Below are 57526 nucleotides of genomic sequence, written 5' to 3' on the forward strand. Positions count from 1 at the left end.
CAACTGCAGATACGTCTTCTTATTCATGCGCGACACTTTAACAAACGTCAGTGTTGCAGTTCAGATTTGAGGCCGCCGTGCGTTGCCGTTACCTGGGTAGACCAGGATGCAACGACGCGTATGGCGACTGCCACTGGCAGGCTGCCGAATAGACAGATTCAGATCGGAACGCTCGTACCAGCGAGGAGGCAGGCTCCTCGCGATGTCGTGGCCACCCGGCGTCCATCAGCGGAGGCCGGGCGCTTCAGGCAACGTTACAGCGGCTTGATATTAGCCGCTTGCAGACCCTTCGGTCCTTTCTTGATTTCGAAGCTCACCTTCTGGTTTTCAGCCAGCGTCTTGAAGCCGTCGCCCGTGATTTCGGAAAAGTGAGCGAACAGGTCGTCGCCGCCCTTGTCCGGTGTGATGAACCCAAAGCCCTTGCTGTCGTTGAACCACTTAACGATACCGGTTTCCATGAAGAATCCTTGAATTAAAAAAACGGAGGTGTGCTCGACTAATGAGCGAGTGAAGCATCAAGGAGGGAGAGGACAACGAATATCGCTGAGTAGCGAACAATTGATGAACAGCAATCGAATTTCTTGAACTTCAGGCGGTAGACTAACCGCCGCCCCTCGATAGCGTCAATCGTTATCTTGTAACTGTTTCAGCAGGCTCGCCCAGCCGACACATTCCCGAGCGCGAACCCGAACAAGATGAGTGGCACTCGTTATCTCAAGCGTCGATACTGCACCGATGCACAGACAAAGCCGCTCAGCTCACTTCTGCTAACAGCCAGCAAGCGTGTAAAGCCTGTCTGACAGGTCCGCTGCCTGAATTGGACAACTCATGTTTTGTTCATTGACTGGCAGCAACCGCCGTTGCGTGTCGGCAGATATTCCGCCGGCACACGTTGCAATAAAAGATTGGTCTCCGCGAATTCGCGTGTATAGTGGGGCACCCCTTGCCGAGGTCGAGGAACAACGATGCCCGCAAACCTGCTCCTCCTTTACAGGGGTTTTGAGCTACATCCCCTTGTTTTCGCGCGTACGTTCAGTCACTTCGACGGACATTCACGCTATGCGGAAGGTTATGACGTAGCAGTACGCATTTGCAGGCCGGAAACGGCTGGCGTTGCCGGAGCATCGCGTGTTTTCAGGCTGGAAAGGCTGCAAGCGTTTTCGGACTTTGGTACCGCTCGACGCGCTGCATACCGGCAAGGCGAGGACATCGTCGATGGAAAAGTGGCCGGTGCCTCGGTCGCTGACATGTGAACGATTCACTCACCACCCCTATCCGGCAGCTCGCTCATGGGCCCTCCTCTGCTGCCAACGCACATCAAGGAATGATCTGACCACCGTTATCCTCAAACCTGACGAGCCTCTCGACGTTGCGCTGCGGCGCTTCCGCCGTTCGATCCAACACACGGGACTGATCCAGGAGTTACGTGCGCGTACCGCGTATGAGAAGCCCACGACCGAGCGCAAGCGCAAGAAAGCGGCAGCAGTGACACGATTACGCAAGCAGATTCGTCGTTCGCTTCCGCCGAAAAAGCTGTACTGATCCGCGTTCGATCACCTCCAGCGATTGGGAGAACGGTGTACATAGGCGGCCTGCGGGATCGCTACATCGTCTCGTCAAATGCATGAGGCTAATACATACATATGATCCGTCGGCCGTTGGGCGATCGTCTGACCGACCCATTCCATGTCGCTCGTCCAGAAGAAGCGGACAAAGGGCCGAAAATATAGCTATACATCCGCACCGATGCGTGTAGGATGGGTTCAGCACACTCACGATCCTCGGCAGTCTGGCGGTTATCAGGCGATAAAACTACACCCGAACATGGCCGCTCAAGGAGCCTCACCATGTCAGAAGCAACGCCCCAATCCACATTTCGCGGCCTCCCATTGACAGCAGAGCAGGACGCAGAAGTTCGACACTACATAAAGCGTAGAAGACAGCGCGGCGCGCCTTGGAACACGCCCGAGCTTGATGCGATGCTCATCGATATGCTCGCGCCCCCCGACGACGAAGACGACGCATTCAGCGGAGATTTCGATTACAACCATTCTGCTGCGGAACGGGCAACAGCTTCTCTCGATGAGTCGATGGAACCCATCGAGGCAAGCGAAGAACGTCATGCGGCGATAGAGGCCGAAGCAATGAAACGCCCGAGTCGGTAGGCCGATCGTTCCGTCGCATGAAAATCATTCAAACTTTTTGGGTTCTGACATGCAAACGAAAACCAAGGTTTATCAAGTCGCGCCTGCAAAGCAAAGCGACTACGCTGCGCAGCAGAGAGTACGCGTCGCTGCTCAACAGAAGGCCGAAATCGACCGGGAAGAAAAGCGTCGTGAGATGGACGCTCGCCTTGACGTAAATGCTGGCAAATGGCGGTATTCTTGTGGCGGTAAATAAATGGCAAAAGCGAAGGTGCTGATCAACTTTCCAAATCCGACCCGGGTCCACGACGAATCCAGGCATTGCGTCTATTTCTGGGGTTACGACAATGCCCGCGAGATTGTCTTCCAGATCGACGATGTGGTACTCGCCAAACTGAATCCCAGCAAGGATGGCGACGAGTCCTCGTTGCTCGCCGCATTCGACCGCAACCGCGATAAAATTCTGGCGTTTGCGAGGACGGTGTATAAAGGCGGCCCACAGAACAGGTACATCCTCTGTCCTGATCAACTGCATTAGGCGAATGTTTTTCTCACGTCATACAAATCTTCGCCTTCAAAGGATGGGGTCAGCATGAGGCTAATTTCGAACCCTCTGTAGGTGATCGTCCGATCCATTTTTGACGGGTGAGCGGAAAGGCTACGGCGTGTCTAGCGCGCGCACAGGATCTTTTGCTTAGTCTGCATGCTGCGACTCGTGGAGAGAGTCGTTGAAAACGTGAGCATTCTCAAACTACAACTGCAATCGAAGTGGTGCGACTGTCCCCAACCCGACGACAAAATATTTAGTTCTCTCCTTGCACGGCAACGTAGCCCGTGCGGCAACGGCCGACGACGTCTCGGCAACGAGCGAAAAGCACATCCTCCCCGCCCTACGCCTCTCGCTTGCTCCGCCCATACAGCAGCAGCATCGCCGCGATCACCACGCCGTAAATGATCTGACGCCCCGCCTCCGGCATCTGCGCGACCGATAGGATCGATTGCAGCAGTGTGATGAGGATCGCGCCCGCCACCGTGCCAAGGTATGAACCCCGTCCACCCAGAATCGACGTGCCGCCGAGCACGACCGCCGCGATCGCCGGCAACAGGTAAGCATCGCCCATCGACTGCGCGGCCTTCGACGCATAGCCCGCGAGCAGCACGCCGCCGAACGCGGCGAACGCGCTGCACACGGCGAAGGCGGTCACCGTGACGAGTCGCGTATCGATGCCAGAAAGATATGCCGCGCGCTCGGTGTTGCCGATCGCGTACAGCGTGCGGCCGAAGGTCGTGCGCGACAGCAGGAACATCGTGGCGCCGCCGATCACCACCCACAGCGCGACGGCATTCGGCACGCCCGGTACGAGCCAGCCCGCCGCGAGCCAGCGCATCACCTCGGGCGCGGAATCCTGCGGCGATGATCCGCCCGTATAGACAATCATGATGCCCTGCGCGACGGCATTGGTCGCCAGCGTCGCGATCATCGACGGGATGCGCAGCAGTGCGACGAGGAAGCCGTTGACGATGCCGATCAGCACGCCGCAACCGATCCCGACAGGAATCGCGAGGATGCGCCCAAAATCGCCGTGGCCCGCGGCCGCGCACGCCATCATCGCGCCGACGGTGATCGTCCACGGCAGCGACAGGTCGATGTGGCCGAGCAGGATCACCATCATCAGGCCGGTCGCAATGATGCCGAGGAATGCGCCAACCTTCAGTTGCAGCAGGATGTATTCCGGCGACGTGAAGTTGCGCGAAAACATCCCGCCGACGAGCAGCAGCGCGACGATGCACGCGAATGCGATCACGATCGGTTTGTCGATTCTTCGGGTGAGCCTCGACACGAATGTGGTGCGGCCGCTCGCGGAAGCCTGGCTCATTGAAACCACTCCAGACGGTTGCGTACCCTGAACAATCCGCACGCGCCGATCGCGACAGCAAGCAGAAGAATCACGCCCTGAAATAGCGGCTGCCACAGCGCATCGACATTGAACACGAACAGCAGATCGCCGATGGAACGGAACGCGAATGCACCGAAGATCGCGCCGATCGCACTGCCCTTGCCGCCGAGCAGCGACACGCCGCCGATCACCACTGCGGCGATCGAAAACAGCGTGTACGAGTTCGCGCTGCCGAGGTTCGCTTCGCCGGTGTCCGTGAAGAACGTCAGAAACAGGCCGCCGACTGCCGCGAGCAGGCCAGCCAGCGTATAGCTCGCGAACTTCGCGCGGCGGATCGGCATGCCGGACAGGAAAGCCGCGGGTTCCGACGAACCGGTCGCGTATGCCGCTCGCCCGATCGCCGAGCGTTTGAAAGGAATCCAGACGATCGCGACCGCGGCGAACAGAATCAGCAAGCTCGCCGGCAGAACGCCGGCGACCTTGCCCGTCAGCGCGTCGGCGAGATTCTCGTTGATCGATCCGCCGGGCACAGGGCGCAGCAGCAGCGCCAATCCATAGTAGACGGCGCCCGTCGCAATCGTCGTCACGATCGGCTGCAGCCGGCCGAAAATGATGATCACGCCGTTCAGCGCGCCGCACAGCGCACCCGCCCCGAGCACGCCGGCGATGCCGAGCGCGCTGTGCAGGGAGTCGCCCGTGACGATCCACGACCCGATGCAATTCGTCAGCACCAGCATCATGCCGATCGACAGGTCGATGCCGGCCGTCAGCACGACGAGCGCCTGCCCCATCGAGACGAGCGCGAGCAGTACCGCTTTGTTCGCGGCCGTCTGAAATACGTTGGCCGACAACGCCGACGGATAGTTGACGAGATAGATCGCGAACATCAGCACGAACAGGCCGAACGCGAACACCGCTCCGCGATTCTCCGCGTACCAGTACCGCAGCCCGCTCATCGCGCCACTCCCGTGGAAGGCAAAACCTGTCCGACGGGCAGGTCGAGAGCATTGGCAATCAGGTTCTGCTCGGTGATCGCCGGGCCGACGAGTTCCTTCTTGATCCTGCCTTCGTACAGTACGAGCACGCGGTCGCAGCAGCCGATCAGCTCGTCATAGTCGGTCGAATAGAACACGATCGCGGCACCTTCGTCGGCGAGGCGCCTGAGCAGCTGGTAGAGCTCCTGCTTGGTGCCGACGTCGATACCGCGCGTCGGGTCGCTGAGCAGCAGTATCCTCGGCTGCCGCATCAGCCACTTCGCGATGACCACCTTCTGCTGGTTGCCGCCCGACAGCGAGCCCACGGGCGCGTCGATGCTGAACGACTTGATCGCAAGCAGATCCATCATCCGCTCGACGAGCGACTGCTGGCGGTGGCGGTCGATTATGCCGGCAGTGGACATGCGATCGAGTGCGGCAAACGACAGGTTCTCGCGTACCGACATCGGCAGCATCAAGCCTTCGGTCTTGCGGTCCTCGGGTATGAGCGCCATACCGATTTCTTTGGCGCGCGCGGCTGTCGGACTGCCGATCGACACGGCTTTGCCGTTGATCTCGATCTTGCCCGCGCAGCCGCGCAACACGCCGAACAGCGCGAGCAGCAGTTCGCGCTGGCCTTGTCCGTCGAGGCCGCCCAGTCCGAGGATTTCGCCGGGCTGCAACGAAAAGCTGATGCCCCGCAGCGTGTCGCTCCATGCGAGATCACGACAGGCGAGAGCCGGCCCGATGCCGGGGGCTTCCGCACGCTGGTCCTCCGCTTTGGCCGCGGGCGTGGCAGCCGGTTTGGCAGGAAATGCATGCTGGTACTTCCGGCCGATCATCATTTCGACGACCTCATTGTCGGAGCGCGTGCCAGCTTCGAAGCTCATCACATGGCGACCGTTCCGGTAGACCGTGCATTCGTCGGCGAGCGCCTTCACCTCGTGCATGCGGTGCGAGATGAACAGCAGCGCGAGCCCCTCTTCGCGCAGGCGCTTGAGGACGTCGATCACGCGCGCGACGTCGGCCGCGGTCAGCGCCGAGGTGGCTTCGTCGAGGATCAGAATGCGCGGCGCGTGTGCCAGCCCCTTCGCGAGCTCGACCATCTGCTGGCGCGACAGCGGCAGATCCCGGACTTTCGCAAGCGGATTGATGTCGGCGGCGCCCGCTCGCGCGAGCGCCTCCTCGGCCTGGCGGCGTTGGGCCCGCCGGTCGATCATCCCGAAACGTCGCGGCGGGTTCGCAGCGTAAATGTTGTCCGCCACGCTCAAGTCGGGGATCAGCGACAGTTCCTGATATACACAGACGATACCGGCCGCGTTCGCCTCGGCAGGCGACGCGAACGAGACCTCCCGGCCATCGAAATGCATGATGCCTTCATCCGGCTGCACGACACCGGACATCACCTTCAGCAACGTGGACTTGCCCGCGCCGTTCTCGCCGAGGATCGCGTGGATGCGACCTCTGCGCACCGTGAGCTCGGCGTGATCCAGCGCGACGGCGCCGCCGTAGCTTTTCGACACGCCAGACATCTGAAAGAACGGCTGCTCTGCATCCTGCAGCATGCTTCGTCTCCCGTCACGGCGCGGGCCATCATCCCGTCACTGGTTGCCCTGGTTCTGCTTCATGATTTCCTGCGCAGAGAAATTGATGCCGCATGTCGGAAACGAGTTGCCGACGAAAAAGTTGTCGGAGTCGTTCGGAAAATAGTTGACGCCCGACTTCAGCATCGAATCGTCGGTGACGTCGAGCGGCAGCTTGATCGCGACGGGAATCGTCTGGCCATCCAGCGCGGCGAGTGCCGTCTTGATCGCCACGGCCACCTGCGCGGGCCCGGTGCCCGCCGACGTGCACTTCAGGCCCTGGCTCCCATACTGCGCGCAGAACTTGCGAAAACCGTTCTCCGTCTCGCCACCGAAAGGCACAAACGGGTGTTTTGCATCGATCATCGCGCGCACGACGCCCGTGTCGCCCCCTTGCGCCGATATGCCATCGAAATGACCCTGCACGGCAATCGCGTCGGCGGCGGCCTTTTGCGCGACCCCGTCGTCCCACTTGCCGTAGACCTGGACGACGTTCCACTTCTTGCCGGTGCCGTCCAGCGTTTTCGTGAAACCATTGTGCCGGTCCGTATCGACCGACGTGCCCGCCACCCCGCGAACTTCGAGAACCTTGCCTCCGTTCGGCAGGTGGTCCGCGAGCCATTTGGCCCACAGCGCGCCGAGCCCATACTGGTCGACGTTGACGTTGATCGCGTCTTCGCTGTCGAGCGTGTTGTCGAAAGCGACCAGCACCACACCGGCGTTCTTCGCGCGGCGAATCGCGGGGCCGAATGAGGAGGGGTTCTGCGCATTCACGATGACGGCGTCATAGCCGGCATCGATGAAGTTGTTGACGGCCGAGATCTGCGCCGGAACGTCCTCACCGGTCGAGACGACCTTGAATTCCTTGAGCTTGGCGGCAACGGCCGGTTGCGCGGTGTAGGCCTTGGCCGTCCTGATCATCTGGATACGCCACGTATTCGCGATATAGCCGTTCACGAGTGCGATCCGGTAAGGCGCGTTCTTCTTCGGATATTTGATGAACTTCGTGTCGCTCTTCCAGGGGACCATGCAGGTGGGATCGCTAGACGGCCCTGAAACGATCGAAGCCTGCGCGAAAGCCCCGCTTGCGCAGAGCGCCAATGCGGCGCTCGCCGCCGCTCGAAGCACGTGGATTCCTGAAAGCATATTGCCTCCTTTTTGTTCGATTGGACGTACCGATTGCCTGCGCACATGGCGGGTCGTGGACTGCCTGCACGGTGTGCGTGAAGCACGGAACCTTGCGGAGTTGCTATAGCGGGACTGGATCGGACTTGCAGAAGGAGCTTTTCAACGGCGCCTCCTCGAAGCAAAAAGAAGGGCATGCGGATACGCGTTCCCGTCTGACAGTAATGGCATACCAACCCACACGCGATAGTGGTTTACCAGAGAGTCCAGCGCGCCGGTGACCGGGGTGAAACCTGTGGTGGACAAGGACTGGGCTGCCGCAAACGGAGGCGGCGTAGCACGGCGATGGGGGTGCCATTTCGACGAAGTTCAGCGGTCGCCCGGTGGCTTCGGCCATTTTGAGCGCCTCGTATCGGCGACCTTTCGCACGCGTCAATCGACCCAGCCGCCGACGCTTTTGCGGACGACCGTTCGCATGTCGGGCTGGCGATCGCGACGGCCGCGAATCTGAAATCGGCGATCTGCCTTCCCGCCCGAGAAACGCATGATGCGGCATTCTTCGAAGCCGATCCGCCCCTTCTTAACCAACGGATGCGACCGCTCTGATCTTCGCTCCCGAGAAGCCGCACGCGACCCGTTACGCGGTCTCGCGTAACGGATAGCCACCTTCAACGCGTTCTTCCGCGGCCGCCACAGCGATCTCAGCCAATCGCGGTACGATATTTTTGATCGGCGTGCCAGCCGGAAAGCAGGCCGCCACACCCGAGCGTTGAATGACCAGTTGACTCGCTTGATCGATGATCCCGCCTACCACGATGGGTATCCGCAGACCGCGTTCAGTTAGTTGCTCATGCAATTCGGCGACCAGGTCGTTTTGTGCCGCCGCGAGAGACGACACGCCGATAACGTCAACCCGCTCTCCTTCAGCCAGTCGGGCAGTGTCAGAAGGCGATGCAAACATCGACCCCGTGGAAACCGCGAAGCCCGCATCGCTTAAGGCCGCTGCGACGATACGCGCCCCCCGGTCATGTCCGTCTTGTCCCAGCTTTGCAATCAACACCCGTGGCGCACGACGCAAGCGTTTCGCCGCGTCGGCCACGGCACGGCATGCGTCCTGCCAATCGTTGTCGCTTCCGAGGTTTGCGCCGTAGTGGTCGCGCAATAGCGGCAAGCCGATTTGATATCTTGGCCATACGGCTTCCAGTGCCTGAGTGCACTCGCCGACGGTTGCACGCGCTCGCATGCATGCCACCGTTAGTTCAAGAAGATTTCCGTCTCGGTTCCGGGCGGCCCGCGTCAGCGCATCCAGCGTCTCACGTAATCTCGCTGGATCACGCCTGGCTTTGATGTGAGCAAGCCTTTGCGTTTGCAGCGCGCGCACCCGCCGGCCGTCGACAGTCTGTGGCTCTCCAAGGTCTTCATCGCATCCCGCCACGAAATTGTTGACGCCCACAATCGTGCGCTTTCCCGACTCCATTTCCGCTTGTGTATTCAAAGCCGACCTGTGAATCTGTTCTTGAATCCATCCTGATTCGACGACATCAACCACGCCACCACGTCGTTCGATTTCCGCCATTAGCGTTAGCGCCTGGTGACAGATATCCGCCGTAAGGTTCTCCATCATGTACGAACCAGCCCACGGATCGACGACATCACATACACCGGTTTCGTGCTGCAGCACCAGTTGTGTGTCGCGAGCGAGCCTTGACGCCTCTGCACAAGGAAGCGAAAGCGCTTCGTCGTATCCGTTAGTGTGCAGCGATTGCGTTCCGCCGAACACGGCAGCCAACGCCTCGACTGTCGTACGCACGACGTTGTTCATCGGTTTCTGCGCCGTTAGCGACCACCCGGATGTCTGACAGTGCATTCGCAGTGCACGCGCCCGATCCGACGTTGCGCCACTTGCCGAGGCAATATCGGACCACAGAATTCGTGCTGCTCGCAGCTTCCCGATTTCGACGTAGAAGTCCATACCGACGCCGAAGAAGAAGCTCATCCGTTGACACACGTCATCGGCCTGCATTCCCCGTCCGACAAGGGTCGTTAAGTACTTGCGCGCATTCGCCATTGTCAGCGCAAGTTCAAGTACAGCGTCCGCACCCGCTTCCTGGAAGTGATATCCCGACACCGAGAGTGCATTGAACCGCGGCACATTTTCGCTGAGATACTCAACGACGTCGGCGGCGATGCGCAATGACGGCTCAGGTGCGAAGATGCTCGTGTTGCGCACCATAAACTCTTTCAGGATGTCGTTCTGAATCGTTCCTCTCAGTTGTGAAGCGCTAACACCGCTTTCCTCCGCCGCGACGATGAAAGCAGCCAGCACAGGAAGGACCGCCCCGTTCATGGTCATCGATACAGACACGCGGTCGAGTGCAATGCCTTCGAAAAGGCGCGTCATGTCCTCGACCGTATCGATTGCGACACCCGTCATGCCGACGTCCGCGCTCACAGCCAGATCGTCTGAGTCGTAGCCGCGCTGGGTCGGCAGATCAAAGGCGACGGACAGACCCTGTGCGCCTTCCGCCAGCGCGGTGCGAAACGCGAGGTTCGTATCGGAAGCCTGCGCGTACCCCGCGTATTGGCGTATCGTCCACGGCTTTTCCGTGTACATCGACGCGAACGGTCCGCGCACGAACGGTGCCTCGCCCGGCATGCTGTCAATATGCGCGATGCCGTCGATATCCGCGCGCGTGTAGACGCGCTTCAGCCTCACGCGATGTGACCGGCGTCGCCGCTGCTTGTTCATCGATGCCTCCAGCGTTTTGCCGTCGTTACGTCAGCGATCTTCATGCCGTCGCTGTTGCGCCGCACCTCGGTCCAGTGCCGGATGCCCTGTCCGTCTTCCGTCTGACCGACCATATGCACGGTCAACGTGTCGCCCACGTCGACGTTGCCGTAATAGAACAGCGAACGGCTCGAGACGACAGGCGGTTCGCCAAAGCGCCGCCATTGCCACTCGGCGCGATCGACAAAGGCTTGAAAGCTCGCGAAGTACAGGAAGTCAGCGCCATTGAAATCGCTATTGGGGCACGGGAAGAACTCGATCGGCTCAAGCGTGGCAGGCCCGAGGCCGGAAACTGCGTTTCGGTCGTGTGCTCGAAGGCGCTTGCCAATCTGCATCATGTCCATTGCCTCTTCGGGCATCGGTTCGATTTCACCAGCCAGGGAAGCAAGCGCCGCCCGCGCGGCGGAACGATTGCTGCGCGCCTCGCCGCGCGTAACGAACGCAGAGGACATTCCGATCTCCGCGACTTTCAAGTCATCGCGAACGACATGGTGCGTGCTGAAGTGGCGCGCAGGTCCCGTTCTGCAAAGCGTGCTGCGTATCTCGAACGCGTCGTTTTCGGCGATCGAATCGAGACCGCAGGTCTGCAAGCGGATTGCCGTAAAGGCTGCATAAGAGCGGCCGCCGTTGTCGTCGCGGAATTCGGGCTGCGCACGGCCCGCGTGAGCGGCGAGCGCTTCCCAATGTCGATGGCCACACTCCTTGAGCAACCAGTTCTCCGACAGGCCCGTGTAGCTCAGTTGCGGCATGCCCGCCCGATAGCGTTGGATCATGCTCACGCCGCGAGGCTCGTCGATGTCTGGTCGAGCGCCATGCGGATCGCGCCGACGACATGCTCGGCATCGCGCGCGATACCGGAGAAACGCCCCGATCCCCATGTATGCAGCCACGGCAGGCCGATGAAATACAAGCCCGCTTGCGGCGTGATGCCGCGATTGTGTGCAGGATAGCCACGTCCGTTGAACACGGGCGCGTCGATCCAGCTGAAATCGGGCGTAAAGCCAATACACCAGATGATCGACGTAATGCCGCTCTGCGCGAGATCCAGCGACGTGCGCTCGCCATCCGGACGCCACACCGGCTCATAGCGAACGCCTTGCGGAGCGTCGATACCCTGCTTGTCGATGAATGCGTCGATGCTCGCGTTGATGCGGTTGTACGTGTCGTCGGCGCTATCAAGATTGCCCGTCAGGTTCGGCGCGAAATGCAGGCAGCCGTCGCGGAGATCGTCGAGCCTGCCGTACAGTTCCATGCCCTCGAGCGCGAAGCGTCGCAGATCGATATCGCGGCCGCCATCGCGCCCCGTCACATAATGGTTGGTGTTGTCACGCACGCCTTCGCGCAGCGGATGCTGATCGACGGGCATGTCGTAGTAGCGCATGTCCGCGAGCCAGTCCACCACGTCGCGGCCGCGATGGAAGCGCGCGCAACGCGGCGCTTCCCCCACCGCGAGAAACACCTTGCGGCCCGCCAGGTGCAGGTCTTCGGCGATCTGTGCGCCCGATTGCCCCGAACCCACCACGAGCACCGCGCCTTCCGGCAACGCCTGCGGATTGCGGTAGTGCGACGACTGCAGCTGCCGGATGCCGGCAGGCAGACGCTCCGCCATGCGCGGGACGATGGGCGTGTGATAGCCACCCGACGCGACGACGACCTGATCGGCCGTGAAGTCGCCGTTCGACGTCGACACGAAGTAGCCGCCCGACGGCAGGCGCCTGACCTTGCGGACTTCCGTGTGTTCGAGCACGGGCGCATCGACCATCGCAATGAAACCGTCCAGGTAAGCGATGATCTCGTCCTTCTTCATGAAGCCGTGCGGATCGTCGCCGCGATACGGATGACCCGGCAGCGCGCATTGCCAGTTCGGCGTGACGAGGCAGAACGCATCCCAGCGCTGCGAGCGCCACGTATGCGTGACCGTATGCTTTTCGATGACCAGATGATCGATGCCTGCCTCTTTGAGGTAGTAGCTGATCGACAAGCCAGCCTGCCCGCCACCCACCACGATCACCGTGTGGTGCGGGACATCGTTCAGCGCATCGGATGCGACAGTGTTTTCGTTCGACATGATTCGTTCCTGCTTTCGGGGTTCAAATGAGTTCGACGACCTTGACTTCCGCGTGCGGGTCGGCGGCAAAACGCTGCGCAAGTTCTTCGATTTGCGCGAGCTGATCCATCGCCGCCGAACACGCAAAGCCGTATTTCTCGCGTACCCGATCGGAACCAATATGCAGCGCTTCGCGCGCCCTGCCGACGAAATCGCCGAGCGCGTAGCGTTGCCCGGCAACGAAGAACTCGCCAACCACCGTCGAAGGGGAATAGCAGTTGGCCTCGGTGCCGTCCGGCCACTGGACCTTGAAGTGCATGACTGGCATCACGTTTCCTTTCAATGAGAAGTTCAGGCGCTTGGCGCTTGTGTCACACGCTGCAGGTGGCGTGCGTACAGCGCGATATGGCGGCGTGCACTATCGCGCCACCTATAGCGCTTCAGCAGATCGGGCACCGCGTGTTCGAAGTCGATGCCGCCATCACCGTGCAGTGCGCGATCCGCATTTGAACCGTCGTCGCCGTGTCGTTTCGATGTGCGGCGACAGGCGCGAGCACGACACGGCAACGCGACGCGCGGAACATCGGTGCAGCGAAGATCGTGACATCGTGCCCGGCCTCATGCAGAGCGCGCCCGAGTTCAAGCGTATGCACCACACCACCCCGGGGATTCACAGAATGCGTGAACAGCGCGATGCGCATTGCCGAGCGGTTCATCCCGGTTCTCCCACGGTTGCGCGGATGAATGCACTGTCCTTGAAGCTCCACAGCAACGCTGAATCTCCTTGCTGTGTGAGCATCACTTCGCGCGATCCATCCACGCTGCCGATCGTCGCGCAGCCGAGACCGCGTTGCGCGAAGCGCGTGTGTACCTCATCCACATGTTCGTCGCGCACCGAGAACAGAAAGCCATAGCTTGGAAACGCGCTCAGCCAGCGCTCGAAGTCCACGCCTTCAGGACGCGGAATCGCATCGAGATCGATGCGCGCGCCAACGCCCGAGCATTCCAGCAGCATCAGCGACGTGCCGAGCACGCCCGCCATGCTGATGTCTTTCGCTGCATCACACAGACCGCTTTCCGCGAGCTGCGGCAACAATTCAAGATCGCCACGAAGACGGTTTGCCGGCGTGCCCACGGAAGCATTCCAGAACGGATACGGATCTTCGAAATGGCCACGCAGATCGACGGCCATTACGAGGCTGTCGCCCGGTCGTGCATTGAAGCTCGACAGCAACGCGCGTGCACGGCCGAGTATCGACACTGCAAGCTGTGGCTCTGCACTACGCGTGTTGCTATGCCCGCCAACGACAGGCACACCATATGCACTCGATGCCGCCGCCATGCCCGCCAGAATCTCGCTAGCCGATTCGAGACCATCACTCCACAGCGCATCCACTACCGCCAGCGGCCGTCCGCCCATCGCGTATACGTCGCTGACGTTGACCATCACGCTGCTATAGCCCGCGAACCAGGGCATGGTTTCGACGAAGTCGCTGACCAGCCCTTCGATGGCGAAGAGCAGATAGCCGTCGCCGTCGGCAAGCGCGGCGCAGTCGTCGCCCACCGCGACCGCTTGCGCCAGGTCGCGTGTGCCATTGGGCAAGCGCGACGCAAGCGATGCAACCACGCCCGCAATATCCATCTTGTGGCGAAAGCCCCTGCTTTCGCGAAGCCGTTCGACCAGCGCGCGCAGACTCATGAGCGGCCTCGCGACGAAGTGACGAATCCGCTTTCCGGCGTGAAGCACGGCGGGTAATGCGCGAGGTCTGCTTCCATCAAATGATGTGGCCGCCCGAACAGCGTCTCCTCCGCGACCGTCTGCCAGTGCAGCCGCCGGAACAGCGGCGCATTCTGGCTTTGCACGTGCGCGAGAAACGTATCGCAACCCAGTGCGTGGGCGCTACTCACCGCAAGTCGGATCAGCGTCGATCCGAGCTTGCCATGCGAGCGGAACGCCGCATGCACGGCCAGCCGCGAGCCGAGCCAGGTGCGCGGCTGCGCCTCGTGTATGCGCACCGTGCCGACCACCTGCTCGGGCATGCCCGCAATGCAGCTGAGTGCCACCAGCAGCTTCGCATCACGGTCTATCTCGTCGCGGTCGTCTCCCACGAAGATGCCTTGCTCGACGCAGAACACAGCGCGCCGCAGTGCATACGCCTCGTTGCTTTCCCATGGCAGCGTTGCCCATTTCACGCGGTACTCTGCGGGCGTGAACGTGAGCGGCAAGGCATCCCGTTCGTCGATGGTTTCGCAGAACATGATCACGCCTCGTACGATGCCAGCGACGAACACGCACCGCATTTGCCGCAACCGGCCTTGATGTCGGCCGAGCGCATCTGCGCGTCGCGCAGCATGGCGCCGAGCGGCTCCAGGATCGACTTCATGAACGCGTGCGAAGGCGCAGGATGATCTTCGAGCGGCGTGCCGCTGATCGGCACGAACGGCACGACGAATGGATACACGCCGATGCCGATCAGTTCGCGCGACATCGACAGGATCGCCTCCGCTGTGTCGCCGAGACCCGCGAGTATGTAGGTGCTGACCTGCCCGTTGCCGAACACGGCGACAGCGGCGCGGAACGCCTCCATATAGCGTGAGATGGGCACGCTGGCCTTGCCCGGCATCACGCGCGCACGCACCTCGGGCGTCACCACTTCGAGATGCATGCCGAGCGTGTCGATGCCGCTCGCCTTCATGCGCTCGAACCATGCATCGTCGTCGGGCGGCTCGCATTGCGCCTGAATCGGCAGATCGACGGCGGCCTTGATCGCAAACGCGCTTTCGCAAAGGATCTGCGCACCGCGATCCGGCGTCGGCGGCGTGCCGGTGGTCAGCACCATGTGCTTCACGCCGTCGAGCAACACAGCAGCGCGGGCCACCTCCGCGAGTTGCTCCGGTGTCTTGCGCGCAATCGTGCGGCCCGCCGCGAGCGACTGACCGATCGCACAAAACTTGCACGTCTTCTTGCGGCTCTCGTAGCGGATGCACGTTTGCAGCACCGTGGTCGCCAGCACGTCGGTGCTGTGCAGTGTCGCGATATGTGAATACGGCACGCCATCGAGCGTCTGCAGATGCGTGAAACGCGGCGCCTTCGGAAAACTGATGCTTGCAATCGGAATGGTGCCGCGCATCAACGCGCTTGCGCCCGATTCATCCGGCACGCCCGCGACGAATGGAGAGTTCCACGCCGAACTCGTGTGCACGGGCACCATGATCGTCACGCCGTCGACGGTGACGGCCTTGTGGTCCGACGGGCCCGCGCCGCCGCGCCGGCTCGCCGCGCCTGCGTTTGGATCGACGAGGCGCAGCCCCGCCGACTGCAACTCGGTGCGCAGTTCCATCATCTGGCGCTGCGTGCGCGGCTCAGCCGGCGACAGGTTCGTGCTGGCATTCATCCTGACCTCCACTCGTGATTTCAAACGCTACGTCTGCGCCGGCGCGTTCGAATGACGCCGCCATCGGCGCAACAGGCGTCGCGGGGCGCTCATTGATGGCAAGACTCAGCAGTTCGGGGCGCGCGTAGTGGCCAACGGAGTCCATCATGCGTTTGCGCTTCGTGATTAGCGACATGTCGAGATCGGCGACAACCATCCCTTCCCCCTCCCGCAACGGCTCGGCAAGATGCTGCCCCTCAGGCGACACGATGGCCGTCATGCAGCCACCGCGCAGCGCCTTTTGCAGTTTGGGATCGGTTGTTACCGATTCGATCTGCGCTTCGCTGAGCCAGCCCGTCGAGTTGACGACGAAGCAGCCCGACTCGAGCGCGTGATGGCGGATCGTGACTTCGATCTGCTCGGCGAAGATGGGGCCGACCAGCGAACCCGGGAACTGGCTGCAATGGATCTCTTCGTGCTGCGTCATCAGCGCGTAGCGCGCGAGCGGGTTGTAGTGCTCCCAGCACGCGAGCGCGCCGACCCGGGCGATGCCCGTATGCGCGACCTTGAGACCCGCCGCGTCGCCTTGGCCCCAGATCATCCGTTCATGAAAGGTCGGCGTGATCTTGCGGCGCTTGAGCACGAGACGCCCATCGACATCGAACACGAGCTGCGTGTTGTACAGGCTGCCGTGATCGCGCTCGTTCACGCCGAGCACGACGACCATCGCATGACGCCGCGCGCGCTCCGCTACGGCCTGCGTGACAGGCCCCGGCACGACCACGGCCTGCTCATAAAGCCGCATGTGATCGGCGCCCGACGCCACCGGCGGACGCACGAAGGAAAAGTACGGGTAATACGGCACGAACGTCTCGGGAAAGACGATCAGCTGCACGCCTTTCGACGCGGCTTCGTCGATGGCGGCACATACCCTGTCGAGCGTGCCACCGGGACGCTCGAACTCGGGCGCAATCTGCACCGCCGCTGCACGGATGATTCGCTGCTCGGACATGATCGGCACCCGGCTCGCTCAGACGGTCCATGTATGAATGATCAACGCGTTCTCCTTGCGATGGAGAAGCTGAAGGTCCAGCACGTCGAGCGGGTTGATCGGGCGGATGCCTTCGATCAGCGACGCCTCGCCATGACCATACAGCGCCTGCAATGCAAAGCGGCATGCGTAGACCTTACCGCCCTCTCCCATGAACTTGACCAGTTGATTGTTGAAGTTCAGGTGGCCGGGGAAGGCTTCGTCGCCAAGTGTCGGAAAGCCACGCTGCAAACCGAGCGTGACGCCAGGGCCATAGAGCAGCACTGATGTATCGAAGCCCTTGCGTTGCAGGCGCGTCGCCTGCAGCAAATTCACGAAGCCGATCGAGCCTTCGAATGCGACCGTATGAAACGTCACCAGCGCTTTTTCGCCCGGCTCGGCCTTGACGTCGGGAAAGACCTTCTCTTCGTAGTCGACCAGGTAATCGCCTTTCTTATGTAGCGGTTGATTGACGGCAGGCATATCGCTCTCTCCAATAAGTCGCGTAATTGATCGGATTGCTCAACGGGAAATCACCCGATTGGCGAACCACTTAACGCAACGCGTATGCCAATTTCCGGCCCGGTTCATGCAATCAACTTCCAATCAATCAACGCGAGTTTGTTCGAGCGGCCCGAAAATTTCTTTGCAAGCCCTTGCTTGCGGGGCTTTTCGGGTAGCTTTGACCGATGGGCGCGCACCGGCTTCGCACAATCACACAGCGTCTTTTGCGTGCATGTGGTGCGCAATACCCCGCGAGCGTGCATTCATCCAATCAATGCGATCAAGTTTTTAACTGAATGGAATTTGATTCTTTCTTGAGAAATTCGCGTGTTACCTTTGAATCACGCATTCAAGCGTTTGCATCGGGAATCCCAGCATGGACAGCCTCACGCATCACTGGCTCAAGCGACTGACTGAAAGCCGCAAACCGGCGTATCTTGTGATACCGGATCTCATTGAAGAAGATCTCGCAAGCGGACGTCTGCGTCCGCGCGACCGGCTGCCCGGCTTGCGCGACCTTGCGGGCGCACTGCAGCTGAATTACACGACGGTCGCGCGGGCCTATGCGGAGGCGCGCAAGCGCGGCTTGCTCGACGCACGTGCGGGCAGCGGCACCTTCGTGCGTGGGAGGACGCAGACGTTGCCGCTTGCGGGCGGCAGCAGTGTCGAGATGTCGATGAACATGCCGCCCGAGCCGCCCGAGCTTGCGGCGCGCTTGAGGGAGTCATCGGCGAGCCTGTTCGCGCAAACTGATCCTTATCGGCTGCTGCGGTATCAGGACTTCGGCGGCATGCCCGACGATCGCGCCGCCGCACGCGTATGGCTGAAAGACCGCTTGCCGGACTGCGAAGAAGACACGGTGCTGGTGTGTCCTGGCATTCATAGTGCCCTGGTCGCGCTCGTGTCGCAGCTTGCCAGGCCGGGTGAAACGGTTTGCCTCGATACGCTCGCGTATCCCGGCATCAAGGCGATCGCGTCGCAACTCGGGGTACGCCTGCAGCCGCTGCCGCGCGACGAAGAAGGCCCTTTGCCGCATGCGTTCGAAGCACTCTGCAAGACCGAAAAGCCCGGCGCGTTCTACTGCAACCCGACCTTGCAGAATCCGAGCACGCTCACGCTATCGATTCAGCGGCGTGAAGCGCTTGCCGATGTCGCATTGCGCTACAGCGTTCCCATCATCGAAGACGATGCGTATGGCGGGCTCTCCGCTAGCAAACCCGTTGCGCTCGCCACGCTCGCGCCCGAACTGACCTGGTACGTGACCGGCTTCTCGAAGACGCTCGGTGCAGGCTTGCGGGTCGCTTACTTGCGCGCGCCGAGCGCAAGACAGACACAACGTGTCGCAGGTGCGTTGCGCGCGACAACCGTGATGCCGAGTCCGTTCACGATGATGCTGGCGACACAATGGGTCAACGACGGCACCGCGCATGAAATGCTCGACGCGATCCGCAAGGAAGCGAACGTGCGCCAGGCGATTGCGTCACAGGAACTCGCGGGCTGGCATTACGATGCGCATCACGACGGCTTTCATCTGTGGCTGCCGATTCCTGCGCAGTGCGACTGGAGCGCGCCCGAGCTTGCGCTGCAATTGCGCAATCAGGGCGTGGGAGCGGTGGCGGGGGCCGCGTTCTCGATGGACGGTAACCCGCCCAACGCGATTCGGATCTGTCTGGGCGGCCCGCAGGACAGGGACGACTGTCGCGACGCCATGCAACGTGTCTTGGAAACGCTGAATGATCCGCATCATCTGCATGTGCCGATGATGTAACGGCACGCGCCCAGCGATGAAAACGCTCCTATCGCTGAGCGCCTTCAACAGCAAGAGCAAAAGGAAAAGTAGAGGCCGCCCGAAGGCGGCTTGCTCAGACAGCCGACAAAGCGTGTCGTCGTTCACAGGATCAATCCCACCGCAGCTTCCAAAACTCACGCTGCACCTGCATGATTTCTTCTTCGACCTCGACGACTGGACCGATCAGGTCAACGCGCTTCTGGCAATGGTCAAATACATAGCGCGACGACACACTCATCGTCGGATTCTCCGCGTGGTCACCCGTCGCTTGCAGCAGACGCTCCTCGGTCATGCCGAACACCACGCGCCCGATGTTCGCCCAATACGCGGTGCCCGCGCACATGCAGCATGGTTCGACGGTCGTGTAGAGCGTGCAGCTCCACAAATATTTTGGCGTGAAGTTGATCGCAGCGATGCGCGCGAGCACCGCTTCCGCATGATTGACTGTATCGACGTTGCCTTGCTCGATCAGCACGGTCTCCTGATCGGGGCCGACGAGGATCGCGCCGAACGGGTGATGGTCCATCAGCGTCGCGCGCTCCGCGACAACGCTCTCATGGCGCAGATGGCGGACGATCTGTTCGCGCGTCGGCGCGAGCCCTTGCTCAGGGAGGTCGGATGCCTTCTGTTTCGATGGGATAATCAGGCTCAACGGTGTCTCCTCCTCCCTGTTGGCGGCGTTATTTCGGTAGCGAGCCGTCCACGCCCTGCACGAACCAGTTGAGCCGCAACAGCTCGGCGTCGGAGAGCGACTTGCCCGCGGCGACCTTGATTGCGCCACTCTGGTCCTTGATCGGTCCGGCGAACGGATCGAACCTGCCCGCTATGATGTCGTCGCGCTTTTGCGCCAGCGCCTTTTGCGCGGCCGGCGAGACGGCTTCAGAGTTGATGCTGGCAAGGTCGATTGCTTTCTCCTTGAGGCCCCACCACGTCGGCGCGTTGTTCCACTTGCCCGACTGTACCTGCTCAATCAGATGCGAGTAGTAGACACCCCAGTAGCTTACACATGCGCCCAGCTGCGCATTCGGGCCAAATTTCTTCATGTCCGAGTCCCAGCCGAACGCATGCACCTTCTTCTGCTCAGCCGTCTGCATCGTCGCCGTCGAATCGGTGTTCTGAATCAACACGTCGGCGCCTTGGCCGATCAACGTTTCAGCCGCCTGCTTCTCCTTGCCGGGATCGAACCATGTATTGATCCACACCACCTTCACCTTCGCGTTCGGATTGACCGAGCGCGCACCCATGGTGAACGCGTTGATGTTGCGCACCACTTCTGGAACGGGCACTGAGCCGACGAAGCCCAGCGTGCCCGTCTTCGTCGTATAGCCTCCGACAAGCCCCGCCAGATACGCGCTCTGATACGTGCGCACATCATAGGTCGCGAAGTTCGCGGCCTTCTTATAGCCGGTCGCATGCTCGAAGACGACGTCGGGATAGTCCTTCGCCGTCTTCAGTTCGAAGTCCTGGAAGCCAAAGCTCGATCCGACGATGATCTTGTTGCCCTTGCTCGCGAGGTCGCGGAACACGCGCTCCGAGTCGGCCGATTCGGGCACGTTCTCGATGCGCGTGACCTTGATTTTGTCGCCGAACTTCGCTTCGATCGCCCTCACGCCCTGCTCGTGCGCGTAGGTCCAGCCCGCGTCGCCGGGATTGCCAAGATAGACGAACGCGACGCCCATCGGCTGCGCGGCCAAGGCGGCGGTACTCAAAGCGACAGAGGTGCCAAGTGTGGCCAGAAGCGTTGCCGGAAAGCGCAGCGAGCGTACGGCTGCGCGAGCCATTTTTGTTTTCATTGAATCTCCGAAGACGGGGAAATGGGTGGAGAGCGCGGCCATTCGCCAGACGTGCCTCCACCCGGAGATGGTGTTGAGCCAATATAGCGGTCCAAAATTAACTCCGCTATGCCCGGTATAACGAGTTTGATATGAATGATGCGGTGAGGATCACTTCCCTGAGGTAGAAGTGTTACCCCAAAACAGCGCTGAAATTATGTCGAGTCCTCCAATGCGTCGTCCATCACCGAGCCCCTGAATTCTTAGGTATTGTCGCTGACCGATTCGACCAATTTCCATAATCATCAACTTGGCATAATCGGCCATAGCCGACGATCGCCGACCAGCCACGGTGCGGCGGTTGAAGGTCGCTTCGCTGACATTCGCAAACCCGTGCCGGCGAATGTCGCCTCTCTTTTTGCCGAATGAGTCTTACCGACCCGGAGCTTCCGGTCAGCTCGAAGACAGGTTTAGTGACCGAATTGGGATCTACTACCGCCATCCGAGCTTCCATCATCGAGATACTGGTTGCAGGGCTACGCGCTCGTCCACGCCTCGGTGCCTGACAGCCTCTTCCCGTCACTGTAGAGCGCCGTTTCCGGACTCTCGAGACACGTCAGTCATCTCCTTCACGTCTTGTCCCACGGTGGCTCGCCCGAAAACGCGTTGACCAGAAAATCGATTGCCGCACGAACTTTTGCGCTCACGTGGCGACGGCTCGGATACAGGGCGAGCACATCGATATCCGGCAAGCGGTATTCAGGCAATACCTGAACGAGCCTGCCCGCGCGAAGGTCTTCGCCAATCAGGAACGTGGGCTGCCAGATCACGCCGTGCCCCGCGAGCGCCGCGCCGCGTGCTGTGTCGCCGTTATTGGTGTGCATGTGACAGTTGACCTCGATAGCATGAGTTTTGCCCTCGTTGTCCATCAGTTGCCACTCATCGGCGGTGGCGGCATACGTATAGCCGATGCACCGGTGTCCCAGCAGGTCCGCCGGTATCTCCGGATGTCCCCAACGCTTCAGATAACCGGGCGAAGCACACAGGATGTTTTTCGATGTCGCCAGTTTGCGGGCCGCATGATCAACCGTACCAGCGCGCGAGATACGAATGGCCAGGTCAAAGCCCTCCTCGACGATATCGACGACGCGATCAATGAGCGTAATGTCGAGCTCGACGTCGGGATATCGCTGCATGAACTGTGGCCACAGCGGCGCGAGATGCCGGATGCCGAAGCTGACCGGTGCGTTGATACGCAGCCGTCCGCGCGGTTCGATCGACGTTGCCGACACGAGTCCTTCCGTTTCGGCAACGTCTTCGAGGATTGTCTTGCATCGCGAATAAAGCGTTTCACCGCCTTCAGTAAGCGACAATCTGCGCGAGGTGCGATTGAGAAGTCGCGCACCGAGATGCGCCTCCAGTTCGTTCACATAGCGGGTCACGTTCGCGGGCGAGGTTTCGAGCGCATCGGCCGCGCGTGCAAAGCTGCCCCGGTTGACTACGGTCACAAAGACCTCAAACGCGCGCAGCCGGTCCATATTGGGCTCCGATCATTCATAAAAACTGAATGATATAGCTATATTTGTGATCTTTCTCTGATAAAAGCGGAGTTCTATAGTGCGTTTCAAAGGAGCCGACGCATTGGGCATCGGCCCATGATGAACCAGGAGATTGAACATGCAACGCTTGACAGGAAAAGTCGCCATCGTGACTGGCGCCAGCGCAGGCATTGGTCGTGCTGCCGCAAAGCTGTTCGCCGCAGAGGGCGCAAAGGTTGTGGTGGCGGCACGCCGCGAAGCCGAACTCGACGCGCTCGTGACAGAGATCGCTCGCGACGGCGGTACGGCTGTTTCGCTGGCAGGAGACGTGCAATCCGAAGAATTCGCGAAAGCGCTGGTTGCCCTCGCCGTCAGCCGCTTCGGCCGTCTCGACGTCGCCTACAACAATGCGGGGATGCTCGGTGAAATGGGACCGTCCACAGGGGTCTCGGAAGCAGGCTGGTCAGCCACGCTGGCCACCAACCTGACGAGCGCGTTTCTCGGCGCCAAACATCAGATTCCTGAAATGATCAAGCAGGGCGGTGGGTCGATCATATTCACCTCGACGTTCGTTGGCTACTCGTTCACCTTCCCGGGGACAGCCGCCTATGCTGCGAGCAAAGCCGGGCTGATCGGACTGACGCAAGCGCTCGCGGCTGAATACGGCCCACAAGGAGTGCGCGTAAACGCGATTCTCCCGGGCGCGGTGGACACGGAAATGTATCGCGGCATGAACGATACGGCCGAATCGCAGACATTCGTGACAGGCCTGCACGCTCTCAAGCGAGTTGCAAAGCCGGAAGAGATTGCACGGTCGGCGCTCTACCTCGCTTCCGACGATTCGTCCTTTGTGACGGGTACGGCTTCATTGGTCGACGGTGGGGCTTCGATTACGCGCACATGAGCTTTTGAAGACTGCATCTACAGGGATGCAGATGTTCGACGACGCCGCGCGAACGCGTCGTTGGCCCACGCCCTGATGATGTCGGCTTGTGTCCGGATGTCTGTTATCGGATGCACGGCCGACATCGGAGCGCCCAAGCGCGAGCGCCGACCATGTCGGTTGTTGGCCGCACACGGTCCGACGGTGAGCCGACGACAAATGCTGCCGTCGGCCCGACTGCATCCGGCAGAAGTCGACCCACTCCGGTCGGGTAACTTTCTCCGAACCGGTCAGTCAGCCAAATCCAGGTTTCGCGAGTGGAGTGCCGATAAGCGGCCGTTGGCGACCTCATCCGATCGGCCATCTACGGTCGCTGACTGTATTGCGTGCGATGCCTCCTTTGAGGCGACCTTCGGTCAATGGCAAAGGTCGAAGCGTAATTTCAATAGTTGATTGCGGTTCGTTCTGTTGCCTATGCGGTCTTCATGCTGCGATCGGGCAATTAGCCGCCGTCGCAACGTCGCGCGGTGATCGCAGAAAAGCTCCGCTATAATCCGAGCGATGAAATTCCTCCGCACCTTGCTCCTCGTGCTGCTTTGCGCTGTGCTGCCCATCAGTGGGCTGGCGGCTAGTGGCTTGACGGGCGAATGTCCGATGCAGATGAGCATGAGTTACGACGACGCCAGCGCGATGTCGTCGGAGATGCCCGGGTGCGAGATGACGAAGTCTTCGCCAACGGGAAAAGCCAAAGCCTTCTTCTGTAAGGCAACGGCGCAATGCCAGCTTGGCAGTCTGTATCACCCGGTGCCCGCCATCGAGGTAACCCGTCCCGCCGGGCTCTCCAGCCCAGTCGTTTTCCATTACGCGCAGTCGCTCACCGTCCGCGAGCCGGCCGGTCTCTGGCGACCTCCCCGCGCGATCTGATCCCTTGCTGACAGGTTCGCCGCATTAGCGGCGAGGTCGTCCTGCATTCAGGACGTGGATTCCCTTTGGGACTCCGCCGTTGGGGTTAGACATGCCATCCACTATTGGCACGCCGTCATACCGGCGTGCGTCGCTGCGCGCGCATTCGCTTGTCGCCGCGCTGATGCTCGCGAGCGTGGCCGCTTACGCTCAGGAAACACCCGTCACACTCGACGCCGCTCTTCAGGCCGCAACCGATCATTCCGCCGCGATGGGCGCGGCGCAGGCGTCGGTGCGCGCCAGTTCGGAAGCAGCGTTACGCGCCGGCCAGTTGCCCGATCCGACGCTCAAGGCGGGTGTCGACAATCTGCCCGTAACGGGGCAACAGAAATTCACCGTCGGCCAGGATTTCATGACGATGCGCCGTATCGGCATCGAGCAGGAATGGGTGTCGGGTGAAAAGCGGCGGCTGCGGTCCGAGCTGGCGAATGACGTCGTCGATCGAGAGCGGGCGGGATATCTTGCCCAGCTCGCGAACACGCGACAGCAGACGGCTACCGCATGGCTGAACGCGATCTACGCGAAGAAGACGGTCTTGCTGCAGCAGGAACTCGTCGACCACATGAGCCACGAACTGGACGCAACGAAAGCGTCGTATCGCGGAGCAAGGGCGACAGCCGCCGATGTCACGCAAGCGCAGGCCATGCTGGCACAGACGCAGGATCAGTTGCTCAAGGCCCGGCAAACATTCCACACCTCACTTATCGGTCTGTCCCGGTGGACAGCGACGCCCGTCGCCGACGTCACCGGCGAGCCGCCTGCGCCGCAGTCCTATGTGTCGTCGCTGCCGCCCGAAGAGTTGCGTGAGGTGCAACCCGTACTCGTTGCAGCATCGCGGGACATCGCCGTCGCCGACGCCGATACGGCCGTTGCGAACAGCAACCGCAACCCGAACTGGACATGGGAAGTCGCCTATCAGCAACGCGGTGGCGCGTACTCGAACATGGTGTCGATAGGCGTCAGCATTCCGTTGCCGATCAATCGCAAGAATCGCCAGGACCGTGATGCGAGCGAAAAATCGGAACTCGCCACGCGGGCCCGGCTGATGTACGAACACGCGCAACGTCAGGTGGAAGCGGACATTCGCACGCAGTCCGCCACGCTCGATAGCGGCCGCGAACGCATCACCCATCTCTCCGACTCCCTGCTTCCGGCTGCGGGCCAGCGCGTGCAGCTTGCGACCGCCGCCTACAAGGCGGGCACCGGCTCGCTCGCCGATACCTTCGCCGCCCGCCGTGCGCAACTCGAGGCCGAACTTCAGGTGCTGGACCTGCAGCGCGAGGTGTCCCAGACATGGGCGCAGCTCGAGTATCAGGTGGTGCCGGCGTCGATGTCCGTGGGTCAGTAAAGGAGACCAACATGCAAAAGAAACAACTGGCGCACGCGGCCCTGATGGTGTTCGCGGCGGCGGCGCTGCTCGCGGCCGGCTATGTCGCCGGCACGCATCGTTCGACGACTGACGGAGCAGGCGCCGCCGTCGCCAGCATGACGTCCAGCGACAAGGCCGATCCGGCAACGGGTCGCAAGGTGCTGTACTGGCACGACCCGATGGTCCCTGCACAGCACTTCGACAAGCCGGGCAAATCGCCTTTCATGGACATGCAGCTCCAGCCCGTCTATGCGGATGAAGGCGGCGGTTCGACTGGCATCAGGATCGATCCGGGCCTCCAGCAGAGCCTCGGCATTCGCTACGCGACTGTGCGCCGGCAGGAAACGTCGGAAGGCTTCGATGCTGTCGGAACCACGCAGTTCGATGAATCGCAGGCGGACGTCGTTCAGACGCGCGTGACGGGTTACATCGATCATCTCTACGCCAGTGCGCCGATGCAGCGGATCGCGAAGGGCGCGCCGGTTGCCTCGCTCTTCGTGCCTGACTGGCTTGCGCCGCAGGAAGAATACCTCGCGCTCAGGCGCGGCGGGATGGATGGCAGCCTGCTGGAGGCGTCGCGTGCTCGCATGCGTGCGCTGTCGATTCCCGATGGCGTCATCGTGGCGCTCGAGCGGACCGGCAAGGCACAGACGCATATCGTGCTGACTTCTCCGCAGACGGGCGTCGTTAGCGAGTTGAATGTCCGGAGCGGCGCGATGGTAACGCCGGGGCAGACGCTCGCGAAGGTTGCAGGTCTGTCGAAGCTGTGGCTCATCGTCGAGATTCCCGAGGCGTTGGCGCTCAGCGTGCAGCCCGGCATGACAGTCGATGCGACGTTTGCCGGCGACCCGACGCAGCGCTTCAACGGACAGATACGCGAAATCCTGCCCGGCATCAGTAGTACAAGCCGCACGCTCCAGGCGCGTCTGGAAATCGACAACGCCGCACTCAAACTGACGCCGGGCATGCTGATGCGCGTGCGCGTCGCTGGCAAGCAGGCGGTGTCGCGGCTGCTTGTGCCGTCCGAAGCGGTGATCTCGACGGGCAAGCGCTCCGTTGTCATCGTGAAGAACGGCGACGGTCGGCTGCAACCGGTGTCGGTCACGGTGGGCAACGACATCGGCAACGAGACCGAGGTTCTCAGCGGATTGAAGGAAGGCGATTCGGTCGTCGCATCCGGCCAGTTCCTGATCGATTCCGAAGCCAGCCTGAAATCGGTTTTGCCGAGACTCGACAGTGGTACGGCATCGGGTAACGGTTCGGCGCAAGCAACCGCGCCCGCAGTGGCGCAGATATACGAGACAACCGGCAAGGTCGAAAAGGTAACGCCGAAAGACATCACGTTCTCGCATCAACCCGTTCCGGCGCTCGGCTGGCCTGCCATGACGATGGCGTTCGGCAAGCCCGCATCGGATGCATTCGCGGACATCAAACCTGGCGAGACCGTGCATTTCGTTTTCAGGCAATCGGATGATGGCTACCAGTTGACGAAGGTCGAACCCGCTGGAGGTGCAAGATGATTGCGCGCCTCATCCGCTGGTCGATACACAACCGGTTCCTCGTGTTGCTCGCGACCGTCCTTGTCACGGCGTGGGGCGTCTATTCGGTCACGCAAACGCCGCTCGATGCGTTGCCCGATCTGTCCGATACCCAGGTCATCATCAAGGCCTCGTATCCTGGCAAAGCGCCTCAGGTCATCGAGGACCAGGTGACCTATCCGCTCACCACGACGCTGCTTGGTGTGCCGGGCGCCAAAGCCATCCGTGCGTATTCAGCGTTCGGCGACGCGTTTGTCTACGTGCTGTTCGATGACAAAACCGACCAGTATTGGGCACGCTCGCGCGTGCTCGAATACCTGAACCAGGTGCAAAGCCGGCTGCCGCCGGGCGCCACGGTCTCACTGGGACCGGACGCGACGGGCGTGGGCTGGGTATACGAATACGCGCTCGTCGACCGCACAGCGCGGCACGATCTCGGCCAACTGCGTGCGTTGAACGACTGGTTCCTGAAGTTCGAACTGAAGTCGGTGCCGGATGTATCCGAGGTCGCGAGCATTGGCGGGATGGTGCGCCAGTACCAGGTCGTGCTCGATCCCGACAAGCTGCGCGCGTACGGCATCACGCAGCAGATGGTGGCCGATGCGCTGGGCAAGTCCAATCAGGAATCGGGTGGCTCGGTGGTCGAACTCGCCGAATCCGAATACGTGGTCCGCTCGTCCGGTTATCTGCATTCAATGGATGACTTCCGCGACGTCGTGCTGCGCACCAACGATGCCGGTACACCCGTGCTGCTCGGCGATGTGGCGCGCATCCAGATCGGACCCGAGACGCGCCGAGGCGTCGCGGAACTGAACGGTCAGGGCGAAGTGACAGGCGGCGTGATCGTCATGCGTTCGGGCAAGAACGCGTTGACGACCATCGAGGCCGTGAAGGCGAAACTGGCTGACCTGAAGCGCTCGCTGCCGCCGGGTGTCGAGGTGGTCACGACCTACGACCGCTCGCAACTCATCGACCGCGCGGTGGATAACCTCAGGGACAAGCTCATCGAGGAGTTCATTGTCGTCGCGCTGGTGTGCGCGGTTTTTCTGTTTCACCTGCGCAGCGCGTTCGTGGCGATTCTGTCGTTGCCGCTCGGCGTACTGGCCGCGTTCATCGTGATGCGCTATCAGGGCATCAATGCGAACCTGATGTCGCTCGGCGGCATCGCGATTGCCATCGGCGCGATGATCGACGCAGCCATCGTGATGATAGAGAACGCGCACAAGCATCTGGAGGCGTTCGAGCATGCGTTCCCCGACAAGCAACTGACGCCCGCGCAGCGCTGGCAGCTGATAGCCACGTCGGCCGCCGAGGTCGGGCCTGCACTGTTCTTCTCGTTGCTCATTATCACACTGTCGTTCATCCCGGTATTTTCGCTCGAAGGACAGGAGGGCAAACTCGTGTCGCCGCTGGCGTACACGAAGACGTACACGATTGCGGCTGCAGCGGGGCTGTCAGTGACGCTCGTGCCGGTGCTGATGGGCTATCTGATCCGTGGCCGCATTCCGCACGAGAACGCCAATCCCATCAACCGTGTGTTGATCCGGCTGTACAGGCCGCTGCTCGAAGCAACGCTTCGGCGTCCATGGGTTGCCATTGGTGTCGCAGTCATCGCGCTGGCTGCCACTATCGTCCCCGTTTCACGGTTAGGCGGCGAATTCCTGCCACCGCTCGATGAAGGCGATCTGCTGTACATGCCGACCGCGCTGCCGAGCATTTCGACCGAGAAAGCGAGCGAGTTGCTGCAACAGACCGACCGGCTCATCAAGACCGTGCCCGAAGTGGCGACCGTGTTCGGCAAGGCAGGGCGCGCCGACACCGCGACGGACCCGGCACCCGGTCTCGAGATGTTCGAGACGACGATCCAGTTCAAGCCGCGCAGCCTGTGGCGGCCCGGCATGACACCGGAAAAGCTGGTCGATGAACTCGACCGCACGGTGAAAGTACCCGGTCTATCGAACGTGTGGGTTCCGCCGATTCGCAATCGCATCGACATGCTGTCGACGGGTATCAAGACGCCCGTCGGGGTCAAGATTTCTGGCCCCGATCTGACGCAGATCGACAGGATCGCAACGCAGGTCGAAGCCGCGGTGAAGGGCGTGCCAAGTGTGACGTCCGCGCTCGCCGAGCGCTTGAATGGCGGGCGGTATATCGACGTCGATATCGACCGGCTGGCGGCCGCGCGCTATGGGCTGTCGGTGGCGGATATCCAGGCTGTCGTCTCGTCGGCGGTGGGCGGGGAAAACGTCGGCGAGGTGATCGCCGGGCGTGAGCGTTTTCCTATCAACATTCGCTATCCGCGCGAGGTCCGTGACTCGCTGGAGAAGTTGCGCCAGTTGCCCGTCGTCACGGAGCGTGGTGCGCAAGTCCAGCTTGGCGATGTCGCGCATATCGCCATCAACGATGGCCCGCCGTCGATTCGCAGCGAGAATGCGCGGCTCTCCGGTTTCGTCTATGTCGATATTCGCAATACGGACCTGCAGTCGGCCGTGAAAGCGATGCAGCATGCCGTCGCGGAGAAAGTGACATTACCGCCGGGCTATTCGATTGCGTGGTCCGGACAGTTCGAGTATCTGGAGCGCGCGGCAGCGAAACTGCGCACGGTGATACCCGTGACGCTCGTCGTCATCTTCGTGCTTCTGTTCCTCACCTTCAGTTCGGCAGCCGATGCATTGCTGTTGATGTCGACGGTGCCATTCGCGCTGGTCGGCGGCTTCTGGCTGATCTGGATTCTGGGGCATGCCGTATCGGTCGCGACGTCTGTCGGGTTTATTGCGCTCGCTGGCGTCGCGGCGGAGTTCGGCGTCGTGATGCTGCTCTATTTGAAGGGCGCGCTCAATCGCCGCCTTGAAAATGGCGAACCGTTCACCGAGGCCTTGCTGCTCGATGCCATTCGCGAAGGCGCGGTGCTGCGGGTGCGGCCAAAGGCAATGACGGTGGCAGTGGTGCTCGCGGGCCTCATCCCCATCATGATCGGACACGGCGCCGGCTCCGAGGTCATGCAGCGCATCGCTGCGCCGATGGTCGGCGGCATGGTCACCGCGCCGCTTCTTTCGATGTTCGTCATCCCTGCCGCCTGGTTGCTGTTGCAGCGTCGCCACGCGCGACGTGCGAGCCACGAGCGGTTCCCCGAAGCAGTCCCTCACGGCACGAGCGTGCCCTTTACCGAAACTGGAGAAACCCGATGAAGAAATGGATTGTTGCGTCTGCTGCGCTGGCAGCTGTGATGGCTGGACCCGCATTCGCCGGCGACGATATGGCGGGCATGAACATGTCGATGAAGCCTTCCGCGGCGAAGGTATCGTCGAACGCGGCGCTAACCGAAGCGGAAGTCAAAAAGGTCGACACAGAGACGGGCATGGTCACGTTGAAACACGGCGCGCTCGACAACGTCGGCATGCCGCCGATGACGATGGCTTTCAAGGCAAAGGATGCCGCGATGGTCAAGCAGGTTCATGAGGGGGACAAGGTCAAGGTCCGCGTCGAGAACGTCGATGGTGCATTGACTATCGTTACGTTGAAGAAGCAGCCTTGAGTCGGTAGTTCTTCGGCGCTGACGGGTTCACCGGGTGCAGCGACTGTGCATGGTGGACCCGTGAGACACGAGACTGCGGGTTGCATGAGCGACTCGAACGGCCGCTTTATTGCCGATGCCAGACTTACCGACGAAGAGGCTGGAAGACCGAGAAGGGTCGGGAGTACCCACTGCCGACTGGCCGCTTTCGGGCCGCTGAATTCAAGTGACCGCTTTCGAGCGATGAGTTCGAGGAGCAGACTGACGCAGCCCGTTAAGGTTTATTCGATGCCTGCCATCGGCCGCAGGAATGTGCATGCCGCCGCGCATGTCGGCAGGCGTCGAATAAACCTTAACGATCGCTGCCTGAGGCGCGTGTATAAGGTCGGCACCACAGGATTTACCTTGTCCTCAATCCCGATTCATGCATCGACGCATCGCTCATCGCTTCTGATAGGTGCCGATTAGTTCCGCGTGCGCTAGTACGTGCCCCTGCATGGCCTTTTCGAGCGCCACCTTGCTGGGCCTTTTCAAATCGGGCAGTACAGTGTCGAGCGCATACAGCTTGTGGAAATAACGGTGGCGTCCCACGGGCGGGCACGGGCCGCCGTAACCGGCACGCTTGAAGTCATTGATGCCTTCGCGCGTACCGCTCGGCAAAGCCTGCGCAGCAGCGCCATCGGGCAGTTGAGTTGCCGTCGGCGGGATGTTGTAGAGCACCCAATGTACCCAGGTTATTTTCGGCGCGGCCGGGTCCGGCGCGTCAGGGTCGTCGACGATCAGCGCCAGGCTTTTTGTGTTCGCGGGCACGCCAGACCACTCGAGCGGCGGCGATACATCGGCGCCCTGACAGGTATGCTGCGTGGGAATCTCGCCGTTCTGCCGGAAGGCTTGCGACGTTAGCGTCAGGGTCATCGTGCTCTCCTGGGCAACAACAATGGATGGCTGTCCCGGTGGGAAGATCAGCAAGGTGAGCGAGAGTGCCGGCAAGGAACGCGGGACCCATGCCCAGGCCGCTTTTGCAAAGCGCTTAAGGTGGGTGTCGGACACGTTGAAGTCACTCATCGTTACGTACTCTGCTCATCACGGCGGCCGGTGATTGGTGCGCGCCCTGCGCGAGTCGCGGCGGAAATCGAAGCGCGGCTCATCGTCACATAAGTGCCGCCCGATCAGAGATGGCTGTCGTTGATAAGGATCGCGCGCGGGTCGCGGAAGTGCGACAAGCAAGAGAACCACTGCCGATGATTGCAAGTTCCGACATATCGCACGAGGCCCCGCCCATGGCAGCCTCCTTTTTCAGGTCGCGACCATGCTTATATTGTAGGTCAAGGGGTACGAAGTGGCGTGCGGTGCAAGCGCGCCGCCGCGCGGAGCGTTGGCGTCCCAAGTCGACCCTCAAGACACATTCTCGTTCGCCGATGGCCGCCGTTCACGCTCTGCCTATCCGGCTCCCTCAGATCATCACTGTCCCATTGATCGTATCCTAACGAGTCTTCGCCGATGATCATCGCAAAGATTCGCTGTGACGCGCTCACTGTCGAGGAAACTCTCATGGCTGTCGGCCGGGGATTCTTTCTCGGCTCAGTGGGACGGCCTCACCATTTCTACATTCGTGAAATAGTTGGCACGGTCGTTTCGCCTCAAGTAAATGTTCGATTCCCCACATATTGATTGGTTTGAGTTCGTATGCATTTCGTAAGTTGTCTATTCTGTTGATCGTCAAGTCAAAAAAGCAAATGGCTCTCTCATCAGGAGCAAAGAATGAAGGCGGAACGCGCGCCCAACTTCTGGAATTGAAAACAATTAGGTGTGTTGACAACATGAGTTACCCCATGTCTGTCGATATGCGATCAGATTGCGCGTGCGTCGTAACGAGCCGGGACGCTGAATTCGTTTTTCGTCATAGCTCTGACGCACTAAAGAGTCGGAAAACGCGAAGAACCCGGCCACCAACGCTGGTGCCGTTCAATGCCGTCGCTGAAATCCAATTAAGGACCCTGGCAGCCAGACCGGCATGGTCGTGTCCGGGAGGTTGCGTCGTACCGTTAATCGACGTGCGAGACACTCATGTCTGACTATGCATTGGATAACTCCTGGAAGCATGCCAATCGCCGTCTGGCGCTGCTGGAGCAAATGCTCGACCCGATGACCCAGCGTCGTATCAATATGCTCGGAGTCGGTCATGGGGCGCGTTGCCTCGAGGTTGCGGCTGGAAGCGGCTCGATCGCGAAATGGCTTTGCGAGCAAGTGGGGCAGACCGGCAGCGTAGTGGCAACCGATATCAACACCACATTACTCGATCAGATCCGTCTTCCGAACCTTGAAGTCCAGCAACATGACATCCTCAAGTCTGAGCTTCCAAGTTCGGCATTCGATTTCATCCACGCGCGATGGATACTCCACCATCTGCGCGAACCCGAACGCGCGATTCGCCGGATGATCGACGCACTTCGCCCTTCCGGGTGGCTATTATTGGAGGAAGTCGACTTTTTCCCAGTGCATGCGTCATCGTCCGCCGTGTTCCGCGAATTCATGGTGGCCCTCGTCAACACGGTTGTGAAAGCGTCTGGTCGAGACTGCTTCTGGGCCCGCATCCTTCCCGAGACCGTGGCGGCCATGGGACTCGCGCAGGTTGGCGGCGAGGGAGAGTTTCCCGTGATCCAGGGCGGTTCGCCGGCAGCGGAATTCTTCGAGCTGACTGCCGTGCAGATGCGCGATCAAATGCTCGCGGCGTCCGCACTGCCTCTGCCCCGGCTCGAACAGGCGCTACAACTCCTGAAATCGCCTGATCTTTGGGCCTTCGGCGGCGGGAATATTGCCGTGTGGGGCCGGCGAAGCGCCGCTTGACCCTCTGTGACGAGGGCGCACAACGGTCAGTCGATGGCCAGCCAGAGTCGAATGACCCTTCGTGGCCGCACTGGGGCATTCTCCGATCTCGTTGCGAACTCCAGACAACGTCGTCAGAAGCCGCCCCAAACACATTGCAGCAAATCACCGACAGACTAGGGATCGTTAACTGCGTTGATGATGTCAGTGAGAAACCAAGGCAGGATCAATTGCGTATCGGAATAGCTGACACCAACGCTGAGCATCGGTGGCTTTGACGTGGAGTCGCCGCGCGTCGCACCGTGGTTGGCACGCGGGAGGTATGCATTCGAGTCGGCCGGAATTTGCTGGGCAATCTGGTTATTAGCGGGCGGCCATGTCGAGGCGCAGCCGGCAGTGAGTACGACGAGGGCAATTACGGAACAAAAGGGCTTCATGAGGGCGAACTCCAGCCGCATTACTTTGACAATATGGTCGATCATGAGTTCGTCGCGGTATGTGGCTGGCGTCTGCCGAGCGCGGGAGGCGTGGTCTGTAGCCCCTAAGCGGGCTGCCGGCCTATCGAAGCATCAACGGCTCATGGCGGATGGGTAGCGATCGCTCGAACGGCCATGTTGCAGTAGCGACGAACGGCAGTTGATGGGCGGCGACTTCTGTGAGACTCGCATCGTCGGCGGGCGATTGAATCGTAATCAACAGAATCAAGCGCGGGTCTTGGGCCGATAGCTTCTAACGCGAGACGCTGGACCCTCGATCGCATCACGTGGCGGTCTTCTGCGCGACGTATGTCTTCAATGCGCCCGAACCGCATTGGTGATCGCCCCCGCGCATTCGCGAACCATCGGCCCCAGCTTGCCGATCACTTCTTCGGCGGTCCAGCGGCTGCATGGCGCCACCACATGAACCGCCGCGATGGCGCGCCCATCCTTGTTGCGCACCGGCGCGCCGACGTTCATATGGCCTACGTAATACTCTTCGATGTTGATCGAAAAGCCGCGTGCACGGCTCTCATCGATCTGCGTGTAGATCTTCGCGGGCTCGGTGAGCGTCGCCGCCGTCAACGGCTTCAGTTCGGAGCGGCGCAGCAGCGAAAGCACTTCGTCCTCAGGCAAACCCGACAGATACGCGCGCCCCGCAGACGTGCAATACATGGGCATGCGGCTTCCAATTGCCATGTGCGCGACGATCGGTTTGCGGCTCGTGAACGACGCCACATACACCATGTCGGTGCCGCACGGTTCCGTCAACGAAACCGTTTCGTCGCACGTGCTGTTCATGGCCGACAGAAACGGATTCGCGCTGTCGATCAGCGCATTCGCGGCCACGTAGTTGCAGCCGATTTCCATCACCTTCGTGGCCAGTTCGTAGCGGCGCGTGTGCGGGTCTTTCGTCAGGTAGCCGAGGCACTCCAGCGTGAAGACGATCCGCTGCGCCGAACTGCGGCTGATGCCCGCCATCTCCGCGATCTGCGCAAGGCTCATGCGCCGGTTGCGCGCACCGAAGGCTGCGAGGATCGCGAGTCCCTTCTCGACCGATTGGTTGAACATCGGCGAAACGCTGTTCTCCTTTTCCATATTTTCCCTTCCGTCTGACGTTTTTCTTCAGTTACAAATTAATCGATATGCGGTTAAGCATACCCGTTTACCGAACATTATTCGTCTTTTAGACTTCGTCAAACCGCATACAGCTCAGTGCATATCGATATTCGATTACTTTACCCGATTTATCGGTGGAGTCGATGTCCGGCCTGAGGACACAGATCTGCCGCTTTCTGCTGACCAACCCGCTCCCCTGAGAAAACGAAGGACAAGACCACATGAAAGTCGGAGTCGAAGTAGGCGGTACGTTCACGGACCTCGTCGCGTACGGCGACGGCGAGGTGCGTGTGATCAAGGTGCCGAGCACGCCGGCGTCGCCCGATGCCGGCGTGCTCGAAGCGCTGCGGGTCGCGGGGATCAACTTCGCCGCAATCGAAGATTTCGCGCACGGTTCCACCGTTGCCACCAATGCCGTGCTGGAACGAAAAGGCGGCAAGGTGGCCTTCATCGCGACGCAAGGGTTCCGCGACATCCTCTTTCTGCAGCGCCACGACCGCAAGCAGATTTACGATCTCTTCTACAAAAAGCCCGTGCCGCCCGTGCAACGGCGCGCATGCTTCGAAGCGCACGAACGCGTGCTTGCAGACGGCAGCGTGCTCACCTCGCTGGATGAAGCGCGCTTTCGCGCCGACGTCCTGCCGCAACTCAAGGCGGGCCGCTACGACGCCGTCGCCATCTGCCTGCTCAATGCGTACCGGAACCCCGCGCACGAACGTCGCATCGCCGACATCATTCGTGCGGCGCTGCCGGGCATCGTGGTGACGTGCTCGCATCAGGTAGCGTGCGAGTTTCGTGAGTACGAACGGGCCAGCACCGCGACGCTTTCCGCGTTCGTACAGCCCGTGATCGCGGGATATCTGGGGCGCCTCACGAACGCGCTGGAGCGCGAGGGATTTCGCGGCCGCTTCTCGGTGATGCAATCGAATGGCGGCCGTCTGCCCGCCGAATCGATGCGCGAGAACGCGATCAGCGCGCTGTTCTCCGGTCCCGCTGCGGGTGTGGTGGGCGCGGTGCGTCAGGTCATCCTGTCGGGTTATCCGAACGTCATCACGTTCGATATGGGCGGCACTAGTTCCGACGTCTGTCTCGTCCAGGACGGCAAGCCCACACTCGCGTCCGAAACCGAAATCGACGGCCTGCCCGTTCGCACGCCCGTGCTCGATATCGTGTCCGTCGGCGCGGGTGGCGGAAGCCTGATCTGGATCGATGACGGCGGCATGCTGCGCGTCGGTCCCGAGAGCGCCGGCGCGGATCCGGGGCCGGCTTGCTATGGGCGGGGCGGCACGCGGCCGACCATCACCGATGCCCACGTCGTGCTCGGCACGGTGCGCCCGGAAGCCTTTCTCGGCGGTCAGATGAAACTCGACGTCGAGGCCGCGCATCGCGCATTCGCATCGCTGGCCGAACATTTCGGCTTGCCCGTCGAGGCCGTGGCCTATAACGCGGTGCGCCTCGCCAATGCCAACATCGTGCGGGCCATTCAGCTCGTGTCGACGCAACGCGGACGCGATCCGCGCGACTATGTACTCGTCCCGTTCGGCGGCGCGGGGCCGATGCAGGCGGCGCAGATCGCGGAAGAGCTTGGCATCGCGACAGTCGTGACGCCGCCCAGTCCCGGCGTGACCTCCGCCTATGGCCTCCTGGCATCCGATTTCATCAAGTACGAAACCCTGACCCATCGCGTGCAGGTGAGCGACGACACGTGCGACGATCTGCGCGTGCGGTTCGCGTCCCTGCAGCACGATCTGCAGGCGCAGTTTCGACGGATGGATTTCACCCAGCCTTTGTCGTTCAGCTACACGCTCGAAATGCGCTATCTCGGCCAGGCGTTCGAAGTGCCACTTGAACTGGACGCCGATGCACTCGCCGCGCTCGACAAGGAACGCCTGATCGCAGGATTCGTCGATGCACACCAGCGCATGTACTTTCATAGCGACAAGACGGGGCGCCCGGTCGAAGTGGTCGCGCTGCGTGCGGGCGCAACGCTCGCGACCGGACAGGTGAGCGCGCTTACCAGCGTCTCAGTGGGCTCGCGCGCCGTCGACACAGAGACGGGCCTGTATGACGGCAACGCGCGGCGCCCTTGCCAGCGCCTGTCCGTCACCGACCTCGCTACCACGGCTGACCATTCCGTTGCGGGTCCCGCAGTGCTTGAGGAGTACACGACCACAGTGCTCGTGCCGGCGGGCTGGCGCGCACACGTCGATTCCCAATCCAATCTCGTTCTCGCGAAGGAGGCGTGATCATGATCGTCAGCCCGTTCGACAATGCCATCATCAGCCAAAGCATTCTGGCGGCCGCCCGCGAGATGGGCGCGAAGCTGATCCGCTCCGCCTATTCGACCATTCTTCGCGAAGCCAGCGACGGCTCCGCCGCGATTGCCAACGTGCACGGCGATATCGTCGCGCAGGCCGAGCTGATTCCGATCCAGCTCGGGCCGATCGGCATTACGCTCAAGCAGTGCCTCGCGCGCTATCCGGCGCACACGATCCGCCCCGACGATTTCATGATTACCAACGACCCTTATGCGGGCGGGCAGCATCTCCCCGATGTCTACATCTTCTGTCCGATCTTCTACGATGGACAGTTGATCGGCTTCTCGGCAAGCGTTGCGCACCAGATCGACTTTGGCGGCGGCGCGCCCGGACTCGACACAGACGCCTCCGACATCTATCAGGAAGGCTTGCGCTTTCCGCCCACGCGGTGGTCGCAGTCGCGTGACTGGAACGGCGGGCCGCTCGAACAGCTGGTACGCGCGAATGTCCGCGTGCCCGACCTGACCATCGGCGACATGAACGCGATGTTCGCCGCCAACGCCATCGCCTGTGTGCGCGTCGTGCAGCTGTGCGACAAGTATGGCGTCGGGATGGTGACGGAAGTCATGAACGAGATGGTCAATTACTCGGAACGGCGCTTTCGCGCCGCCATCGCGACCTTGCCGCCGGGTATCTACTACGGCGAAGACATGATCGATGATGACGGCGTGACCGATCAGCCGCTCATGATCAAGGTCAAGGTCAGCGTCACGCACGACGCGATCGATATCGACTTTGCGGGCAGCAGCCCGCAAGTGCGCCGCAATCTGAACTCGCCGTTTTCGTGCACCGTGTCGGCGGCTGTGACGTGCGTGAAGTCCATCCTGACTTCGCCCGACATTCCATTCAACGAAGGCATCTTGCGGGCCGTCAGCATTTCCGCGCCCTACGGGTCGATCCTGAACCCCGCCCCGCCCTCGCCCGTACGCGCGCGTCTCGAAGCAAACTACCGCATCTACAACGCGATCATGCGGGCACTGGCGCCCGTTGCGCCCGGCAAGGTGATCTCCACGGGCTTCGACACGTTGACGGCCGCGTGCTTCTCATTGCAACGCGACGAAAAATACAGCGTGTATCTGGAGATTTTCGGCGGCGGCTATGGCGCGTCGGAACATGGCGACGGCTGCGATGCCGTCGATTCGCCGCTGTCCAACTGCGCGAACACACCCGTCGAAGCACTCGATATGGAATACGACTTCTTCAGGCTGGAACGCTATGCGCTCGAACCCGATTCGTTCGGCATGGGCAAGCATCGCGGCGGCGCGGGTTTCAGCCGTGAGTACTCGGTGCTGGCGGATGACGTCGGCTTTGCGATCTATGCCGATCGCCATCGCTATGCACCGCAAGGTCTTTTCGGTGGCGAAGAAGGCAAGTGCGGGTACTGCGAAGTGACACGCAATGGCGTGACCGAGCGCATCGCGTCGAAATCGATGCTGACGCTGATGAAGGGAGATCGCGTGAAGGTATTCATGGGCGGCGGCGGCGGTTACGGCGACGTGCATGAGCGTCATCCATCGCTCGTCGAAGCCGACGGTCGCGACGGCATGGTCGACAACGCCCGTGCATAACGCACGCTGAATCCAGCACGCCCATTCAACGCCTTTGAGGAGAACGACAATGACCAGGCCATACAGCCGCTTTTTATGCTTCTCTGCAATCATCACGGCAATCAGCATGATCGGGGCTTCACCGGTACACGCCGAAATCTCGGACGGCGTCGTCAAGATCGGACTGTTGACGGACATGAGCGGCGCGTTTTCAGCGCTATCCGGTCAAGGTTCCGTGGTCGCAGCAAAGATGGCGATTGACGACTGCCTTGCCAAGGAATGCAAGGGCATGAAGATCGAACTGCTGACGCTCGATCATCAGAACAAGACCGATATCGCGCTGGCAAAGGCGCGCGAATGGGCCGACGTCGATCACGTCGACGCGTATGCCGACATGGTGAATTCGGCGGTCGCGCTGGGCATGGAAGACCTCGCGGTTCAGAAGAAGAAAGTGGCGCTGTTCGTCGGCGGGCCCAATCGCATCACCAATGAAGATTGCCAGCCCGACTATACGGTGCAGTGGATGTGGGACACCTATTCACAGACGACAGCCGCCGTCAAAGGTATCGCCAAGCCGAATCAGAAGTGGTACTTCATCGCGGTGGACTATGCGTATGGCGCAGCCGCTGTATCGGAAGCACGCAAGCAGCTCGACGCGATCGGCGCGCATACCGTGGGCGAGTCGAAGCATCCGTTAAACAGCAGCGACATGTCTTCGCAAATCATCTCGGCACAGCAATCGACCGCCGATATCGTCGCGTTCGCCAATTCGGGTGCCGATGCCGCCAATTCGATCAAGACAGCCAGCGAATTTCAACTGGGCGCGAAAAAGCAGGAGGCGGCATTCTTCCCGACGATCTACGAGATCAAGGGCGTGGGACTGTCGCAGGCGAAAGGCTTGCAGTTCCCCGAGAGCTTCTACTGGGATCTCGACGACGGCACGCGCCGCTTCAGCAAGCGGTTCATGGAGATCTACAAGAAGGGGCCGCCGTCGCTCACGCATGCCGGCGTGTACTCGTCGGTCTATCACTATCTGAAGGCCGTTGCGGCAGCGAAATCGGATGATCCCGCTATCGTCGTGCGCAAGATGCACGAACTGCCGATCGTCGACGACGTCGTGCGCAATGCGCGCCTGAGAGCGGACGGCCGGATGGTGCACGACTACTACTATTTCCGCGTCAAGTCGCCGGAAGAATCCAAAGGACCGTGGGATCTGTATTCGCTTGTCAAGACGTTGCCCGGCGATCAGGTCTTCGTGCCCGAGAACCGCAGCCAGTGCCGCGTGTTTCGCACGGCAGGCCAGTAGCTTACGGCACTGACGTTATGTCGTTTTCTTCGATCTGGTCCGCCACCGCGCCGCCGGCCGTGCCGACGCCTCCTCTCGCGGCGTCGCGCCGGGCCGACGTCGCGATTATCGGCGCCGGCATCACTGGCCTGTCGACGGCGTTGCATCTGGCCGAACGTGGATGCGATGTCTGCGTGCTCGACGCCGCCGAGCCCGGCTGGGGTGCATCGGGGCGTAACGGCGGCCAGGTCATTCCCGGCCTCAAGCACGATCCCGATGACCTCATGCGCGCGTTGGGCCGCGAAACGGCCCTACCGCTGATCGAACTCGCCAGCGGCACCGCGGACGTCGTGTTCGATCTGATCGCCCGCTATCGGCTCGACTGCGACGCCGTCAGAGCCGGATGGATTCAGCCGGCACATTCAAGCGCGATGCTGGAAACACAGCGGCGACGCGTCGCGCAATGGCAGGCGCGCGGCGCGTCCGTCGACATGCTCGACCGTGCCGCAGTCGCGGCGCGCACGGGCTGTGCCGGCTATCTGGGTGGATGGATCGACCGCCGCGCGGGCAGCGTGCATCCGCTGAAGTATCTGCGCGGCTTGCTGAACGCGGCGACGCAACACGGCGTATCCGTGCATGGGCAGTCAAAGGTCGGCAGTCTCACGCGCGCGGGCCGGGGTTGGCGCGTCACTACGGCAGCCGGTGACACAGTCGATGCCGACGACGTGCTGATCGCGACCAACGGTTACACGGATGGGCTCTGGCCAGGGTTGAAGCAAACGGTGATTGCAGCCAACAGTTTCATGCTCGCGACCGAGCCCTTGCCACCCTCCATCGGCGCAACGGTTCTGGGCGGCGGCGAAGTCGCATCCGATTCGCGGCGACTGCTGCTGTACTTCCGCAAAGACGCGGCGGGCCGCTTGCTGCTCGGTGGACGAGGTCCGTTTTCCGATCCCGATTCCGCACGGTCATGGGCGCATCTCGAACGCTCGCTGGTGCGGCTGTTTCCGCAGGCTGAAGGCGTTCGCATCGGGCATCGATGGGCGGGACGCGTCGCTGTCACACGCGATGGCATCCCCCATCTGCACATGCCCGCGCCGGGACTCACGATTGCCCTCGGTTACAACGGTCGCGGCATCGCGATGGCGACGGCGTTAGGTCAGGAACTGGCGGGCCATCTGATGGGACACAGGCCGCTCAGGTTTCCGGTAAGCCCGATTCGCCCGATTCCTTTTCACGGTTTGCAGCGGCTGTACTTTGCTGCGGCTGTGACGTGGTATCGCGCGATGGACGTGCTCGGATGAACCCGATACACGCGGCCCTGTGCGCCCAATGCTATCGGTTCGGCTTGCCGTAACCGATATGAAACGGCTCCAGCGCGTGCCGGCTCGGCGGCGTAGTCGAAATCAGGCGTGCGGTTTCCAGCAGGCGCGGCACGAGTTCCGCGATTGCGCGCTCCTTCGTCCAGTGCGCGACTGACACAGAAATATTGAGCGCGCCGATAGGCTTGCCCGATGCCCCGAACAACGGCGCCGCGAACGCAAGATCGCCACGGTAGTATTCCTGCTCGCTGCACGCGAAGCCCGTCTCGCGAACCTCGGTAACCATGCTCATCAGCCGATCCACGTCCGTCACCGTGTGCGGCGTATATTGCAGACGCTCCGAGCGTTCAATGATGCCGCGCGCTTCGGCATCGCTCAGTCCCGACAGATACGCCCGGCCAGACGATGTGCAAAACATCGGCAGTGCGCGTCCTACGGGCATGAACACAATCGCGCGCGCGGGATTCGGAAAGCGGCCGATATAGACCATCTGATCGCCGTCCGGCTCCGAGAGATTCACCGTCTCCGCCACTTCCCGATTGAGTTCGAGCAGATACGGATTCGCGCGCTCGAGCAACGCGTGCGATTGCAGATAGCGATAGCCGAGTTCAAGCGTGCGCGGCGACAACGAATAACGCTTGCTCACGGGGTCTTTGCGCAACAAACCCAACGCTTCGAGCGTAAAGGCAAAGCGCTGCGCGGCGCTCTTCGATATGCCCGCCGCCGTGGCGATCTCAGGCAGGCTCATCGACGAATGCTCGATGTTGAACGCGCCGAGCACGGACAGGCCCGTGGCGAACGACTGGATGAAGAGTGTCGATTCTTCTGGATTGTTCATGAGAAGAGGTTATAAAGTGCCGCCCTGTGTCAGTCGCATTTCCCTTACGCAGCGATGCCTGGTCGATCACCCGAAGCGCGCGACCTCGTAGGGCTTCAGTTTGTCGTGATGCATGTCACCTCTGATTGCCTCCGCGAGCCATTGACCCGTGCGTGCTGATCCCGTCACACCGAGATGGCCGTGCCCGAACGCGCACCACATGCCGCGCAACGACGGCACGGCGCCGATTACGGGCAACGAGTCCGGCAAGCACGGACGATGCCCCATCCATGTGTCGGCTTGCGCGGGACGGCGCAGCGCGGGAATCCCCGCTTGCGCGTGCTCCAGCAGCAATTGCGCCCGCTTTTCGCTGGGCGGCCGCGAGAATCCGCCGAATTCCACCGTGCCGGCTATTCTCAAACCGCTTTCGAGTGGAGACACGAACACCTTGCGGTCAGCGAGCACCACCTGACGGCTGATCGGCGCGGCGTCTCTATGCAGTTGCACATGATAACCACGCTGGCTCTCGAGCGGAACTTTCACGCCTAACGCACCAAGCAGCCGCCCGGACCACGCCCCCGCCGCCAGCACGATATGACGCGCCGTCAACGATGTGCCCGCGCAATCGATGCGCCAGTCGAGCCCTTGCCGCCCGATATGCTCCGCTGCCGTCTGAATGAACTGCACGCCGCGCGCCCGCGCCGCTTCCGCGATACAGAGCGCGTATTGTCTCGGCTCCGACACCCATGCCTGATCCGGCAGAAAGAGACCGACGTTGTACGCATCGCCGATATGAGGTTCGAGCGCGAGTATGCCGGCCCGGTCGACTTCTTCGATCACAAGACCATACGACGCTTTCAGCGCCCAACTCCGCCGATCCTTGTCGAGCGCTTGCCGGTCCGGATAAAGATGCAGCTGGCCGTTCGTGCGAATGCGCTCGCGACACCCCACTTCTTGCGCAAGCTGCTGATGAAGTGTCACGGCGTCCTCGTGCAGCGCATTGAGGCCTTGAGCGATCTGGTTCACGCGTTCCGGCCTGGAGGCCGCGATGAACCTCAATAGCCAGGGCGCGACGCTCAGGATATAGCTACGCGGGATATACAACGGCCCCGTCGGATCCAGCAACATGCCCGGGACGCTCTTCAACAACCCGGGCATCGCCAGCGGCGCCACCGCGCGCGACGAGATCGCGCCCGCGTTGCCCGCCGAACACTGGCTGGCTGGCGGCTGCGGATCGATCACCGTCACGTCGAGGCCCGTTTTTGCAAGGCTGTAGGCAACGCACAAGCCGACAATGCCCGCGCCCAGCACGATGACGCGATTTTCTTCAGATGCCGCTCGCGCAACCATCTCGTTCTCCCCGGATTGGATTATCAGCGTAGATCGTCGTGCGCCGTCTCGCGCATCGTGAGGACGAACGCAACCGACACGACGGACGACAGCGCGAGGTACGCGGTGGGCGATAGCGGAGAGTGCGTGATGCCGATCAGCATCGTCGACACGAACGGCGCGAACCCGCCGAACAGCACGGCGGCGAGACTGTAGCCAATCGACATCCACGTCGAGCGCGAACGCGTCGGAAACATCTCGGCGATGGCGGCCGGGCCCGGCCCCGAGAACAACGCGATCGAAGCGGCAAACACGATCTGCGCCGTGAGTATCACCCCGATGTGCCGGCTCGCGAGAACCCAGCTCAGCAGGATGTACGGCAGTACGATGAACGCGATGCACGATGCAAGCAGCAGCGGCTTGCGGCCGATACGATCGGACAGCTTGCCCACCAACGGCACCGCCACCACGAGCACGAGCAAACCTGCCGTGTTCGACCACAATGCGCTTGCATGGTCCAGGCCGACGAACTTCTGAAAGAAGGTCGGCATATAGGCCAGCATGATGTAGTAGGACACGTTCCACAGTATTGCAAAGCCGAAGGCCCTGAACGCAAGCCGCAACCCCGCCGGTACGCTCAACGATTCCGACTTCACCACTGCATCGGAAAACGTAGGCGCTTCGGCGATATTGCGGCGCATGTACATGCCCACCGGACCGAGCAGACAGCCGAGCAGAAAGGGCACACGCCAGCCCCAGCTGTCCATCGCATCGGGGCCTAGCGCCGTACTGCAGAGCGCACTGACACCCGAGCCGAGCAGCATGCCGAGCGCCACGCTGCTTTGCTGGAAGCTGCCGAACAGGCCACGCTTTCCATCAGGTGCCCATTCGACGATGAACGCCGTCGCGCCGCCCCACTCGCCGCCCGCGGAAAAGCCTTGCAGCAACCGCGCGCTCATCACCAGCAGCGGCGCGGCAATGCCGATCGATGCGTACGTCGGCACCAGCCCGATTGCGACTGTGCTGCCCGCCATCATGAACATCGTGACCAACAGCGCGGCTTTACGGCCTCGCATGTCGGCGAATCTGCCGAGCACGATGCCGCCCAATGGCCGCATGACGAAACCCGCGCCAAACACCGCGAAGGTCGCGAGCATCGACGTGAAGTCGTCTTTCGCCGGGAAAAACTTGTGCGCGATGATCGTCGCGAGAAAGCCGTAGACGGCGAAGTCGTACCACTCGAGCACGTTGCCGATCGCCGCTGCGGCAACCGCGCGTCGCGCGCCGGCGCGATCGTTTGTCGGTACGTCGGACGATGCGGGTCGCGCGTCGGCACGCACCCGTTCTAGCGTAGATGTATTCACTGGAAGCCTCTCACCCGTTCGGACACTACTGCTTCGCAAATCCCGGCCACGGCATGCATGAAGCGCCGCCGGGATCATTCACTCAACGCATGGCAAGCGGCGCTACACCTTGCCCGCCGCGCGGTCGCTAGCACGCGCCGCTTCGTCGCGTGTGGCTGGATCGCCCCAGCCGCCGCCGCCCGCTGTCCCGACGATCAGCCTGTCACCACGCCGCATCGTCGTGACAATCTTCGAGTTGATCGGCTCGGTCTCGCCCGAACGGCGAACGATTGCGCTCTGCGCGCAAAGGCCCGGCTCTCCGCCCGATGCGCCCTGTGCGGCATGCCGATGCCCTTCGCCGCGATGCGTGACCGTCAGATGGTCGCAAAGGACTTCGAACTCCTTGACCAGACCGAGGCCGCCGCGAAAGTGGCCGTCGCCACCCGAGCCGGTGCGCAATGCGACTTGCCGCACGCGCAGCGGCGCGTTCATCTCGATGGCCTCGGCGGGATAGTTCATGCAGTTCGACGCATCGGTTTCAATCACGTCGACGCCGTCGCCATCGCGGCTCGCGCCGTTGCCGCCCGCGATCAATTCGCCCACCACGAAACGCCGCCCGTCATCGTCCACGCCGCCGAACGCGATGGCCGTCAAGGTGCTGGCGGAATCGGCGCCGACCTTGTCGGGCAACACTTCCTTGAATGCCGCGAGCAGGCAGGCCGTAATGCGCTTGATCGTGGAGGTGCGTGAACACACGGGCGCCGGCGCTTCCGGATTGACGAGCGAGCGTTCCGGCAAGGTCAGCGTCACGGGACGAAAGCAGCCGCCGTTGGTGGGAATGGTCGAATCGGTCAGCACCCGCACGGCGAAATACGCGGCCGCCTGAGAACCGGACGGCACGCAGTTGAACGGCCCGCGAACTTGCGCAGCCGTGCCAGTGAAGTCGACGTGGAAACGTCCATCGGAGACTTCGACGGCCACCTGAATCTTCACCGGTTCGTCGAGATCGATGCCGTCGTTGTCGAGCCAGCCGGTGTACGTGTAACGCCCGGCGGGAACCGCGCGCAACGCTTCGAGCGTCATGCGTTCGGAGTGATCGAGCAGTTCGGCGGACATCGCCGACAACGCCGCTTCGCCAAACACGGATTCCACTTCCTGCAGCCGCCGGATACCGATCTTGCACCCTGCTATCTGCGCCGTGATATCGCCCATCAAGGTATCGGGAATGCGCACGTTCAGGCGCATCATCGCGTCGAGCGTTTCGTTAAGCTGGCCCGCGTCGTACAGCTTGAGCGGCGGAATGCGCAGCCCTTCCTGGAAGATTTCCGTCGCGTTGGTGGGAATCGAGCCTGGCGTCATGCCGCCCACGTCCTGGTGGTGCGCCATCGTGGCCGCCAGCGCGATCGGCTTGCCCGCGAGCCCGAACACGGGCGCAACGAGTGCGATGTCCGGCAGATGGGTGCCGCCAAGATACGGGTCGTTCATGATGTAGACATCGCCATCGCGCATCGAATCGAGCGGATAGCGGGCGAGAATGGCCGCGACGATCGGGATCAGGGTCGCGAGGTGAATCGGCACCGAGCACGCTTGCGCCAAGGTCTCGCCTAGCGGCGTGAACAGGCTGGCCGATGCATCCAGACCTTCCTTGACGATGGGCGAAAAGGAACTGCGCAACAGCGTCAGTTCCATTTCGTTTGCGATCCCGTCGAGCTTGTGGCGCATCACTTCGAGCGTGATGGGATCGATGGAAACGGGGTTGGCGTTCATCATGGATTCTCCAGGCGTTATCAGCGGCGGTTCAGCAAGAGATTGCCCGCGGCGTCGACTTCACCGTGCCAGCCCGGATGAACGAGCGTCGTGGTGTCGGCCTGCTCGACAATCGCGGGACCTTCGAAGGTGTATCCAACGGGCAACGATTCGCGGCGCAACACGCGCGCATCGACCGGGCCGCTTTCCGGCGAGATCACGATCGGACGCGTGGAGGTTTTCGGCTCGCCGTCGCGCGAAGGCGCGTAAGCCGTATCGGGCACACGCGGCGCCGGCACGCGATGCAGCGAACGCAGATTGACGATGCGCACGCGTCCCGCCGTGCAATGTCCATACACGCGATGGTGTTGCGCGTAAAACGCCTCGACCAGTGCTTCGAGTGGCGCGTCGTGGGCGCGGTCGAACGACACTTCCAGCGTGTACGACTGGCCGACGAAACAGACGTCGGCGAAATAGAGGCGCTGCAACGCTTCGCTGCCGATTGCCTCGCTGGCCATCAATGCATCGCATCGTGCATCCAGCACGTCGAGCGCGGAGTTGACGGCAGCGATCGACGTCCGGTCGACATCCTGCCCAAACGCGGACGACGCCTCGTGCTCGACGGGAGCCGACAGCAGCCCGTACGCGGCGAGCACACCCGGATAACGCGGCACGAGTACGCGCGACATGCCGAGATCGGCCGCCAGCGAGGTCACGTGCATGCCGCCTCCGCCGCCGAGCGGCAGCAGGCTGAAGCCACGCGGATCGACGCCCTGCTTCACCGACACGAGCCGGATGCCTTCCGCCATTTGCGCATTGACCACGCGATGAATACCCAGCGCCGCGTGTTCGACGCTCACACCCATCGGGCGCGCGATGTGCGTGTAGATGGCTTCGCGCGCGCGGTCCGGTTCCAGCGTCAACGCGCCGCCCGCGAAATAGGCGGGATCGATGTATCCGAGAACCACGGATGCGTCCGTGACCGTCGCAAGCGTGCCACCCCTGCCATAACAGGCCGGCCCAGGCTGCGAACCCGCCGATCGCGGACCGACCCGCAAGCCGCCGCCTGCATCGATCCATGCAATCGAGCCGCCGCCCGAGCCGATCGAGTTGACATCGACCATCGGCACGCGAACCGTATAGCCGTCGACGTAACCTTCGGAGCGGATCAGCGCTTCCCCTTCGCTGATGAGTGCGATGTCGCTGCTCGTGCCGCCCACGTCGACGGTAATCAGATTGCGGATGCCCGCGCTGTCACCGACCCGTTGCGCGCCGATCACGCCCGCAGCGGGGCCCGACAGAAACAGGCGCACAGGACGCTCGCGCGCCACCGTCGACGCCATCAGGCCGCCGCGCGACTGGATAACCTGAAGCGGTGCACCGACGCCTTTGCGGCGCAAGCCATCATCCAGCCGACGCAGATAGCCGTCGATAACAGGCTTCACGTACGCGTCGAAAGCCGTCACCACGGTGCGCTCGTACTCGCGGAACGATGGATCGACTTCGTGAGACAGCGCCACCGACAGATCAGGCCACGCTTGCTGGATCAGTTCGCGGGCTCGCAGCTCATGCGCCGGATTGGCAAAGGAAAACAGGAAGCAGATTGCGATGGCTTCGACACCCGCGCCCACGAGCTTGCCGACGGCTTCAAGCAGGTCGGCATCCTGCATCGCTTCGAGGACGGTGCCGTCGTGAGCGATGCGCTCGCCCACTTCCAGACGAAACTCCCCGCTCGCGAGAAATGACGGCGTCTCCGGTTTCAGCACCGCGCGGTACATGTCGCGGCGCATCTGACGCCCGATTTCGAGCACGTCGCGAAAGCCGCGCGTCGTGACGATGCCGATGCGTGCGCCGCGCCGTTCCAGCACGGCATTCGTCGCGACGGTCGTACCGTGCGCAAAGCGGACCACGGACGCCGGTTCGATCCCGTAGCTCGCCGCAAGCTGTCCGATCGCCTCGACGACCGCGATGCTCTCGTCTTCGCGCGTCGTCGGTGTCTTGAAGAACTGGATTCGCCCGCGTTCATCTTGTGCAACGACATCGGTAAACGTGCCCCCAATGTCTACGCCCACCGTGAAAGTCTCAGCCATCATCGCTCCTGTCGGGTTAATGCTCATATATCGCTATACGATATTCACGTATCGTTATTAAATTTAGGTGGCCATATTGACCATGTCAATAAGCGGTCTGCCCTGGGTTTTCCAGTAGAAAGACGCGTAAAACGCGCGCGAAGGCATGCAGTGCAAAGCTGTAGCGGGAGTCTGACGGCGCCGGTTTTATTCGCGGCGCAGCGCCAAAAAAGCCGGCGGGGCGTGTTTATAATAGTGAACAGCGTGAAATTCGCTCCCTGCCTTTTCTCTTTCCAAGCACTCATGCCTCGAGAATCTCGCATCGCCCACGATGCCGAACAGTCGGCTGGAACGCGCGGTCCCACCATTCCCAAAATCGGCCCCGCGGTCAAACGGCTGAGGCAGGAGAAAGGGCTCTCGCTGAAGGAGCTTTCGGAGCGCTCCGGCGTGTCCACGGGCATGCTGAGCCGGATCGAACGGAACCTCGCGAACCCGTCGTTGCGCGTCATGACCCAGATCCGTCATGCGCTGGGCGCCGCGGCCGGCGCATTGTTCACCGACTCGCCTCCCCAGCCCGCGCCTGTCGTCCGCATCGCGCCTTCCGTCGGCACGTCGTCGTTCATCTGCAAGCAGGATCAGCGTCCGCAGCTGGATTTCGGGTACATGCGCAAGGAATTGCTGACGCCGCGCTCGTCCGTCGGCATGCAGATGATGATTCTCAGCATCCCGCCACAAGGCGCTTCGGGTAGCGAGCCGTTCCGTTATCCGGCGGAAAAGGCTGGGCTGATGCTGGAAGGCGAGATGATCCTCACAGTTGGCGACGAGAAGTTCATGCTCGAAGAAGGCGACAGTTTCCTGTTCGACGGATCGCTCGCCCACACGGTGTCGAATCCTGGCGACACGCCCTGCAAGGTGCTGTGGATCATCGGTGCAGTGTCGGGCGGACAGCATATTTAGCGGAAATATCCCGTCATGCATGCCGCAGCATGCACGACGGGAAGCAACGCGTTCGACGCAGCAAACGCTCAGGCCACCGTCAGCCTCTTGATCCCGTAAGTCGTCTCCACGACACCCAGAATCACCACGGCCATCAGCATCTGCACGGTGCTGATCGCGGCAATCGACGGATCGAACTGGTTCTGCATGTAACTCAGCATCACGACGGGAAGCGTATTCGTACTCGCGGTGCCGAAGAAAAACGACAGTGGCAGGTTGTCGAGCGAAATCAGAAAGGCGAACAGGCCTCCCGCGAATATGCCAGGGCGGATCAGCGGCAATATGGTGTGCCGAAGTGTCTGCAGACGCGTGGCGCCCAGAATCGCCGAGGCTTCCTCGAGATTCGGTGAAATGCTGCGATATACCGCCAGCACCGTGCGCACCATATACGGTATCGAAACGACCGTATGCGCAATCAGCAGCGCGCCCATCGAAATACCCAGCGAGATCGACGACAGGAAGTACAGCAACGACAGTCCCAGCATGATCGCCGGTACGGAAATGGGCGCGAGCAGCAGGTCCGCGACGAGCGACGCCACCGGATGAGTCGATCGCGCGATCACCATCGCGGCGGGAATGCCCAGCAGCGCCGCCATCAACGACGAACCCAGCGCCACTTCGATGCTTACCAGCAGCGAGTCCATAAAGGGCTTGTATTCGATCATGCGGGTGTACCAGTCGAACGAAAAACGCTCGATGGGGAACATGATGAACGATGACTCGGAAAACGACACGATCACGACCGAGACAATTGGCGCCAGCAGAAACAGCATCACAATCACAGTGAAGCCAGCCAGCAGATAGCGGGACAGGTTCAGCGGCGCACGACGTGCGCGGCCATCGCCTTGAATCAGTTCAACGCTCATGATTTGGCATTCCTCTTTCGAACGAGACGGGCCTGCAAAACAAGTCCGATCAGCGCGACGAGCAACAGCACATTGCCCATCGCGGCGGCAAACGCAACATCGTGTGTGACGTTGAACTGTTGATAGATCAGCAGCGCAATCGTCGTCACCTTGCCGCCACCCAGCAGCAGCATCGTGAGAAAGCTGCCGTTCGTGATCACGAACACGAGAATGCATCCCGTCAGAATGCCGTCGAAACTGAGCGGCAACGTGACGCTCAGAAACGCCCGCAAGCGTCCTGCACCGAGTGAACGTGCTGAATCTTCGAGACGCAGGTCGACGGACTGCAATATCGACGAGATCGACAGCACCATGAACGGCAACATCACGTGCACGAGGCCGAGATACACCGAGACAGGACTGTTGAGAATGTCCGCGGCACGGTCGATAAGTCCGAACTTCATCAGCGCAACGTTCAGTAGCCCTCTTCTTGCAAGCAGGACGTTCCAGCCGAACGTTCGCATGATGATGGACGTGAGCAACGGCGCAACGAGACAGAAGACGATCGCGCCGCTCGCGCGGCCGGCATGCCGGCACATGAAGTAGGCAATCGGATAGCCCACTATCAGGCAGAAGAAGGTCGTTACGCAACTGACCTTCAATGTCACACCGAGAATGCCCAGATAGTACGGGTCGGTGAACAGCTGCCTGTAGTACACAAAGTGGCCGGATGTTGCAGCCGCGCCGCCCGTCATGCTGCGCACCACATTCTCGAGCAGCGGAATGAGGAAGAACACGGCGAGAAACGCGAGTGCGGGCAACGCCCACCATCGCTGCGCAACGGTGTAGGACCGCGACGGCCGTTTGCGCGCCACCGGTACGGCGGTCGCTGTCGTCTGAACATCGAAGTTCATGTTCCTATCCTTTCAGGCGAGAATCATCGCCGATTCCGGCAGCCAGTTGAGGCCGACCGGCGCGCTACGCTCGACGGGCAACGGCTCCTGGCTGTAGACGAGCGCCGTGCGGCTGCTAACGCCTTCGAGTGCGAGTTCATAGGCGAAGTAGTTGCCACGGAATACGATGTCGAGCACCGTCGCGGGCAAACCCTGCTCCCTGCCGACAATCTTCATCTTTTCCGGCCGCACGGCGATTTTGATCGGCTGTCCGGCGCCGGCTTCCGCGTCGGAAGGAATGGGACCATCGAATGCGGGCGCGAAATCGAATTCCATGGCCGGCGCGTTCGCCGACCGCTTCACCGTGCCCGAGAAGATATTGGCCGCACCGAGAAATTCCGAAACGAACTGCGATTTCGGCGACGCGTATATCTCCGTCGGCGTGCCGACCTGCAGCACCTGCCCTTCCGACATCACAGCGATGCGATCGCTCATCGTCAAGGCTTCTTCCTGATCGTGCGTCACCATGATCGACGTGATCTGAAAGCGCCGCTGTATTTCGCGCAGTTCGAATTGCATCCGCTCGCGCAGATTCTTGTCGAGCGCGCCGAGCGGCTCGTCGAGCAGCAGCACGGAAGGATTGGTGATGAGCGCGCGAGCCAGCGCGACACGCTGCTGCTGTCCGCCGGAGAGCTGATGAATCCGGCGATCTTCAAATCCACCGAGACGAACCGTTTCGAGCATTTCTCCAACGCGCTGCCGCTGCTCGGCGCGGCTCACGCCGCGCATCTTCAGTCCATATGCAACGTTCTCGCCGATCGTCATGTGCGGGAACAGTCCATAGTTCTGAAACACCATCCCGATCGAGCGACGATTGGGCGGCACCAGGGTGACGTCGTCGTTGCCGAACCAGACGCTGCCGACATCGGGCACGTCGAAGCCGGCGATCATGCGCAACGTCGTGGTCTTCCCACATCCCGATGGCCCAAGCAACGACAACAGTTCGCCGGGTTTCACATCGATGTTCAGTGGCTTGAGCGCCTGCACGGCACCGAACGATTTGCTGACGCCGCGTAGCCTCACGGAAACCGAGTTTCTCATCAAACTTCCTCCATTTTTTCCGCTTGCTGACGATCGAGCGCGTCGCGGAACTGATACCAGCTGCCAAGCGCCGACATGAACCACGGCTTGCCGTAATACAACGGATGCGTGGGCATTTGTGCCGTGTCGTACGCGGATTGCGGCGCATCCCGACCGTGAATGATTTTTTGCGCGATCAGGTGCCCGAGGTGGGTCATCATGACGACGCCGCTGCCGTTGCAGCCCATCGCGTAGTGCATGCCTTCGTATTCGCCGATATGCGGCAGAAAATCGAACGTCATCGCGACGTTGCCTTCCCAGCTATGCGACACCTTGATATCCGCCAGCTGCGGAAATCTGCGCAACATCTGCCGATGCAGCAACTGGGCCGTCGTGCGCGCGTCGGTATGCACGAAACGCGCGCGTCCTCCGTAGACGAGCCGTGTGCCATCGGGCGACATGCGGTAATAGCAGGTCACCCTGCGCGTCTCCACGACCGCGCGATCACGCGGGATCAATGTGTTGCGCAACGCTTCGGGCAACGGTTCGGTCGCAATGATGTGACTCGTCACGGGCACGACGCGACGACGAAGATCGCCGATGATGGACGACGGATAACCGTTGGTCGCCAGCACCACATGCTTTGCGCGCACGTTGCCGCGCGCTGTCTTTACGACGAACGCCGCGCCGCAGCGTTCAACCGACTGAACAGCCGTCATGCCGAATACTTTTGCGCCCTGCGCTCGCGCTGCACCCAGTACGCCGCGATAGTAGAGCGCCGGTTGAAGATGTCCTGCGCGCTCGATCAGCACGCCGCCGTAATAGCTGTCGGTGGCGACTTCAGCGCTGATTTCGCTGCGCGTCAGCAGCTTTGCGCCCGCATCCGTAAACCGGTTCAGATCGTCGATCGAATCCGCCCATTTGTCGCGATGCGAAGGAACCCAGAAGCCCGTCACGCGGCCCGTGCGTTTGTACTCGCACGCAACGCCGTGCTCATCGATGAGTTGTTCGACATAGCGCATGCCCTCGGCACATTCGCGCAACATCGCTTCCCTGCGGCGCGCACGGGCTTCGTCCATTTCGAACGAACTCTTACCTGTCGGATTCTTGCCGACGTTGACGCCGCCCGTGATCTCCCCACCCGAACGCGTACTGGCGCCGCTGCCGAGCCGTTGCGCATCGAGCACCAGAACGTCGATACCGTGTTTCGCCAGCGTCAGCGCGCAACTCACACCTGCGTATCCCGAGCCGACAACCAGCACTTCCGTTTCGCCCGGCAGCACGTCCGGTACGTCTTCGGGTGGACTGAAATCCCGCCACCAATAAGGTGTTTCTGAAAAGTCACTCGCGAAGATCGCGTTCCGAAGTTCCATGTACCTGATTTTCCTGGTCAAGAGTCGGGGATCGCTTCCGGCGAATCGCATGAAACGCCGCCTGCCGTTCATTTACTATATTCAACATATTCAACAGAAAGCAAGCAACCAAAATTGCCCCAGGGTACACCCTGACGACACAGCGAAATACCTATGAACAGGCATCGCATAGCGATACGGAGAACGTTTCTGCGACGTTGCACGTATTTTTTCGTTGCATCGGAATTTACTATAGTGAATACTAAATTGCATCTGGAGACAGCGGCAGGATGCAACGCTTCCAGACATCAATTCTTCGACCATTCAGGAATACAAATTGCCATGAAGACGATCAAGCGATTCGTATCGACGGTGACACCCGCTCTGCTCCTCGTTTCTCCCCTTGCAGCCCACGCGGGCGATCTGGTCGTTGCCGCATTCGGCGGATTGTGGGAACAGAGCTTTCGCCAATGCGTGATCAAGCCTTATGAGCAGCAGACGGGCAAACACGTCGACGTCGTGCTCGGCACGCCGGCGCAGTGGCTCAACCAGATCGGCGCGAATCCGTCCAAACCGCCCATCGACGTCATCGCGACGCCGGCCGACAACGCAATCGATGCAACGAAGCGCGGGCTCGTGATGAAGCTCGACGCGGGCCACGTTCCGCGCATCAAGGAAATTCCCGCCCGCTTCGTCGATCCCGTCGACGGCTATGGCGCAGTGTTCGATTACGGCGCGATGGGTGCGCTGTACAACCGCAAGACCGTTCCGAATCCGCCTACCGACTGGAAGTCGTTCGTTCAGGGAACGATTGCGGGCAAATGGCACGCATCGATGCCGAGCATCAACTACTTCGGCGGCGGTATCTCGACGCTATGGATGTACTCGTCGCTGTATGGCGGCAACCTGCAGAACATCCAGCCCGCGCTCGACCAGATCAAGCAGATGGTGGCAAGCGGCCATCTCGACATGTGGACCGATCCCAATCAGGTGCTGAACGCGCTGAAGTCGGGCGATGTCGACATTGCGATGTACTGGGACGGACGCGCATGGGCGTTTATCAATGGCGGCAACAAGGAATTCAACTACTACACGCCGTCGCCGGGCGCGACGATTTCGATGACGTTCCTGCAAAAGGTCAAGGGCGGCTCCGATCTCGCATGGGACTTCATCAATCTCGCGATGAGCCCCGGACCGCAAGCCTGTTTCGCCGCCGCGACGCGCTATGGCGTGACGAATCAGAACGTCGTGTATCCGGCTGACATCAAGCCGCAGATCACACAGATCGACAAGCTCATTTTCCCGCCCTTCAAGGACTTTCCGCAGTACCAGTCCAGCTGGGTGGATCAATGGAACAAACAGGTCGGCCGCTAGGCACCCTGCCGTAAGCACTTCAATTTGCCGGGCGGATCACGCACGACGTGCCGCGCCGCCCGCGAACTGCATCGATTTCATTTCGGAGAAGTTCTATGTCTTATAGAGTTGGCGTCGACATTGGAGGGTCGTTTACCGACTTCGCTGTTCTGAACGAAGACACCAGGGAGATCAAGAGCCTCAAGGTCTTTTCGCGGCCGGATCAGCCAGGTGCGGAAGTGCTCGCCGGCATCTCGGCGCTGGGCGAGCGATATGGCGTCGAGCCAAAGGACATCGCGTACTTCACGCACGGCACGACGGTAGGCATCAACACCGTGATCCAGCGCAAAGGCTTGCGGCTCGCGCTGTTCACGAACGAGCACTTCTGCGACGTGCTCGAACTCGCCCGCCTGAAGATTCCGGACATGTACAACCTGCTGTCCAAACGCCCCGCACCGCTGATCGAACGGGACATGGTGTTCGGCATTCCCGGCCGGATCGATGCACGCGGCAACGAACTCACACCGCTCGACGAAGAAGCGCTTGCACAAGCGCTGCGTCGGGCCGTAGCTTCGGGTGCGCAGGGCATCGTGATTTCGTTCCTGCATTCGTACACGAATCCCGAGCACGAAATTCAGGCCAAGGCGTTTCTGGAGAAAGCGCGACCCGGGTTCCCCGTGTTCCGCTCCAGCGAGACGTGGCCGATCATCCGCGAATACGAACGCACCATCACTGCTGTGGTGGGCGGCTACGTGCAGCCGCGTGTCGCGCACTATCTCGAAGCGTTGCAATACGCGCTGAAGGACGCCGGCGTTTCCGCCGAGGCGCATCTGACGAAAACCAACGGCGGCATCATGACCGCCGAACAGGGCAAACGCGACTGCGTGCAGATGATCCTGTCCGGCACCGCGTCCGGCGTGATCGGAGCGAGCTACGTTGCAGAAACCAGCAACATCGCGCACTGCATGAGTCTGGATATCGGCGGCACCAGCGCTGACGTCGCGCTCATCGAAAACGGTCAGCCGCAGTATGGTGTCGGCGAGAAGATCGGTGACTTCAACATTCATATTCCGTCGGTGTCGGTGACGTCCATCGGCGAAGGCGGCGGCTCGATTGCTTGGATCGACGAATATGGCGTGCTGAAAGTCGGCCCGGATAGCGCAGGCTCGCGCCCCGGCCCCGCCTGCTACGGCATGGGCGGCACCAGAGCGACCATCACCGACGCGTTCGTCGCATGCGGGCTGGTCGGCCACTCGCAACTCGGCTACAACGCTGTCAATGTCGATCGCGCGAAGGCACGCGATGCCGTGGGCGAACTCGCCAGCCAGCTCGGCCGATCGATCGAAGAGACGGCGGAAGCGATCATCAGGATCGCGATCTCCGGCATGTATGCCGACGTCAGCGCGCTCGTGTCGCGCTTCGGCATCGACGTGACGGAATATGCGCTGCTGGCGTTCGGCGGCGCGGGCCCGATGATGGCCTGTTTCCTCGCGCGCGAACTTAAGATGCCCGAAACGCTCGTGCCGCCCACGCCGGGCGTGCTGAGCGCACTGGGCGGTCTGATTGCCGACCTGAAGAACGATTTCATCAAGACGGTCTACGCCGATCTCCGGCCCGAAATCTCGCAGAACCTCGCAGTCGAATTCAAGAAGCTGCGCGAAGAAGCGCTGCACTGGTTGAAGACCGATCAGGGTTACAACGGCAAGCCGACATTCGTGTTCTCGGCGGAGATGCGTTATCGCGGGCAATCGTTCGAGATCGACACGGAGCTCGATCCGTCGCTCGTCGAACACTGCGACGCCGATGCGCTTGCAGCGGCCTTCCATGCCGCCCACCGACGCATGTACGGGCACGCGGACGACAGCGCCGCCGTGCAGGTCATCACGCTGCGTCTCGTGGCGATCGGCAAGACGGACAAGCCGCAATTCCCGCGCCGCGAACTGAACGTGGCGACGCCGAATCCCGTTGGCACCGTCA

Annotated in this window: 50 protein-coding genes and 1 pseudogene (1 of these 51 cut by a window edge); 21 read left to right on the plus strand and 30 right to left on the minus strand. The window is 61.5% G+C overall.

The annotated features are described in order from the left end of the window. Positions 1–254 precede the first annotated feature (254 nt). A complete protein-coding gene (locus tag J8I87_RS29470) occupies positions 255–458 on the minus strand; it encodes a cold-shock protein (protein WP_209935667.1) in 204 nt (67 codons plus the stop codon). A gap of 507 nt (positions 459–965) precedes the next feature. On the opposite strand from J8I87_RS29470, the gene J8I87_RS45055 reads away from it, so the two are divergent. The 5 genes from J8I87_RS45055 to J8I87_RS29490 all read left to right on the plus strand — a co-directional run bounded on the left by J8I87_RS45055 (position 966) and on the right by J8I87_RS29490 (position 2682). Beyond that, on the plus strand, positions 966–1253 hold the full coding sequence (locus tag J8I87_RS45055) for a hypothetical protein (RefSeq protein WP_245254249.1): 288 nt from the start codon (positions 966–968) through the stop codon (positions 1251–1253). A 76-nt stretch (positions 1254–1329) separates the two neighbouring features. Continuing rightward, positions 1330–1542: a 30S ribosomal protein S21 gene (rpsU, locus tag J8I87_RS29475; protein WP_209935735.1), complete on the plus strand. Its 213-nt coding sequence runs from the start codon at positions 1330–1332 to the stop codon at positions 1540–1542. A gap of 305 nt (positions 1543–1847) precedes the next feature. Next, complete coding sequence (locus J8I87_RS29480) at positions 1848–2165, plus strand: hypothetical protein (RefSeq protein ID WP_209935669.1); 318 nt, start codon at positions 1848–1850, stop codon at positions 2163–2165. A 49-nt stretch (positions 2166–2214) separates the two neighbouring features. Beyond that, entirely contained in the window at positions 2215–2400 is a 186-nt protein-coding gene (locus J8I87_RS29485) for a hypothetical protein (RefSeq protein ID WP_209935670.1), read from the plus strand. Next, positions 2401–2682, plus strand: coding sequence for a DUF1488 domain-containing protein (locus tag J8I87_RS29490; protein WP_209935672.1), 282 nt, complete (start codon positions 2401–2403; stop codon positions 2680–2682). Positions 2683–3034: 352 nt separating this feature from the next. On the opposite strand, the gene J8I87_RS29495 is transcribed toward J8I87_RS29490, so the two are convergent. From J8I87_RS29495 to J8I87_RS29560, 14 genes and pseudogenes are all read right to left on the minus strand, one after another. After that, on the minus strand, positions 3035–4021 hold the full coding sequence (locus J8I87_RS29495) for an ABC transporter permease (RefSeq protein ID WP_209935673.1): 987 nt from the start codon (positions 4019–4021) through the stop codon (positions 3035–3037). Further along, positions 4018–4998 (minus strand): ABC transporter permease, encoded by a 981-nt coding sequence (locus J8I87_RS29500; protein ID WP_209935675.1) that lies wholly within the window; start codon positions 4996–4998, stop codon positions 4018–4020. The genes J8I87_RS29495 and J8I87_RS29500 overlap by 4 nt, the downstream gene beginning before the upstream one ends. Further along, positions 4995–6581, minus strand: a complete 1587-nt coding sequence (locus tag J8I87_RS29505) for a sugar ABC transporter ATP-binding protein (protein WP_209935676.1) — start codon at positions 6579–6581, stop codon at positions 4995–4997. The genes J8I87_RS29500 and J8I87_RS29505 overlap by 4 nt, the downstream gene beginning before the upstream one ends. A 36-nt stretch (positions 6582–6617) precedes the next feature. Then, the gene (locus J8I87_RS29510) at positions 6618–7745 is read right to left on the minus strand and encodes a sugar ABC transporter substrate-binding protein (RefSeq protein WP_209935678.1); all 1128 of its coding nucleotides are present in this window, start codon (positions 7743–7745) and stop codon (positions 6618–6620) included. 616 nt (positions 7746–8361) lie between these two features. Beyond that, complete coding sequence (gene scpA / locus J8I87_RS29515) at positions 8362–10473, minus strand: methylmalonyl-CoA mutase (protein ID WP_209935679.1); 2112 nt, start codon at positions 10471–10473, stop codon at positions 8362–8364. After that, positions 10470–11285, minus strand: a complete 816-nt coding sequence (locus J8I87_RS29520; protein ID WP_209935736.1) for a Pnap_2097 family protein — start codon at positions 11283–11285, stop codon at positions 10470–10472. The genes scpA and J8I87_RS29520 overlap by 4 nt, the downstream gene beginning before the upstream one ends. 2 nt (positions 11286–11287) lie before the next feature. Then, entirely contained in the window at positions 11288–12580 is a 1293-nt protein-coding gene (locus tag J8I87_RS29525) for an MSMEG_0569 family flavin-dependent oxidoreductase (RefSeq protein ID WP_209935681.1), read from the minus strand. Between the two features lie 22 nt (positions 12581–12602). Continuing rightward, positions 12603–12887, minus strand: coding sequence for an MSMEG_0570 family nitrogen starvation response protein (locus J8I87_RS29530; protein WP_209935682.1), 285 nt, complete (start codon positions 12885–12887; stop codon positions 12603–12605). A 169-nt stretch (positions 12888–13056) separates the two neighbouring features. Continuing rightward, positions 13057–13275, minus strand: a pseudogene (locus tag J8I87_RS29535) (MSMEG_0565 family glycosyltransferase); the annotation flags it as partial. Beyond that, positions 13272–14258, minus strand: coding sequence for a sll0787 family AIR synthase-like protein (locus J8I87_RS29540; RefSeq protein WP_209935684.1), 987 nt, complete (start codon positions 14256–14258; stop codon positions 13272–13274). The pseudogene J8I87_RS29535 and the gene J8I87_RS29540, both read right to left, overlap by 4 nt. Then, positions 14255–14818 carry an MSMEG_0567/Sll0786 family nitrogen starvation N-acetyltransferase gene (locus tag J8I87_RS29545; protein ID WP_209935685.1) on the minus strand — a complete coding sequence of 188 codons (564 nt, stop codon included), beginning with the start codon at positions 14816–14818 and terminating at the stop codon, positions 14255–14257. Before J8I87_RS29545 ends, J8I87_RS29540 begins: the two co-directional genes overlap by 4 nt. A gap of 2 nt (positions 14819–14820) precedes the next feature. Next, positions 14821–15954 (minus strand): MSMEG_0568 family radical SAM protein, encoded by a 1134-nt coding sequence (locus J8I87_RS29550; RefSeq protein ID WP_209935687.1) that lies wholly within the window; start codon positions 15952–15954, stop codon positions 14821–14823. Then, on the minus strand, positions 15923–16945 hold the full coding sequence (locus J8I87_RS29555; RefSeq protein WP_209935688.1) for a Nit6803 family nitrilase: 1023 nt from the start codon (positions 16943–16945) through the stop codon (positions 15923–15925). Before J8I87_RS29555 ends, J8I87_RS29550 begins: the two co-directional genes overlap by 32 nt. An 18-nt stretch (positions 16946–16963) precedes the next feature. Further along, positions 16964–17446, minus strand: a complete 483-nt coding sequence (locus J8I87_RS29560) for an MSMEG_0572/Sll0783 family nitrogen starvation response protein (RefSeq protein WP_209935690.1) — start codon at positions 17444–17446, stop codon at positions 16964–16966. 84 nt (positions 17447–17530) lie between these two features. Between J8I87_RS29560 and J8I87_RS29565 the strand changes: the two genes are divergently transcribed. Both J8I87_RS29565 and J8I87_RS29570 read left to right on the plus strand, forming a co-directional pair. Beyond that, a complete protein-coding gene (locus tag J8I87_RS29565; protein WP_209935691.1) occupies positions 17531–17785 on the plus strand; it encodes a hypothetical protein in 255 nt (84 codons plus the stop codon). A 58-nt stretch (positions 17786–17843) separates the two neighbouring features. Beyond that, a complete protein-coding gene (locus J8I87_RS29570) occupies positions 17844–19235 on the plus strand; it encodes a PLP-dependent aminotransferase family protein (protein ID WP_209935692.1) in 1392 nt (463 codons plus the stop codon). 130 nt (positions 19236–19365) lie between these two features. Here J8I87_RS29570 and J8I87_RS29575 read toward each other — a convergent pair whose 3' ends face one another. From J8I87_RS29575 to J8I87_RS29585, 3 genes are all read right to left on the minus strand, one after another. Next, entirely contained in the window at positions 19366–19908 is a 543-nt protein-coding gene (locus tag J8I87_RS29575) for a nucleoside deaminase (RefSeq protein WP_209935693.1), read from the minus strand. A gap of 28 nt (positions 19909–19936) precedes the next feature. After that, the gene (locus J8I87_RS29580; protein ID WP_209935694.1) at positions 19937–21049 is read right to left on the minus strand and encodes a BMP family ABC transporter substrate-binding protein; all 1113 of its coding nucleotides are present in this window, start codon (positions 21047–21049) and stop codon (positions 19937–19939) included. Positions 21050–21657: 608 nt separating this feature from the next. Further along, positions 21658–22566 carry a LysR family transcriptional regulator gene (locus J8I87_RS29585; protein ID WP_209935696.1) on the minus strand — a complete coding sequence of 303 codons (909 nt, stop codon included), beginning with the start codon at positions 22564–22566 and terminating at the stop codon, positions 21658–21660. A 139-nt stretch (positions 22567–22705) separates the two neighbouring features. Here J8I87_RS29585 and J8I87_RS29590 point away from each other — a divergent pair, with 139 nt between their 5' ends. From J8I87_RS29590 to J8I87_RS29615, 6 genes are all read left to right on the plus strand, one after another. Next, positions 22706–23470, plus strand: coding sequence for an SDR family oxidoreductase (locus J8I87_RS29590; protein ID WP_209935697.1), 765 nt, complete (start codon positions 22706–22708; stop codon positions 23468–23470). A gap of 540 nt (positions 23471–24010) precedes the next feature. Next, positions 24011–24373: a hypothetical protein gene (locus J8I87_RS29595; RefSeq protein ID WP_209935698.1), complete on the plus strand. Its 363-nt coding sequence runs from the start codon at positions 24011–24013 to the stop codon at positions 24371–24373. A gap of 91 nt (positions 24374–24464) precedes the next feature. Further along, positions 24465–25760: a TolC family protein gene (locus J8I87_RS29600; protein WP_209935699.1), complete on the plus strand. Its 1296-nt coding sequence runs from the start codon at positions 24465–24467 to the stop codon at positions 25758–25760. Positions 25761–25771: 11 nt separating this feature from the next. Beyond that, positions 25772–27301 carry an efflux RND transporter periplasmic adaptor subunit gene (locus tag J8I87_RS29605; protein ID WP_209935700.1) on the plus strand — a complete coding sequence of 510 codons (1530 nt, stop codon included), beginning with the start codon at positions 25772–25774 and terminating at the stop codon, positions 27299–27301. Next, positions 27298–30507, plus strand: coding sequence for an efflux RND transporter permease subunit (locus J8I87_RS29610; protein WP_209935702.1), 3210 nt, complete (start codon positions 27298–27300; stop codon positions 30505–30507). The genes J8I87_RS29605 and J8I87_RS29610 overlap by 4 nt, the downstream gene beginning before the upstream one ends. Continuing rightward, positions 30504–30854, plus strand: coding sequence for a copper-binding protein (locus J8I87_RS29615; RefSeq protein ID WP_209935703.1), 351 nt, complete (start codon positions 30504–30506; stop codon positions 30852–30854). Before J8I87_RS29610 ends, J8I87_RS29615 begins: the two co-directional genes overlap by 4 nt. A 420-nt stretch (positions 30855–31274) precedes the next feature. Here J8I87_RS29615 and J8I87_RS29620 read toward each other — a convergent pair whose 3' ends face one another. After that, positions 31275–31748 carry a YbhB/YbcL family Raf kinase inhibitor-like protein gene (locus J8I87_RS29620; protein ID WP_209935737.1) on the minus strand — a complete coding sequence of 158 codons (474 nt, stop codon included), beginning with the start codon at positions 31746–31748 and terminating at the stop codon, positions 31275–31277. Positions 31749–32900: 1152 nt separating this feature from the next. On the opposite strand from J8I87_RS29620, the gene J8I87_RS29625 reads away from it, so the two are divergent. After that, a complete protein-coding gene (locus J8I87_RS29625; RefSeq protein ID WP_209935704.1) occupies positions 32901–33680 on the plus strand; it encodes a class I SAM-dependent methyltransferase in 780 nt (259 codons plus the stop codon). Between the two features lie 155 nt (positions 33681–33835). On the opposite strand, the gene J8I87_RS29630 is transcribed toward J8I87_RS29625, so the two are convergent. Next, positions 33836–34141, minus strand: a complete 306-nt coding sequence (locus J8I87_RS29630; RefSeq protein ID WP_245254250.1) for a hypothetical protein — start codon at positions 34139–34141, stop codon at positions 33836–33838. A gap of 309 nt (positions 34142–34450) precedes the next feature. Continuing rightward, the gene (locus J8I87_RS29635) at positions 34451–35233 is read right to left on the minus strand and encodes an IclR family transcriptional regulator (protein ID WP_205811708.1); all 783 of its coding nucleotides are present in this window, start codon (positions 35231–35233) and stop codon (positions 34451–34453) included. A 242-nt stretch (positions 35234–35475) separates the two neighbouring features. Here J8I87_RS29635 and J8I87_RS29640 point away from each other — a divergent pair, with 242 nt between their 5' ends. The 4 genes from J8I87_RS29640 to J8I87_RS29655 are packed head-to-tail and all read left to right on the plus strand — an operon-like array spanning position 35476 to position 41708. Then, positions 35476–37500: a hydantoinase/oxoprolinase family protein gene (locus J8I87_RS29640; RefSeq protein ID WP_209935705.1), complete on the plus strand. Its 2025-nt coding sequence runs from the start codon at positions 35476–35478 to the stop codon at positions 37498–37500. 2 nt (positions 37501–37502) lie between these two features. Continuing rightward, the gene (locus J8I87_RS29645) at positions 37503–39140 is read left to right on the plus strand and encodes a hydantoinase B/oxoprolinase family protein (RefSeq protein WP_209935706.1); all 1638 of its coding nucleotides are present in this window, start codon (positions 37503–37505) and stop codon (positions 39138–39140) included. 49 nt (positions 39141–39189) lie between these two features. Beyond that, complete coding sequence (locus J8I87_RS29650) at positions 39190–40425, plus strand: ABC transporter substrate-binding protein (protein ID WP_245254251.1); 1236 nt, start codon at positions 39190–39192, stop codon at positions 40423–40425. Between the two features lie 17 nt (positions 40426–40442). Continuing rightward, positions 40443–41708 carry an FAD-binding oxidoreductase gene (locus J8I87_RS29655; protein WP_209935708.1) on the plus strand — a complete coding sequence of 422 codons (1266 nt, stop codon included), beginning with the start codon at positions 40443–40445 and terminating at the stop codon, positions 41706–41708. Between the two features lie 31 nt (positions 41709–41739). Here the strand turns inward: J8I87_RS29655 and J8I87_RS29660 are convergent, their stop codons facing one another. The 5 genes from J8I87_RS29660 to J8I87_RS29680 form a co-directional block, all read right to left on the minus strand. Then, entirely contained in the window at positions 41740–42564 is an 825-nt protein-coding gene (locus tag J8I87_RS29660; RefSeq protein WP_209935709.1) for an IclR family transcriptional regulator, read from the minus strand. A gap of 66 nt (positions 42565–42630) precedes the next feature. Next, positions 42631–43893, minus strand: coding sequence for an FAD-binding oxidoreductase (locus tag J8I87_RS29665; RefSeq protein WP_209935710.1), 1263 nt, complete (start codon positions 43891–43893; stop codon positions 42631–42633). A 23-nt stretch (positions 43894–43916) separates the two neighbouring features. After that, positions 43917–45236: an MFS transporter gene (locus J8I87_RS29670; protein WP_313066714.1), complete on the minus strand. Its 1320-nt coding sequence runs from the start codon at positions 45234–45236 to the stop codon at positions 43917–43919. A 102-nt stretch (positions 45237–45338) separates the two neighbouring features. Continuing rightward, a complete protein-coding gene (locus J8I87_RS29675) occupies positions 45339–46985 on the minus strand; it encodes a hydantoinase B/oxoprolinase family protein (protein WP_209935712.1) in 1647 nt (548 codons plus the stop codon). 17 nt (positions 46986–47002) lie between these two features. Next, entirely contained in the window at positions 47003–49054 is a 2052-nt protein-coding gene (locus tag J8I87_RS29680; RefSeq protein ID WP_209935714.1) for a hydantoinase/oxoprolinase family protein, read from the minus strand. A gap of 231 nt (positions 49055–49285) precedes the next feature. Here J8I87_RS29680 and J8I87_RS29685 point away from each other — a divergent pair, with 231 nt between their 5' ends. After that, positions 49286–49987, plus strand: a complete 702-nt coding sequence (locus J8I87_RS29685) for a cupin domain-containing protein (RefSeq protein ID WP_209935715.1) — start codon at positions 49286–49288, stop codon at positions 49985–49987. Positions 49988–50055: 68 nt separating this feature from the next. On the opposite strand, the gene J8I87_RS29690 is transcribed toward J8I87_RS29685, so the two are convergent. Genes J8I87_RS29690 through J8I87_RS29705 form a run of 4 tightly spaced genes read right to left on the minus strand, consistent with a single transcriptional unit; the run spans position 50056 to position 54217 of the window. Beyond that, a complete protein-coding gene (locus tag J8I87_RS29690; protein WP_209935716.1) occupies positions 50056–50892 on the minus strand; it encodes an ABC transporter permease in 837 nt (278 codons plus the stop codon). After that, positions 50889–51785, minus strand: a complete 897-nt coding sequence (locus tag J8I87_RS29695) for an ABC transporter permease (protein WP_209935718.1) — start codon at positions 51783–51785, stop codon at positions 50889–50891. Before J8I87_RS29695 ends, J8I87_RS29690 begins: the two co-directional genes overlap by 4 nt. Before the next feature lie 12 nt (positions 51786–51797). Continuing rightward, positions 51798–52865: an ABC transporter ATP-binding protein gene (locus J8I87_RS29700; RefSeq protein ID WP_209935720.1), complete on the minus strand. Its 1068-nt coding sequence runs from the start codon at positions 52863–52865 to the stop codon at positions 51798–51800. After that, positions 52865–54217 carry an NAD(P)/FAD-dependent oxidoreductase gene (locus tag J8I87_RS29705; protein ID WP_209935722.1) on the minus strand — a complete coding sequence of 451 codons (1353 nt, stop codon included), beginning with the start codon at positions 54215–54217 and terminating at the stop codon, positions 52865–52867. The genes J8I87_RS29700 and J8I87_RS29705 overlap by 1 nt, the downstream gene beginning before the upstream one ends. A gap of 321 nt (positions 54218–54538) precedes the next feature. Between J8I87_RS29705 and J8I87_RS29710 the strand changes: the two genes are divergently transcribed. Then, on the plus strand, positions 54539–55570 hold the full coding sequence (locus J8I87_RS29710) for an extracellular solute-binding protein (RefSeq protein WP_209935723.1): 1032 nt from the start codon (positions 54539–54541) through the stop codon (positions 55568–55570). Between the two features lie 95 nt (positions 55571–55665). Beyond that, positions 55666–57526 carry the 5' portion of a hydantoinase/oxoprolinase family protein gene (locus tag J8I87_RS29715; RefSeq protein WP_209935724.1) on the plus strand. It continues 188 nt past the right edge of the window, so only the first 1861 of its 2049 coding nucleotides appear in the window; it begins with the start codon at positions 55666–55668; its stop codon lies beyond the right edge, outside the window.

The organism is Paraburkholderia sp. LEh10 (genome assembly GCF_017814945.1).
Lineage (GTDB): Bacteria > Pseudomonadota > Gammaproteobacteria > Burkholderiales > Burkholderiaceae > Paraburkholderia.

Excerpts from the sequence above, each read along its gene's own strand:
- J8I87_RS29590 (WP_209935697.1), top strand. The coding sequence starts at position 22,706 with ATGCAACGCTTGACAGGAAAAGTCGCCATCGTGACTGGCGCCAGCGCA.
- J8I87_RS29615 (WP_209935703.1), top strand. The coding sequence starts at position 30,504 with ATGAAGAAATGGATTGTTGCGTCTGCTGCGCTGGCAGCTGTGATGGCT.
- J8I87_RS29565 (WP_209935691.1), top strand. The coding sequence starts at position 17,531 with ATGCCAATTTCCGGCCCGGTTCATGCAATCAACTTCCAATCAATCAAC.
- J8I87_RS29630 (WP_245254250.1), bottom strand. The coding sequence starts at position 34,141 with ATGATCGACCATATTGTCAAAGTAATGCGGCTGGAGTTCGCCCTCATG.
- J8I87_RS29605 (WP_209935700.1), top strand. The coding sequence starts at position 25,772 with ATGCAAAAGAAACAACTGGCGCACGCGGCCCTGATGGTGTTCGCGGCG.
- J8I87_RS29510 (WP_209935678.1), bottom strand. The coding sequence starts at position 7,745 with ATGCTTTCAGGAATCCACGTGCTTCGAGCGGCGGCGAGCGCCGCATTG.
- J8I87_RS29700 (WP_209935720.1), bottom strand. The coding sequence starts at position 52,865 with ATGAGAAACTCGGTTTCCGTGAGGCTACGCGGCGTCAGCAAATCGTTC.
- J8I87_RS29665 (WP_209935710.1), bottom strand. The coding sequence starts at position 43,893 with ATGGTTGCGCGAGCGGCATCTGAAGAAAATCGCGTCATCGTGCTGGGC.
- J8I87_RS29625 (WP_209935704.1), top strand. The coding sequence starts at position 32,901 with ATGTCTGACTATGCATTGGATAACTCCTGGAAGCATGCCAATCGCCGT.
- J8I87_RS29490 (WP_209935672.1), top strand. The coding sequence starts at position 2,401 with ATGGCAAAAGCGAAGGTGCTGATCAACTTTCCAAATCCGACCCGGGTC.
- J8I87_RS29710 (WP_209935723.1), top strand. The coding sequence starts at position 54,539 with ATGAAGACGATCAAGCGATTCGTATCGACGGTGACACCCGCTCTGCTC.
- J8I87_RS29540 (WP_209935684.1), bottom strand. The coding sequence starts at position 14,258 with ATGAGTCTGCGCGCGCTGGTCGAACGGCTTCGCGAAAGCAGGGGCTTT.
- J8I87_RS29655 (WP_209935708.1), top strand. The coding sequence starts at position 40,443 with ATGTCGTTTTCTTCGATCTGGTCCGCCACCGCGCCGCCGGCCGTGCCG.
- J8I87_RS29585 (WP_209935696.1), bottom strand. The coding sequence starts at position 22,566 with ATGGACCGGCTGCGCGCGTTTGAGGTCTTTGTGACCGTAGTCAACCGG.
- J8I87_RS29480 (WP_209935669.1), top strand. The coding sequence starts at position 1,848 with ATGTCAGAAGCAACGCCCCAATCCACATTTCGCGGCCTCCCATTGACA.
- J8I87_RS29485 (WP_209935670.1), top strand. The coding sequence starts at position 2,215 with ATGCAAACGAAAACCAAGGTTTATCAAGTCGCGCCTGCAAAGCAAAGC.
- J8I87_RS29705 (WP_209935722.1), bottom strand. The coding sequence starts at position 54,217 with ATGGAACTTCGGAACGCGATCTTCGCGAGTGACTTTTCAGAAACACCT.
- J8I87_RS29595 (WP_209935698.1), top strand. The coding sequence starts at position 24,011 with ATGAAATTCCTCCGCACCTTGCTCCTCGTGCTGCTTTGCGCTGTGCTG.
- J8I87_RS45055 (WP_245254249.1), top strand. The coding sequence starts at position 966 with ATGCCCGCAAACCTGCTCCTCCTTTACAGGGGTTTTGAGCTACATCCC.
- J8I87_RS29600 (WP_209935699.1), top strand. The coding sequence starts at position 24,465 with ATGCCATCCACTATTGGCACGCCGTCATACCGGCGTGCGTCGCTGCGC.
- J8I87_RS29695 (WP_209935718.1), bottom strand. The coding sequence starts at position 51,785 with ATGAACTTCGATGTTCAGACGACAGCGACCGCCGTACCGGTGGCGCGC.
- J8I87_RS29660 (WP_209935709.1), bottom strand. The coding sequence starts at position 42,564 with ATGAACAATCCAGAAGAATCGACACTCTTCATCCAGTCGTTCGCCACG.
- J8I87_RS29650 (WP_245254251.1), top strand. The coding sequence starts at position 39,190 with ATGACCAGGCCATACAGCCGCTTTTTATGCTTCTCTGCAATCATCACG.
- J8I87_RS29580 (WP_209935694.1), bottom strand. The coding sequence starts at position 21,049 with ATGAAAACAAAAATGGCTCGCGCAGCCGTACGCTCGCTGCGCTTTCCG.
- J8I87_RS29610 (WP_209935702.1), top strand. The coding sequence starts at position 27,298 with ATGATTGCGCGCCTCATCCGCTGGTCGATACACAACCGGTTCCTCGTG.
- scpA (WP_209935679.1), bottom strand. The coding sequence starts at position 10,473 with ATGAACAAGCAGCGGCGACGCCGGTCACATCGCGTGAGGCTGAAGCGC.
- J8I87_RS29500 (WP_209935675.1), bottom strand. The coding sequence starts at position 4,998 with ATGAGCGGGCTGCGGTACTGGTACGCGGAGAATCGCGGAGCGGTGTTC.
- J8I87_RS29680 (WP_209935714.1), bottom strand. The coding sequence starts at position 49,054 with ATGATGGCTGAGACTTTCACGGTGGGCGTAGACATTGGGGGCACGTTT.
- J8I87_RS29690 (WP_209935716.1), bottom strand. The coding sequence starts at position 50,892 with ATGAGCGTTGAACTGATTCAAGGCGATGGCCGCGCACGTCGTGCGCCG.
- J8I87_RS29645 (WP_209935706.1), top strand. The coding sequence starts at position 37,503 with ATGATCGTCAGCCCGTTCGACAATGCCATCATCAGCCAAAGCATTCTG.
- J8I87_RS29550 (WP_209935687.1), bottom strand. The coding sequence starts at position 15,954 with ATGAATGCCAGCACGAACCTGTCGCCGGCTGAGCCGCGCACGCAGCGC.
- J8I87_RS29675 (WP_209935712.1), bottom strand. The coding sequence starts at position 46,985 with ATGATGAACGCCAACCCCGTTTCCATCGATCCCATCACGCTCGAAGTG.
- J8I87_RS29635 (WP_205811708.1), bottom strand. The coding sequence starts at position 35,233 with ATGGAAAAGGAGAACAGCGTTTCGCCGATGTTCAACCAATCGGTCGAG.
- J8I87_RS29570 (WP_209935692.1), top strand. The coding sequence starts at position 17,844 with ATGGACAGCCTCACGCATCACTGGCTCAAGCGACTGACTGAAAGCCGC.
- J8I87_RS29495 (WP_209935673.1), bottom strand. The coding sequence starts at position 4,021 with ATGAGCCAGGCTTCCGCGAGCGGCCGCACCACATTCGTGTCGAGGCTC.
- J8I87_RS29620 (WP_209935737.1), bottom strand. The coding sequence starts at position 31,748 with ATGACCCTGACGCTAACGTCGCAAGCCTTCCGGCAGAACGGCGAGATT.
- J8I87_RS29530 (WP_209935682.1), bottom strand. The coding sequence starts at position 12,887 with ATGCCAGTCATGCACTTCAAGGTCCAGTGGCCGGACGGCACCGAGGCC.
- J8I87_RS29560 (WP_209935690.1), bottom strand. The coding sequence starts at position 17,446 with ATGCCTGCCGTCAATCAACCGCTACATAAGAAAGGCGATTACCTGGTC.
- J8I87_RS29525 (WP_209935681.1), bottom strand. The coding sequence starts at position 12,580 with ATGTCGAACGAAAACACTGTCGCATCCGATGCGCTGAACGATGTCCCG.
- J8I87_RS29545 (WP_209935685.1), bottom strand. The coding sequence starts at position 14,818 with ATGTTCTGCGAAACCATCGACGAACGGGATGCCTTGCCGCTCACGTTC.
- J8I87_RS29555 (WP_209935688.1), bottom strand. The coding sequence starts at position 16,945 with ATGTCCGAGCAGCGAATCATCCGTGCAGCGGCGGTGCAGATTGCGCCC.
- J8I87_RS29470 (WP_209935667.1), bottom strand. The coding sequence starts at position 458 with ATGGAAACCGGTATCGTTAAGTGGTTCAACGACAGCAAGGGCTTTGGG.
- J8I87_RS29640 (WP_209935705.1), top strand. The coding sequence starts at position 35,476 with ATGAAAGTCGGAGTCGAAGTAGGCGGTACGTTCACGGACCTCGTCGCG.
- J8I87_RS29505 (WP_209935676.1), bottom strand. The coding sequence starts at position 6,581 with ATGCTGCAGGATGCAGAGCAGCCGTTCTTTCAGATGTCTGGCGTGTCG.
- J8I87_RS29520 (WP_209935736.1), bottom strand. The coding sequence starts at position 11,285 with ATGATCCAACGCTATCGGGCGGGCATGCCGCAACTGAGCTACACGGGC.